At 70.7% G+C, this 57,083-nt stretch carries 49 protein-coding genes and 1 pseudogene (2 of these 50 only partly in view); 28 read left to right on the top strand and 22 right to left on the bottom strand.

What is annotated here, in order from left to right:
- Positions 1 to 831, bottom strand: the 5' portion of a protein-coding gene (locus JYK02_RS16470) for an asparaginase (RefSeq protein ID WP_207052183.1). It extends 165 nt beyond the left edge of the window; the window shows 831 of its 996 coding nt (coding positions 1–831); it begins with the start codon at positions 829 to 831; its stop codon lies beyond the left edge, outside the window.
- 121 nt (positions 832 to 952) lie between these two features.
- On the opposite strand from JYK02_RS16470, the gene JYK02_RS16475 reads away from it, so the two are divergent.
- From JYK02_RS16475 to JYK02_RS16510, 7 genes are all read left to right on the top strand, one after another.
- Positions 953 to 1,687, top strand: a complete 735-nt coding sequence (locus JYK02_RS16475) for a 16S rRNA (uracil(1498)-N(3))-methyltransferase (RefSeq protein ID WP_207055149.1) — start codon at positions 953 to 955, stop codon at positions 1,685 to 1,687.
- 109 nt (positions 1,688 to 1,796) lie between these two features.
- A complete protein-coding gene (locus tag JYK02_RS16480; RefSeq protein WP_120622877.1) occupies positions 1,797 to 2,063 on the top strand; it encodes a GlsB/YeaQ/YmgE family stress response membrane protein in 267 nt (88 codons plus the stop codon).
- A 1,391-nt stretch (positions 2,064 to 3,454) separates the two neighbouring features.
- Positions 3,455 to 4,483 (top strand): RDD family protein, encoded by a 1,029-nt coding sequence (locus tag JYK02_RS16485; protein ID WP_347402507.1) that lies wholly within the window; start codon positions 3,455 to 3,457, stop codon positions 4,481 to 4,483.
- A gap of 50 nt (positions 4,484 to 4,533) precedes the next feature.
- Positions 4,534 to 7,956, top strand: coding sequence for a FrgA protein (locus tag JYK02_RS39655; protein ID WP_242588771.1), 3,423 nt, complete (start codon positions 4,534 to 4,536; stop codon positions 7,954 to 7,956).
- 16 nt (positions 7,957 to 7,972) lie between these two features.
- The gene (locus JYK02_RS16500; protein ID WP_207052185.1) at positions 7,973 to 9,505 is read left to right on the top strand and encodes an ATP-binding protein; all 1,533 of its coding nucleotides are present in this window, start codon (positions 7,973 to 7,975) and stop codon (positions 9,503 to 9,505) included.
- Entirely contained in the window at positions 9,502 to 10,887 is a 1,386-nt protein-coding gene (locus JYK02_RS16505) for a sigma 54-interacting transcriptional regulator (RefSeq protein WP_207052187.1), read from the top strand. Before JYK02_RS16500 ends, JYK02_RS16505 begins: the two co-directional genes overlap by 4 nt.
- 181 nt (positions 10,888 to 11,068) lie before the next feature.
- Positions 11,069 to 12,406: an FAD-binding oxidoreductase gene (locus JYK02_RS16510; RefSeq protein WP_207052189.1), complete on the top strand. Its 1,338-nt coding sequence runs from the start codon at positions 11,069 to 11,071 to the stop codon at positions 12,404 to 12,406.
- 4 nt (positions 12,407 to 12,410) lie between these two features.
- On the opposite strand, the gene JYK02_RS16515 is transcribed toward JYK02_RS16510, so the two are convergent.
- From JYK02_RS16515 to JYK02_RS16525, 3 genes are all read right to left on the bottom strand, one after another.
- A complete protein-coding gene (locus JYK02_RS16515; protein WP_207052191.1) occupies positions 12,411 to 13,865 on the bottom strand; it encodes a WS/DGAT/MGAT family O-acyltransferase in 1,455 nt (484 codons plus the stop codon).
- Positions 13,866 to 13,909: 44 nt separating this feature from the next.
- Positions 13,910 to 14,713, bottom strand: a complete 804-nt coding sequence (locus JYK02_RS16520) for a hypothetical protein (protein WP_207052193.1) — start codon at positions 14,711 to 14,713, stop codon at positions 13,910 to 13,912.
- 91 nt (positions 14,714 to 14,804) lie between these two features.
- A complete protein-coding gene (locus JYK02_RS16525; RefSeq protein ID WP_207052195.1) occupies positions 14,805 to 15,800 on the bottom strand; it encodes a class I SAM-dependent methyltransferase in 996 nt (331 codons plus the stop codon).
- A 370-nt stretch (positions 15,801 to 16,170) separates the two neighbouring features.
- On the opposite strand from JYK02_RS16525, the gene JYK02_RS16530 reads away from it, so the two are divergent.
- The 3 genes from JYK02_RS16530 to JYK02_RS16540 all read left to right on the top strand — a co-directional run bounded on the left by JYK02_RS16530 (position 16,171) and on the right by JYK02_RS16540 (position 19,351).
- A complete protein-coding gene (locus JYK02_RS16530; RefSeq protein ID WP_242588772.1) occupies positions 16,171 to 16,557 on the top strand; it encodes a hypothetical protein in 387 nt (128 codons plus the stop codon).
- Between the two features lie 81 nt (positions 16,558 to 16,638).
- Entirely contained in the window at positions 16,639 to 18,018 is a 1,380-nt protein-coding gene (locus tag JYK02_RS39660; protein ID WP_242588773.1) for a hypothetical protein, read from the top strand.
- Between the two features lie 7 nt (positions 18,019 to 18,025).
- A complete protein-coding gene (locus JYK02_RS16540) occupies positions 18,026 to 19,351 on the top strand; it encodes a hypothetical protein (RefSeq protein WP_207052197.1) in 1,326 nt (441 codons plus the stop codon).
- A gap of 142 nt (positions 19,352 to 19,493) precedes the next feature.
- On the opposite strand, the gene JYK02_RS16545 is transcribed toward JYK02_RS16540, so the two are convergent.
- From JYK02_RS16545 to JYK02_RS40410, 5 genes are all read right to left on the bottom strand, one after another.
- Positions 19,494 to 19,961 (bottom strand): hypothetical protein, encoded by a 468-nt coding sequence (locus tag JYK02_RS16545; RefSeq protein ID WP_207052199.1) that lies wholly within the window; start codon positions 19,959 to 19,961, stop codon positions 19,494 to 19,496.
- Positions 19,962 to 20,024: 63 nt separating this feature from the next.
- Positions 20,025 to 20,249: an excinuclease ABC subunit A gene (locus JYK02_RS16550; RefSeq protein WP_207055363.1), complete on the bottom strand. Its 225-nt coding sequence runs from the start codon at positions 20,247 to 20,249 to the stop codon at positions 20,025 to 20,027.
- A gap of 80 nt (positions 20,250 to 20,329) precedes the next feature.
- Entirely contained in the window at positions 20,330 to 21,808 is a 1,479-nt protein-coding gene (locus tag JYK02_RS16555; RefSeq protein ID WP_207052201.1) for an FAD-dependent monooxygenase, read from the bottom strand.
- 7 nt (positions 21,809 to 21,815) lie between these two features.
- Positions 21,816 to 22,847 carry a hypothetical protein gene (locus tag JYK02_RS16560; protein WP_207052203.1) on the bottom strand — a complete coding sequence of 344 codons (1,032 nt, stop codon included), beginning with the start codon at positions 22,845 to 22,847 and terminating at the stop codon, positions 21,816 to 21,818.
- A 26-nt stretch (positions 22,848 to 22,873) separates the two neighbouring features.
- Complete coding sequence (locus JYK02_RS40410) at positions 22,874 to 24,025, bottom strand: site-2 protease family protein (protein ID WP_207052205.1); 1,152 nt, start codon at positions 24,023 to 24,025, stop codon at positions 22,874 to 22,876.
- Positions 24,026 to 24,189: 164 nt separating this feature from the next.
- Here JYK02_RS40410 and JYK02_RS16570 point away from each other — a divergent pair, with 164 nt between their 5' ends.
- From JYK02_RS16570 to JYK02_RS16590, 5 genes and pseudogenes are all read left to right on the top strand, one after another.
- The gene (locus tag JYK02_RS16570; RefSeq protein WP_207052207.1) at positions 24,190 to 25,752 is read left to right on the top strand and encodes an acyl-CoA carboxylase subunit beta; all 1,563 of its coding nucleotides are present in this window, start codon (positions 24,190 to 24,192) and stop codon (positions 25,750 to 25,752) included.
- 121 nt (positions 25,753 to 25,873) lie between these two features.
- Positions 25,874 to 26,488 (top strand): hypothetical protein, encoded by a 615-nt coding sequence (locus JYK02_RS16575; RefSeq protein WP_207052209.1) that lies wholly within the window; start codon positions 25,874 to 25,876, stop codon positions 26,486 to 26,488.
- Between the two features lie 40 nt (positions 26,489 to 26,528).
- Positions 26,529 to 28,046: an acetyl-CoA carboxylase biotin carboxylase subunit gene (accC, locus tag JYK02_RS16580; protein WP_207052211.1), complete on the top strand. Its 1,518-nt coding sequence runs from the start codon at positions 26,529 to 26,531 to the stop codon at positions 28,044 to 28,046.
- A gap of 27 nt (positions 28,047 to 28,073) precedes the next feature.
- Positions 28,074 to 28,582: pseudogene (locus tag JYK02_RS40415) on the top strand (biotin/lipoyl-containing protein).
- A 9-nt stretch (positions 28,583 to 28,591) separates the two neighbouring features.
- The gene (locus tag JYK02_RS16590; protein WP_207052213.1) at positions 28,592 to 29,113 is read left to right on the top strand and encodes a YfbM family protein; all 522 of its coding nucleotides are present in this window, start codon (positions 28,592 to 28,594) and stop codon (positions 29,111 to 29,113) included.
- A 24-nt stretch (positions 29,114 to 29,137) separates the two neighbouring features.
- Here the strand turns inward: JYK02_RS16590 and JYK02_RS16595 are convergent, their stop codons facing one another.
- Entirely contained in the window at positions 29,138 to 29,923 is a 786-nt protein-coding gene (locus tag JYK02_RS16595; RefSeq protein WP_207052215.1) for a TSUP family transporter, read from the bottom strand.
- A 108-nt stretch (positions 29,924 to 30,031) separates the two neighbouring features.
- Here JYK02_RS16595 and JYK02_RS16600 point away from each other — a divergent pair, with 108 nt between their 5' ends.
- The 6 genes from JYK02_RS16600 (at position 30,032) to JYK02_RS16625 (ending at position 36,120) form a co-directional block, all read left to right on the top strand.
- A complete protein-coding gene (locus tag JYK02_RS16600) occupies positions 30,032 to 30,844 on the top strand; it encodes a hypothetical protein (RefSeq protein WP_207052217.1) in 813 nt (270 codons plus the stop codon).
- 107 nt (positions 30,845 to 30,951) lie between these two features.
- On the top strand, positions 30,952 to 33,447 hold the full coding sequence (locus JYK02_RS16605; protein ID WP_207052219.1) for a DnaJ domain-containing protein: 2,496 nt from the start codon (positions 30,952 to 30,954) through the stop codon (positions 33,445 to 33,447).
- Positions 33,448 to 33,477: 30 nt separating this feature from the next.
- Positions 33,478 to 33,834, top strand: a complete 357-nt coding sequence (gene yhbY / locus JYK02_RS16610; RefSeq protein WP_207052221.1) for a ribosome assembly RNA-binding protein YhbY — start codon at positions 33,478 to 33,480, stop codon at positions 33,832 to 33,834.
- 133 nt (positions 33,835 to 33,967) lie between these two features.
- A complete protein-coding gene (locus tag JYK02_RS16615; RefSeq protein WP_347402509.1) occupies positions 33,968 to 34,240 on the top strand; it encodes a hypothetical protein in 273 nt (90 codons plus the stop codon).
- Complete coding sequence (locus JYK02_RS16620; protein ID WP_207052223.1) at positions 34,237 to 35,127, top strand: hypothetical protein; 891 nt, start codon at positions 34,237 to 34,239, stop codon at positions 35,125 to 35,127. The genes JYK02_RS16615 and JYK02_RS16620 overlap by 4 nt, the downstream gene beginning before the upstream one ends.
- Before the next feature lie 135 nt (positions 35,128 to 35,262).
- On the top strand, positions 35,263 to 36,120 hold the full coding sequence (locus JYK02_RS16625; RefSeq protein WP_207052225.1) for a hypothetical protein: 858 nt from the start codon (positions 35,263 to 35,265) through the stop codon (positions 36,118 to 36,120).
- A gap of 92 nt (positions 36,121 to 36,212) precedes the next feature.
- Here the strand turns inward: JYK02_RS16625 and JYK02_RS40760 are convergent, their stop codons facing one another.
- Positions 36,213 to 38,600 (bottom strand): YfhO family protein, encoded by a 2,388-nt coding sequence (locus tag JYK02_RS40760; RefSeq protein WP_207052226.1) that lies wholly within the window; start codon positions 38,598 to 38,600, stop codon positions 36,213 to 36,215.
- A 138-nt stretch (positions 38,601 to 38,738) separates the two neighbouring features.
- Here JYK02_RS40760 and JYK02_RS16635 point away from each other — a divergent pair, with 138 nt between their 5' ends.
- Positions 38,739 to 39,857 (top strand): alpha/beta fold hydrolase, encoded by a 1,119-nt coding sequence (locus JYK02_RS16635; protein ID WP_207052228.1) that lies wholly within the window; start codon positions 38,739 to 38,741, stop codon positions 39,855 to 39,857.
- Here the strand turns inward: JYK02_RS16635 and JYK02_RS16640 are convergent.
- The 3 genes from JYK02_RS16640 to JYK02_RS16650 form a co-directional block, all read right to left on the bottom strand.
- The gene (locus tag JYK02_RS16640; protein ID WP_207052230.1) at positions 39,835 to 41,013 is read right to left on the bottom strand and encodes a metallophosphoesterase; all 1,179 of its coding nucleotides are present in this window, start codon (positions 41,011 to 41,013) and stop codon (positions 39,835 to 39,837) included. The genes JYK02_RS16635 and JYK02_RS16640 overlap by 23 nt on opposite strands.
- 94 nt (positions 41,014 to 41,107) lie before the next feature.
- A complete protein-coding gene (locus JYK02_RS16645) occupies positions 41,108 to 41,665 on the bottom strand; it encodes a Uma2 family endonuclease (RefSeq protein ID WP_207052231.1) in 558 nt (185 codons plus the stop codon).
- Positions 41,666 to 41,707: 42 nt separating this feature from the next.
- A complete protein-coding gene (locus tag JYK02_RS16650) occupies positions 41,708 to 42,268 on the bottom strand; it encodes a Uma2 family endonuclease (RefSeq protein ID WP_207055152.1) in 561 nt (186 codons plus the stop codon).
- 185 nt (positions 42,269 to 42,453) lie between these two features.
- Between JYK02_RS16650 and JYK02_RS16655 the strand changes: the two genes are divergently transcribed.
- Complete coding sequence (locus JYK02_RS16655; RefSeq protein WP_207052232.1) at positions 42,454 to 43,473, top strand: NADP-dependent oxidoreductase; 1,020 nt, start codon at positions 42,454 to 42,456, stop codon at positions 43,471 to 43,473.
- Between the two features lie 141 nt (positions 43,474 to 43,614).
- Positions 43,615 to 45,729 (top strand): catalase, encoded by a 2,115-nt coding sequence (locus tag JYK02_RS16660; RefSeq protein WP_347402510.1) that lies wholly within the window; start codon positions 43,615 to 43,617, stop codon positions 45,727 to 45,729.
- Between the two features lie 19 nt (positions 45,730 to 45,748).
- On the opposite strand, the gene JYK02_RS16665 is transcribed toward JYK02_RS16660, so the two are convergent.
- On the bottom strand, positions 45,749 to 46,462 hold the full coding sequence (locus JYK02_RS16665; RefSeq protein ID WP_207052233.1) for a S8 family serine peptidase: 714 nt from the start codon (positions 46,460 to 46,462) through the stop codon (positions 45,749 to 45,751).
- Between the two features lie 25 nt (positions 46,463 to 46,487).
- On the bottom strand, positions 46,488 to 46,682 hold the full coding sequence (locus tag JYK02_RS16670) for a hypothetical protein (RefSeq protein WP_207052234.1): 195 nt from the start codon (positions 46,680 to 46,682) through the stop codon (positions 46,488 to 46,490).
- A gap of 163 nt (positions 46,683 to 46,845) precedes the next feature.
- Between JYK02_RS16670 and JYK02_RS16675 the strand changes: the two genes are divergently transcribed.
- On the top strand, positions 46,846 to 48,129 hold the full coding sequence (locus JYK02_RS16675) for a dicarboxylate/amino acid:cation symporter (protein ID WP_207052235.1): 1,284 nt from the start codon (positions 46,846 to 46,848) through the stop codon (positions 48,127 to 48,129).
- Positions 48,130 to 48,132: 3 nt separating this feature from the next.
- Here JYK02_RS16675 and JYK02_RS16680 read toward each other — a convergent pair whose 3' ends face one another.
- Both JYK02_RS16680 and JYK02_RS16685 read right to left on the bottom strand, forming a co-directional pair.
- A complete protein-coding gene (locus JYK02_RS16680; RefSeq protein ID WP_347402511.1) occupies positions 48,133 to 49,347 on the bottom strand; it encodes an SO2930 family diheme c-type cytochrome in 1,215 nt (404 codons plus the stop codon).
- A 39-nt stretch (positions 49,348 to 49,386) separates the two neighbouring features.
- A complete protein-coding gene (locus JYK02_RS16685) occupies positions 49,387 to 50,940 on the bottom strand; it encodes a parallel beta-helix domain-containing protein (RefSeq protein ID WP_207052238.1) in 1,554 nt (517 codons plus the stop codon).
- A 353-nt stretch (positions 50,941 to 51,293) separates the two neighbouring features.
- On the opposite strand from JYK02_RS16685, the gene JYK02_RS16690 reads away from it, so the two are divergent.
- The gene (locus tag JYK02_RS16690) at positions 51,294 to 51,725 is read left to right on the top strand and encodes a hypothetical protein (RefSeq protein ID WP_207052240.1); all 432 of its coding nucleotides are present in this window, start codon (positions 51,294 to 51,296) and stop codon (positions 51,723 to 51,725) included.
- 15 nt (positions 51,726 to 51,740) lie between these two features.
- On the opposite strand, the gene ypfJ is transcribed toward JYK02_RS16690, so the two are convergent.
- Positions 51,741 to 52,598 (bottom strand): KPN_02809 family neutral zinc metallopeptidase, encoded by an 858-nt coding sequence (ypfJ, locus tag JYK02_RS16695; RefSeq protein ID WP_207052243.1) that lies wholly within the window; start codon positions 52,596 to 52,598, stop codon positions 51,741 to 51,743.
- 144 nt (positions 52,599 to 52,742) lie between these two features.
- On the bottom strand, positions 52,743 to 54,059 hold the full coding sequence (locus JYK02_RS16700; protein ID WP_207052245.1) for a neutral/alkaline non-lysosomal ceramidase N-terminal domain-containing protein: 1,317 nt from the start codon (positions 54,057 to 54,059) through the stop codon (positions 52,743 to 52,745).
- Positions 54,060 to 54,226: 167 nt separating this feature from the next.
- Here JYK02_RS16700 and purF point away from each other — a divergent pair, with 167 nt between their 5' ends.
- Positions 54,227 to 55,612 (top strand): amidophosphoribosyltransferase, encoded by a 1,386-nt coding sequence (purF, locus tag JYK02_RS16705; protein ID WP_242588774.1) that lies wholly within the window; start codon positions 54,227 to 54,229, stop codon positions 55,610 to 55,612.
- A gap of 48 nt (positions 55,613 to 55,660) precedes the next feature.
- Positions 55,661 to 56,410: an alpha/beta fold hydrolase gene (locus JYK02_RS16710; RefSeq protein WP_242588775.1), complete on the top strand. Its 750-nt coding sequence runs from the start codon at positions 55,661 to 55,663 to the stop codon at positions 56,408 to 56,410.
- Between the two features lie 2 nt (positions 56,411 to 56,412).
- Here the strand turns inward: JYK02_RS16710 and JYK02_RS16715 are convergent, their stop codons facing one another.
- Complete coding sequence (locus JYK02_RS16715) at positions 56,413 to 56,943, bottom strand: dihydrofolate reductase family protein (RefSeq protein WP_207052251.1); 531 nt, start codon at positions 56,941 to 56,943, stop codon at positions 56,413 to 56,415.
- A gap of 22 nt (positions 56,944 to 56,965) precedes the next feature.
- Positions 56,966 to 57,083: the 3' portion of an RluA family pseudouridine synthase gene (locus tag JYK02_RS16720; RefSeq protein WP_207052253.1), read on the bottom strand. The gene runs 857 nt beyond the window's last position; 118 of the gene's 975 nt are visible here — the last part of the coding sequence; its start codon lies off the right edge, out of view — the gene reads right to left on this strand; it ends in the stop codon at positions 56,966 to 56,968.

Consider the following 57,083-nt stretch of genomic DNA (forward strand, 5'->3'; position numbering starts at 1 on the left):
GCGGGCGTCGCCGTCCTCCACCTTGATGGCCACGCCCAGGCGGGCCCGGGGCAGCGCGGCGCAGTACACGCCCTCCGCGCCAATCTTCACCACGGCCTCGCCCCCGAACGCGGTCATCAGGTCCGTGCACGCGCGGCCCTTGCCGCCCACCAGCTCCGGGTGCGCGAGCATGGCTTCGCGCAGGCGGCGCGCGGCGGGCGCCTCCGAGACGCCGAAGCGGGCCCACGCGGTGGCCATGCCGCTGAGCGGCAGGCCGAAGCAGACGGCGAGGCAGCCATCCACGGCCTTCACCAGCGCGTCGCGCGGCAGGCCCGTCCACTTGGCGATCTCATCCTGGATGCGCTCCTGCACCGGGTGGCCGTCGCTGGCGTAGCCGTGCACGTCCCAGCCGTGGTGCCGGGCCAGCGCGAGCATCCCGGCGTGCTTGCCGGAGCAGTTGTTCCAGCGGGGCGTCATCACCACGCCTGCCTTCAGCGCCTCCTCCGCGACAGCAGGCGACAGCGGCGGGTGCGGACCGCACGCGAGGTCGCGCTCCTCGCAGCCGCACGCGCTCAGCATCTGCACCGCGAGGGCGCGGTGCACGGGCTCGCTGGAGTGGGACGCGCACGCCAGCGCCAGCTCGCGCGGGCCGAAGCCATACCGGTCCGCCGCGCCGTCCTGCACCAGGGGCAGCGTCTGGAAGGGCTTCGCCGCCGAGCGCCAGAAGGTGACGCGCTCCGGGTCACCCGCGTACGCGACGCGCGTGCCCTCCGCGCTCACCACCGCGACGGACACGGTGTGGAGGGATTCGACGAAGCCGGAGCGGGTGGACTCGATGACGAGGGTGGTCATGGGCGTGGGGCGCGCCATAGCAGGAACGGGACTTCGCCGGGCGCCCGGGGCGTGCGGAAAGGGAACCTCCGGACGCATGGAGGGTTATCCTCCGGGCGCCCTCCCCTTCAAGGAAGCCGCCGTGGTCCGCCTCTTCGTTCCCCTGCCCGACCCCGCACCCGCCGACGTGACGCTCACGGGCGAGCGCCGCCACTACCTCGTCCACGTGCTGCGGCTGGAGGATGGCGACGCGCTGGAGGTGTTCGACGGCAAGGGCCGCGCCTTCGAGGCGCGCGTCACGGAGCTGGGCGCGGAGTCCGTGAAGCTGGTGCTGGGCACCGTGCGGGTGACGCCGCCCGCGCGTGAGATGAGCGTGCTCCAGGGGCTGCCCAAGGGGGACAAGCTGGAGCTGGTGCTGCAGAAGGGCACGGAGCTGGGCGCCACCGCGTTCCATCCGGTGGCCACGGCGCGCAGCGTGGTGAAGCTGGAGCCGAAGCGCGCCGAGGAGCGCACGCAGCGGTGGGCGAAGATCGTCGAGGAGGCTGCCCGGCAGTGCCGCCGTGATGACGTGCCGCAGGTGCACCCGCCCCGGCCGCTGCTGGACGCGGCGCGGTCGCTGACGCCGGGCACGCTCTTGCTGGTGCTGGATGAAGAGGAGTCCGCGGTGCCGCTGGGCGAGGCGTTCCGGAGCGTGGCGCCGGGGACTCCGGTGGCGCTGGTGATTGGTCCCGAGGGTGGGCTCGCGCGCGAGGAGGTGGACGGGCTGCGGGGGCTGGGGGCGCGGCCGGTGACGCTGGGCTCGCGCATCCTGCGCACGGAGACAGCGGCGCTCGCGGCGCTCGCGGTGATGCAGCACCTGGACGGGTCGCTCGGGTAGCAGGCGGGCGGGCGGGCCCTCCTCGCACCCCAGGTCACGGATCCGTGTGGGCATTCCTACGTTTCTGCCATTCGGGACCTCGCGGGTCCCTCACACGGGAGAGACTCTCATGGGGATCATCGCTTTCATCATCATCGGCCTCATCGCGGGCCTCATCGCTCGGGCCATCCTGCCGGGCAAGCAGAGCATGGGCCTGGTGGCCACGACCCTGCTGGGCATGGTGGGCTCCCTGGTGGGCGGCCTCATCGGTTCGCTCTTCCAGCGTGACGGACGGCTGTTCGACCTGCACGCGTCGGGCATCATCATGTCGGTCGTAGGCTCGATCGTCGTGCTCCTCCTGGTCGGAGCAGCGGGACGGCGCCGCGTCCACGCCTAGCGTGAGACGCCCCACACGCACCGTCCCCAAAGGGATGGGCGTCCTGGCGCAGGCGAGCCCCTGACGGTTCCTCGGGCGAGGGACCAGCAGGGGCTTGTCCTTTTCTTGCTACAGGCCTGAATGCGGCCTTTCATGGCGACGGTTGTCCGCGTCACCGGGAGGATCCGTTGTCCAAGTGCCTGAAGTGCGGCGCCTCGCTGCCGCCGGTCGGAGATTGCCCCGCTTGCGCCGCGAATGCCGCGCGCCCACCAGCGGTGGCCCCCGTCCCGAGCCTGCTTGACCGCGACATCCACATCGACCGCCGCAGGTCCGGGGACCGCGAGGCCCTGGGTGGCGACGCCATCACCCTGAACAATGAACCGGTGGAGCCGGAGACGCTGCGCGGCACGCCGGCCTTCGCGATGGATCCGCCGCGCGGTCCCATCACGCCGCCGGGGATGACGCCTTCGGTCCGGCCGGGAACGGCGCCCGTTCCGCCCGCCGCGCCGCGAGCCGCCGCGCCCCGGCCTGCGCAGGCTCCGGCCGCCGCGCCGCGAGCCGCCGTGCCTCCGATGGATGGGCGCGCGGATGCGACGGTGCGTGCGCAGGCTCCGGCCGCCGATGCGACCGTGCGCGCGCCTGCTCCTCATGCGGATCCGTCGGCCCGCGCCGGTGTGTCCCATGCGGATCCGTCGGTCCGTGCATCCGCGGCCCATGCGGATCCGGCGGCCCGCGCTGCCGTGCCCCCTGCGGCCCGCGCGGACATGGCGGGTCGTGCACCTTCGTCCCCTGCGGATCCGTCGGCCCGCGCCGCCGTGCCCAACGCGGCCCGCGCCGTGGATCCGTCGGCCCGTGCTCCTGCGGCCCATGCGGATCCGGCTCGCGCAGCGGCGGCCCATGTGGACCCGGCGGCTCGTGCCGCGCAGCCCCCCGCGTCCCATGCGGATGCCACGATGCGCGCGGCTGCACCTGCGTCCCACGCGGATGCGACGATTCGCGCGGCGGCCCCTACGGCGCGCCCTGCCTCACCGCAGGCCGATGCAACGATTCGCGCGGCCGCGCCGCACGCTGAAGGCCAGGTGGCCCGCGCTCCCGCGCCGCACTCTGAAGGCCAGGTGGCTCGCGCTCCCGCGCCGCACGCTGAAGGCCAGGCGGTCCGAGCTCCTGCGCAGTACGCCGAAGGTCAGGCCGCTCGGGCTCCCGCGCCGCACGCTGAAGGCCAGGCAGCTCGGGCTCCCGCGCCGCACGCTGAAGGTCAGGCGGTCCGGGCCCCCGCGCCGCAGGCTCCCCGTGCGGCGGCGACGGCTCCCGTGCCTCCTCGCGCCACGCCTCCCGCTGGGACCGCTCCTTCCGGCGCCGTGCTTCCTCCGCGCCCCGCCGCACCGCCTCCGGCCGTGACACCGATGGCCCCCGTGCCTCCGCGCGCCGCCCCCACCGCGGCCCTGTCGGAGCCGGGCTTCCAGAATCCGGGCGTCGCCGTGCCTCGTGCCGCGCAGCCGAACCCCATGGAGCCCCGCCCCGGCTCCGCGCCCACTCCGGCCTACGGTACGGAGCCGCACATTCCGCGCCCCCCGGCGCAGGCCGCCTCGGGTCCGTCGCGGGGCCTGCCTCGGATGGACGCGGCATCGCAGCCGGCCCCGGGGCTGCCCCGCATGGATGGCGCCTCGCAGGCGGCCCAGGGCTCGGGCCTTCCCCACCGGGAGTCCGCCTCCGGACCGTCGGCCGCCGAGCACTGGGATGCATCGCCGGCCCCCTCCGGCCTGCCGGTGATGGATGCTCGCCGGGACGCCGCTCCGGGCCTGCCTGTCATGGAGGAACCGGCCCACCTGCCCCCTCTGGAGACGCCGGCCTTCGCCACGTCCTCCGCGCCTGCCCCGGGAGTGTCCCGCATGGAAGCCTCGCCCTCCCCCGCCAGCCCCTCGAAGTCGAAGGTCTCCGCCCCCGCCGTGGCCCCGGTCCCGGCCCCCGGCGAGGTCCACGCGCGGCCCGCCTCGCTGTGGCGCCGGCTCCTGTCCTTCACCGTCGACACCGCGGCCATCAGCGCCGTGGCGGCGGCCTACATCACCCTGGCCTCGTCGGTCGCGGGCGTGAAAGGCCCGCAGCCGGGGCTGACCGGGCTGGACGCGTTCGTCGCCTGGCTGCGCGCGATGCACAGCGTCCTCCTGCCGGGCATGGTCCTGATGCTGGTGCTCGCCACCGTGTACTGCGCGGTCGCGGCCTTCCTGTGGAATGGCCGGACCCTGGGACGGTTGCTCCTGGGCCTGCGGCTGGTGGACACCCACGGCATGGCGCCCACCCCGGGCAGGGCCATCTTCCGGGCGGTGCTTGCCGGGCTTTCCTTTGTTCTCTTCCTGGGCGGGTTCTGGATGGCGCTGTTCGACCGCCGCGGACAGACGCTCCATGACAAGCTGACGTCCACCTTCGTCGTCCAACCGAGCTGAAACCGGCTCATTGTGCCTTGCGGCCGCGGCCGTAAGATGCCGCGGCCTTCATGCCTTCGCGTCTTGCCCAGCACCTCGTCTCGCGCGCCCTCCTGACCCAGGAGCAGGCCGGGGAGTTGTTGCGTCTGCACCAGGCCCAGGGTGGCCACGTGGACACCGTGCTCCTGGAGCGCGGCCTCACCGAAGTGGACGTCCTCGCGATGCTGGGCGAGGTCTCCGGCTTCCGGCCCGTGAACCTGGTGGACTTCGAGCCCAACCTCGAGGTCGCCAGCTTCATCCCCCCGAAAATCGCCGAGCGCCTGAGCGTCGTTCCCCTGTCCCTGGACGGGAACACGCTGCACGTGGCGTGCGCCTACCCGGTGCCCAAGAAGGAGCTGGACGAAGTCGGCTTCCTCCTGGGCAAGCCGCTGGAGCTCTGGGTCGCCATCGAGCTGCGGGTGCGCGAGTGGATCTCCATCATCTACCGCCAGCCGCTGCCGCCCCGCTTCGTGCAGCTGGCGGACGCCGTCGCCCAGCAGGCCGGGGCGCTCACGCCGCCGCCTCCTCCGCCGCCGGATGACGAGTCCTCGATGTCGGTGGACATGGTGGAGCAACTGGCGCGCTCCGTGGCCCAGGAGCCCGTGCCCGCGGAGGCCCGTCCCGCCGCCTCGCGCGAGCCGGCGCCCGCGGACATCCCTCCGCCCGCGTACGTGCGCGAACCGCTGCGCCTGAACACCTCCGCGGGTCCGGTGACGACGGCCCGCGCGGTCCAGCGACCCACTCCGCCTCCGGCGCCCACCGACATCCCGCCTCCCGCGTACACGCGCGAGCCCCTGCGGCTGAACATGCCGGGCACGCCCGCGCGCGCCACGCCTCCCACGCAGGCCCCGTCGGGTGCCGCCGCGCCGCCGACGCTCTATCCCCCGGGAGAGCGTCCCCTGCCGCAGCCGCCGGGCGTGCCGGTGCTGTTGCCCGTCGACGGCCACGCCGTACCGCAGGGCTCCGGACAGGGTGGCCGTCCGGCCGCGCCGGGTGCGTACGCCGCTCCGCCGCAGGCAGGCCGTCCCGGAACCACCGTGCAGGGCGCGTCCGCCACACCGGGGCCCGTGACTCAGGGCTTCGGAGGGCCAGGTCCCACCGCGCAGGGCACGGCGGGCCAGGGTTCCCGACCGGCTCCCAATGCGCAGGGCATTTCGCCGACGCAGGGCTTCGGTGGACCGGCCCCTACCGCGACGACGGTGCAGGGGGCCCGCCCGGGCACCACCGCGACCACGCAGACGGCACAGGGGGCCCGGCCAGGCACGGGTGCACAGGGTGCGTCCGCGCCGGGAGCCACCGCCCAGGGAGGCACCGCTTCCACGCAAGGCGCGTCCGTGCAGGGTGCCAACGCATCCGCGCAGGTCGCGGGTCGACCCGGCACTCCGCAGGGTGCATCCGCCCCGGGTTCGTTCACGTCGGGCACCTCGCAGGGTGCATCCGCCGCGGGCTCATTCACTTCGGGCACCTCGCAGGGTGCATCCGCTCCGGGCACGTTCACTTCGGGCCCTCCGCAGGGCGCATCCGCACCGGGTACCTTCCCGCAGGGCGCATCCGCCCCAGGCGCCTTCACTTCGGGCAACCCCGCGCAGGGCTCCTTCCCGCAGGGCGCATCCGCTCCGGGCGGCCAGAGCGCGCAGGGCGGATCCGCCGCTGCCAACCGCCCCGGCGCCCCCGCTCAGCCCCCGGGAGCCCGGCCCGCCGTGTGGCCTCCCGCGCCCGAGCAGCAGGCCCGCGCGGCGCAGACGGGCACGCCGACGCCGCCTCCCGTTCCCCCGTCTCCCCGGGGCGAGCCGTCGTTCATCATCTTCAGCAACCCCGCTTCCGCGCCGGGCGCGAACCGCCTCCGCGCGCCGGAGCCCGCGCCCGTGCCGGGTGCCTCCAGCGCTCCGGACGCCGCCGTGCCGGAGTGGACGCTGCCCCAGGCCCGGTCCGCGCTGCGTGAGGCGACGCGGGACCTGGACCGCCTGCTGGACGTGGCGCTGCGCTTCGGCCGCCGCACGTTCGACTACGTGGCCGCCTTCGCCGTCGTGCGCGGCGCCGCCGGTGGCTGGGACGCGCGCGGCGAAGGCCTGGACGCGAACGCCCTGTCGCTCGTCTCCATCCCCCTGGACGCGAGCAGCGTCTTCCGCACCGTCGCCGTCACGCGCGGCAGCTACGCGGGCCCGCTGCCTCCGGACGCGCTCACGCGGCACTACCTGGAGCTCTTCGGCCGCCAGGCCCCGCGCACCGTCTTCCTGTACCCGGTGGAGGTGAAGGGCCGCCTCGTGGCCATCCTCTACGGCGACTGCGGCCAGAAGCCGATGAGCCAGCGCCGGCTGAGCGACTACATCCTGTTCTGCCAGGACCTCCCGGCCGCCTTCCAGGAGCTCATCCTCTTCCGCAAGCAGCGCGTGTCCGAGCTGCGCGCGCCCGAGGAGGACATCACCATCGACGTGGTCGTGCCGGGCTTCCCGGCTCCGGTGCCGCCCGCGCCCGCGCCCGCCGTGGTCGCGGGGCTCGGCTGGAACCCCGTGTTCGGCCGCGGTGGCGTGGCCAACCTGGGCCGCGCCGCGTCCCTGCCTCCGCGCGTGCTGTCGCCGGAAGAACGCCCGCCCCCGGACTTCACGCCCCTGCTGCGCCGGCTCACCGGTCCGGATGCGTCACAGCGCTCCAGCGCCATCGCGGAGCTGGCGCGTTCGCCGGAGGCCAGCGCCCGGGTGCTCGCGCAGCACTTCCCCGGTCCGACGGCCTGGAGCCGCCTGCCGGTCGTGGAGCTGCCGGAAGCGGACGAACTGGGTCCCATCCCCGCCGCACTGTCGCGCCTGGGCCGTCCCGCGGCCGTCGCGCTGGCGCCGCTGCTGGACTCGAACGACGCGGACACGCGTTATCTGGCGCTGCTCACCGCGGGCAACCTGCCCTACGCGGAGCTGGTGGACGGCGTGCTGCGCGGTCTGTTCGACATGGAACCGGACATCTCCAGCGCCGCGCGAGTGGCCGCAGCCGCCCTCAAGCACCTGCCGCGCCTGGACGCGTCGTTGAGGGATTTGCGCCAGGAGCTGGCCAGCCGGGACGCCCTGCGCCGCTCGCTGGCGGCCCGGGCCCTGGGCACGCTGCACGACCGCGACGCCATCGAGGGCCTCATCAACCTCACCGGCAGCGACGACGCGATGTGCGCGCAGGCCGCCGCGGAAGCGCTGCGCGAAGTCACCCGCGCCACGCTGGGTCTCCAGCCGCGCCAGTGGTCGGCGTGGTGGGCGGAGAACCGCAGCCGCCGTCGCGCGGACTGGCTGGTGGCCGCGCTGCGCCACCGCGAGCTGGACGTGCGGCTCGCCGCCATCGAAGAGCTCAGCCGGGCCCTGCACGACACGTTGGGCTACTACGCGGACGCGCCCGACGCGGAGCGCGAAGCAGCGGTGCGACGCTGGGAGTCCGCGGCGGTCGACCCCGCCAACGCCCGCCGGCTGGGCATGCTCTGAGCCACGGAGGCGCGCGATGACGGGCGCCATGTGGGTCAGCCTGCTGGCGTGCGCGGGGCAGCTTGCCCTGGCCGGCATCGCGCTCTCCCGCGTGGGGAAGAGTCCCCTCGCGCTGCCGCTGTCGCTGCTGTCCATCGCGCTGTCCTCCTGGAACTTCTCCGCCTTCGGGCTGGCACGTTCGGGGGACTCCGGCTGGCGGCTGATGGGCTTCGCAGCGGCACTGATGACGCTGCCTTGCGCGATGCACTTCATCCTCGCGTTCGTGGGCCGCCGCCGCCGCTCCGCCTGGGCGATGTACGGCACCTATGCCGTGATGAGCGCGCTCGCGCTGACGATGCTCATCGCCGTGGGCGTGCCCGCGCTGGAGGCGCGCATCAACACCTTCGCCTTCGGGCTCGCCGTCGCCGTGGGCGTCATCCCCATCCTCACCACGGGCTTCGTGCTGCTCACGCTCCACCTGCGCCGCACGGGCTCGCAGGATGAACGGGCACGCGCCGGACTCGTGGTGCTGGGGCTCACGCTGCTCGTCGCGCTGCTGCTCACGGACCTGGCCGCGGACATGGCCCTGCCCGTGCCGAAGCTGGGCAACGTGGGCACGCTGCTGGGCCTGCCCGTGATGGCCACCGCCTCCCTGCGCTTCCAGCTCTTCGGCAAGGACGCTCGCGCCACGAGCGCGGCCGTGCACGCCGTCGTGCTCGCGCTGGTGGGCGTGCTCGCCTACCTCGCCCTCTTCCGCGCCTTCGCCGCCGAGTCCGGGGCGCTCGTCGTGGGCACCACCGCCATCACCTTCTCACTCCTCGCGGCGGCGCGGCGGGTCGTCACCGGCTTCGTCACCGAGCGTCAGCGCCTGGAACAACTGGCCACGCTGGGCCGCTTCTCCGCGCAGATGGCGCATGACCTGAAGAACCCCATCGCCGCGCTCAAGGGCGCAGCCCAGTACCTCAAGGAAGAGCACGCGCGCGGCCACTCCTGGGAAGCACACGGGGACTTCCTGGACCTGCTGCTGGAACAGGTGGAGCGCCTGGACCGCGTGGCGGGCACGTACCAGCGCCTCGCGCGCGTCGAACCGCTGCGCCGGCCGCTGGATTTGAACCGGCTGGTGGAGGGCGTGCTGTCGCTCCAGGCCTTCGCGAACCCGGGCGCCGTGGCGCTCCAGAAGGACCTTGCCCCCGGTCTGCCCGAGTGCGCGGGCGACGAGGACCTGCTCGCCAACGCACTGGAGAACCTGGTCCGCAACGCCTTCGAGGCCATGCCCTCGGGCGGCACCCTCACCGTGCGCACGCGGCAGGACGGCGACGCGCTGGAGGTGGAGGTGGAGGACACCGGCAGCGGCATGGACGCGCGCACGCGCGAGCGGGCCTTCGACGACTTCTACACCACCAAGGCGACCGGCAGCGGCCTGGGCCTGGCCTTCGTCCGCCGCGTGGCGGAAGCCCATGGCGGCACCGCGTCCCTGACGAGCGGCGAGGGCCGTGGCACCATCCTCCGCCTGCGCCTGCCGGCGGCGTCCGTCCCAACCGCCCCGGCATCCGAGGGAGAAGCCGCGTGAGCGACGCACTGAAGGGCCACGTCCTCGTGGTCGACGATGATCCCGCGCTGCTCAAGGTGCTGGGCGCGCTGCTCACCCAGGCGGGCCTCACCCCGCATCCGGCGTCCAACGCGAAGGACGCCCTGGCCCTGCTCGCGCGCCGGCCCATCGACGTGGTGCTGAGCGACGTGCGCATGCCCGGCATGAGCGGCATGGAGCTGCTCGCGGAGGTGGGGCGCGGCTGGCCGGACGTGCCCGTGCTGCTGATGACCGCGCACGGCACCGTGCCGCTGGCCGTGGAGGCCATGAAGGCGGGCGCGGCGGACTTCGTGCTCAAGCCCTTCGACCGCGAGGAGCTCCTCTTCACGCTGAAGAAGGCGCTGCTCCAGGCGAGCAACCCTCCCGAGCCCGCGCGCGCCGAGGGCAAGGCGCTGGACAGCCTGCTCATGGGCCAGAGCCGGGCCATGACGGAGGTGAAGGCCCTGCTGGTGAAGGCCGCCCAGGGCACCGCCACGGTGCTGCTGAGGGGCGAGTCCGGCACCGGCAAGGAGCTGGCCGCGCGAGCCCTGCACGAGAACAGCCCCCGGCGCTCGGGACCCTTCGTGAAGCTGCACTGCGCGGCGCTCCCGGACACGCTGCTGGAGAGCGAGCTGTTCGGCTACGAGAAGGGCGCCTTCACCGGCGCGGCGACGCGCAAGCCCGGCCGCGTGGAGCTGGCGCACGGCGGCACGCTGTTCCTCGACGAGATTGGCGACGTGTCCCCCGCCGTGCAGGTGAAGCTGCTGCGCGTGCTCCAGGAGCGCGAGTTCGAACGGCTGGGCGGCACCCAGACCGTGAAGGTCGACGTGCGCTTCGTCGCGGCCACGCACCAGTCGCTGGAGGACGGCGTGCGCCGCGGCACCTTCCGCGAGGACCTCTTCTACCGCCTCAACGTCGTGCCCCTCTGGCTGCCCACGCTGCGCGAGCGGCCCGAGGACATCGCGCTGCTCGCGCGCCACTTCCTGGACGTGCACGCGAAGACCAACGGCCGGCCGCCCTTCAGCTTGAGCGAGGACGGCCTGCGCGCGCTCCAGACCCAGCCGTGGCCCGGCAACGTGCGCCAGCTGCAGAACTTCCTGGAGCGCCTGGTGGTGCTCTCCGACGGGCCCGTGCTCACCGGCGCGGACGTCGCGCGGGAGCTGTCGCGCCAGCCGGGAATCGCGCCGCCGCCCGTCTCCGCGCCGCTCCTGCCGTCCCCGTCGTCCGACTCCGTCACCCTGGAGTCACGCCGCAAGGACGTGGAGAAGGAGGCGCTGGTGGATGCGCTCAAGCGCGCGGGCGACAACCGCACGCTGGCGGCGCGGCTGCTCGGGGTCAGCCGGCGCACGCTCTACAACAAGCTGGAGGAGCACGGCCTGTCGTAGGGGTGGCGGGTGGCCAGCCCACTGGAGCCCGGGCCGTGTTTTCGCGGGGCGCTTCCGTGTACGAACCTGACTTCCAGGTTTATGCTGCTTCGCGCTCGTACTCCCTCGACGTGGCACCGCACCTCACCCGAGTCCCCCTCCCGGCCCGCAAGGGCCGGCTGACACGAAGGAGCAACGCCCCATGACCCAGACCCTCGCCAGCCGCGTGAGCGGCCCCGTCTACACGCCCAGCGACGCGGGCTACGCCCCGGAGTGCGCCGGCTTCAACGTCCTGGTGCAGCACACGCCGCAGTACGTGGTGGCGGTGAAGTCCGCGCAGGACGTGGCGGAGACCGTCCGCTTCGCCCGGGAGAACAAGCTGCCCATCGCGGTGCAGGCCACGGGGCACGGGACGTACGCGTCCATCACCTCCGGCGTGCTCATCTCCACGAAGGCGCTCAACCAGGTGAGCATCGACGCGGCGGCGCGCACGGCCACCATCGGCGCGGGCGCGCGCTGGGAGCCGGTCATCGCGGAGGCCGCGAAGCACGGCCTGGCGCCCGTCGCCGGCTCGTCCACGAACGTGGGCGTGGTGGGCTACCTCCTGGGCGGCGGCCTGGGGCCGCTCGTGCGCAGCCACGGCGTCAGCTCCGACTATGTCGTGGGCTACACGGTCGTCACCGCCGAGGGAGAGACGGTCCACGCGAGCGCCGAGCAGCATCCGGACCTGTTCTGGGCGCTGCGCGGCGGCAAGGGCGGCCTGGGCATCGTGACGGACGTGAAGCTCAAGCTCGTGGAGATGCGCTCGCTCTACGCGGGCAGCCTCTTCTTCGAGGAGCAGCACATCGAGGCCGTGCTGCGCGGCTGGGTGAAGTGGACGTCGGAGGCGGACGCGCGCGTGTCCACGAGCATCGCCGTGATGCGCTTCCCGCCGTTCGACTTCATCCCGCCCCCGCTGCGTGGCCGCACGGTCATCAACCTGCGCTTCGCGTACCCGGGCTCCATCGAGGACGGCGCGAAGTTCGCGGCGCCCCTGCGCGCGCTGGCCCCCGTGTACCTGGACATGCTGGGCGAGCTGCCCGCGTCCCAGATGGCGCGCATCCACAATGATCCGGATCAGCCCAGCCCCGTGTGGACCAACGGCATGATGCTGACCCACGTGGACCAGGACTTCGCCACCACGGTGCTGCGCCACGTGGGCACGGGCGTGCAGACGCCGTACTTCATGATGGAGATCCGCCACCTGGGCGGCGCCAGTTGGAAGGACGTGGCGGGCGGCTCGGCGGTGGGCGGCCGCGGCGGCAACTTCATCATCGGCCTGGTGGGCATGCACCCGCCGCTGTTCGACACGGTGCTCCCCGGCGCGACGCAGGGCCTGCGCGCGGAGCTGAAGCCGTGGCTGTCGCCGGAGATGACCATCAACTTCATGGGCAAGATCCAGTCTCCGGAGCACTTCGACAGCGCGTGGCCGGACGCCATCCGCGCGAAGCTCAAGGAAGTCCGCGGCAAGTACGACCCGAGCAAGCTCTTCGTGAAGTAACGGCTCAGGGGGCCAGCGTCTCCAGCGCGGCCAGCTCGTCCTGGAACGCGGAGACGAGGGCCGCCGGGTCCGGGACGCGGGACGCATCCGCCGCCACGCCCACGGTCACCTGCCCCGCGTAGCTGAAGAGGCTGACCCCCAGGCCCACGTGGCCGGCCTGGGGGACCCAGAACGTGAGTCCCGCCAGCCGGCTGCCCGCGAGCGACACCGGCTGGCGCGGCCCGGGCACGTTGGTCGCGATGAGCGTGGCCTTGGCGCCAATCACGTCCACGGCGACGCGCTCCAGCGCCGCGGGCGTGTGGCCCAGCAGCTCCAGCATGCCGGACAGCAGCACGGCCTCCGGCGAGCGCTTGAGGTGCGTCATCCGCTTCGCCACCTCCCGCAGCCGGCGGCGGGGCTCCTCCAGGTGCACGGGGAGCCGCAGGAACACCACGCCGAAGCGGTTGCCCAGCTCACGGGGCACCGGCACGTCCAGGGGCCGCAGGTTCACCGGCACCAGCGCGTGCACGTCCTCCAGCGGGCCGCCCCGCTGGGCCAGGTAGCGCCGCAGCGCGCCCGTCACCGCCGTGAGCAGCACGTCGTTCACCGTGCAGCCCAGGGTGCGGCCCAGGGCCTTCACCCGCTCCAGCGCGATGGGCTCCGACCACGCGGCGCGCTTCTGGCGTCCCAGCGGTCCACGCAGCGGAGAGCGCGGATCCGGAGGCAGCGCGAGCAGCTTGCCCAGCGTCGCCGCGCCCTTCGCGCCCTCGCGCACGAGGTCGCCCGCGAGGATGGGCTCGCGCACCAGCTCCGCGCCCTTGCGCAGCGCCGAGCGTGCGCCCCGCGCAAGCCGCATCCAGCCAGGAGCGCTCGGCCGCCGCTCCGTCTCGAAGGGCGCCACCGCGTCGAAGGCTTCACTCCGGCCCCCCGCGTCCCGCCCCAGCGCGGAGGCTCGCGACGCATGAGCATCCGTCTCCGGCACCACGTCAGCGCCTGCGCCCGCCGCGCCGTCCACCGGCTCCGTGAGCGACAGCAGCACGCGCGCCAGCGCGATGCCGTCCGCGATGCAGTGGTGCAGCCGCGCGAGCAGCACGTCCCCACCGGGCGCGCCGCGCACCAGGTGGAAGTGCCACAGCGGACGCGAGCGCTCCAGCGGCACGCCCAGCCAGTCGCCCACCAGGGCCTCCAGCCCCGCGCGCCCCGCGGACTCCGGCACGCGCAGCGTGGACAGGTGCTCGTCCAGATTGAAGTCGCGCACGTCCTCCCAGTGCGGCGCGCCCAGCGGCCCGGGCCCGGCCACCACCCGCTGCCGGAAGCGCGGGTAGCGCTCCACCAGCCGCTCCCGCAGCACCGCGCGCAGCCGCTCCAGGTCCACGGCGCCGTCGAACCACAGCACCGCGGTGATCATCATCAGGTTCGCGGGCTCCTCCATCTGGAGCCATGCCGCGTCAATGCTCGCCATCCGCTCGCGGCTTGCCATGACGTCCTTCTCACCCGTGCGCCCGCGTGGGGGCAAGGTCCTCCTCAAGGCTTGGGTTGCGGCTCCGGCGCTTCCTGCTTCTCCCGTTCGAACTGGAACGTCTGCCGCGTGGCGCCCGGCACCGTGAGCACCAGCGAGTCCTTCTCCTCGATGACGTAGGTGAAGTCCCCGCCCTTGAACCTGCCCTTGGCCAGCGGCACCACGCGCTCCTTGCCGCACACCGGGCCCACGGCCTGCCCGTCCTGCGTGCGCAGCGCCAGGTGCTTCTTGTCCTTCACCTCCACCCGGCCCCATGCGCGCACGTCCAGCGTGCTGCCGCGCCCGAGCGTCGCGTCATCCAGCTTCGTCCTCAGCACGAAGCACCCGTTGGGCGTCAGCTGCAGCGCGCGCGCGTAGTCGGAGCGGGGCTGCACGTCCAGGCGCTCCTCCTTCCCCTGCTCCACGTCCGGGATGCTCGCCGCGGACAGCACCCACGTGCCCACCAGCTCCTCGGGGACGGCGGTGCCCTTGGGGGCCTTGTCGCCCTCGCAGGGGTTCTCCGCCAGCTTCTCCGGGCTCTTGGGCGCGGGCTCGAAGGACTTCTGGCAGGTGAGCCCGCACGACTTCGCCGCGCACGCCGTGTCGTCCGGCGCGCAGGCCGCCTTGCTCGTGCAGGTCTTCAGCCGCTTGAGCGCGTCCTCACAGCCTTCGCGCAGACACTGGTCGACGCACTCCGCGTCGATGCACTCCGACACGCAGACCCAGTTGGTGCGGCCACACACGCCCGCCACGGTGCGCGGAGCCTGGGCCGCCGCGGGCAGCGCGGCACCGGAGACGAGGAGCAGGACAAGGAGCCGGAGCAGTCGCATGTGGAGTGCAAGCTAGGCAGTGCGCCCACCTGCGGCGACACCCGGCGGCAAGGCTGTCCACCGGGCATCACTCCGGGCTCCGGCACTGCCGTCAGGTGAACTGCCACCGCCAGGTGCGCGGGTCGGACGGATTGGGCAGCTCCAGCTCGAAGTCCAGCGTGTCGTAGCGGCTGAACTCGCGGGGCTCCACGCGCAGCAGCGTCATCGCCGTGGTGTTGCGCTCGCGCATGGGGGACACGTCGAAGGCCAGCTCCGCGTCGAAGGCGACCTTGTAGAACAGGCAGAAGCCGTCCACCCGCCCGTCCTCCTCCACCGGCCGCCGGATGTGCACGCGCGAGGGCAGCCCGTCCGCGCGCATCGTCTCCAGGTCGAATGCGAACGCGGGCTCCGGCTCGCACAGCAGGTGGTCCACCTCGTAGGAGCGCACCAGCCGCGTGAAGTACGACGGGCTCATCGCCTCGCGCAGTGACTGGAGGCAGCGGAAGTCCACGTGGGGCAGCTGCTGCGTCCAGATGAACGGCACGCACGCCTCCTCGCGAAGCTGCACGGGCTCCACGAAGACCTCGAAGCGGTTGGGGAGGATGCGGCCGCCGGGCTTGAGCAGCCGCGCGCGCAAATCCAGCATCCGCGGCACGAGCCCCGCGTCGAGCACCGCATCCCCCAGCAGCTCGTGCAGCAGCACGTCCGCCTTCTCCGGCGGCTGGAAGTGCCAGGTGGGCTCGCGCACGAAGTCGATGCGGTCCAGGCCGTTGCGGCGGGCCACCCACTGCGTCGTGTCCAGGAGGCGCGAGTCATCCACCGCGTACAGCTTGCGCGGCTGCTGGTGCGCGGCCAGGAAGGTGCGCAGGCCGGTGCCGGCCTTCACGTCCACCACCACCTGGTTGGGGCGCACGTAGCGCTCCACCGCGCGGCGCCACACATCCACGCGCTGCGGATCCGCCAGCACCGAGTCCTGCGGCGCGGGACTGGACAGGGACAGGCTGTTGGGCGCGTGCCTCCGGTGAAGGTGGGACACGAGCGGCAGGTGGCTGAGACGCGAGCGCAGGTCCATCAACGCCTGACGCGGCAGGTCGAGCAGATTCGGCATGGCTTCCCCCCGGAAGGCCGTGACGGTCCCGACAAGGACGCGGCCGACCACCCCGCCCCCCGGAACCAGGACTCCGAACGATGCAGGAAATCCAGGCTCTTCCCCAATCCGTCCCGGGGGTTACGCACTGTCCCCAGGAAAACATCCGCCCCCGCCCCCTGTCCCGAGCCAACCGGGCCGCCTCCCGACAATTCACTCAAAGCCGACCTGACGGAGGTGTCCGCCCATGACAGTTCAAACATCCCTCCGGGCCTTCAAGAAACCGGGACCAAGGCGTTTTTCCAGCAAAGCCTTCAACCCGCGCGTGGGGCGGGGTCCTGACGCAGGTCGTGCTCGTGGACGGACGCGAGGCTTGGAAGAGGGGGCACTGATGATGCGCGCAATGGAGTCGCGGACACAGGGCGGGCCCGAATGGGTGAACACCGAGGGAGCGCGCTGGGAGGCCCAGCCGTGGCGGCGCCAGTTGCAGGACACGCGCTCGCGCGAGCACCGGGTGGCGAGGTCCGCGCTGGTGGCGGCGCTGCTGGCGGAGGGCTGCGCGGTGGAGGCGGACGTGGCGCGGTTCGCGGGGACGCTGGAGGACCGGGCGTCGCTCAGCATCGGGCAGGTGCTGCGCTTCGTGGACAGCGTGCGGGTGCGCATGGCGCTGGCCTGCACGGACGACGAGGTGCTGCAACTGACCTACCTGCGCCGCAACGCGGAGGAGCTGGCGGAGCGGATGATTGACTGGGCCAACACGGGCCGGCTGCCGGCGTAGGGCGGCCTGACGGACGTTGGTGGTGGGCGTCCCGGGTGGGAGTGCCTTGACAGGGGCGGTGGAGCGCTTTCAGGTGGGGGCATGCTCGCCCTTGCTCTTGCCGCCACGCTGGCGGCCGCACCCGCGCCTCGCGTCGCCGCCTCGACGGTGACGGTCCTCCACATCCCCCAGCTCGACCAGGTGCAGGGGCTGAACGCGTTCCTGACGCGGGCGGGGGCGTACTCGCAGATGCTGAGTCCGGCGTCGTGGAGCGGGGAGCTGCACCCGCTGCTGCCGCTGGACCTGTCGAAGCCGGAGGCCATGGAGGCGCTGGGCGTCGACGCGGCGGGGCCGCTGACCGTGTCCATGCGGCAGGACGGTCGCATCGCGTGCACGCGGGTGAAGGACGCGAAGGTGTTCCAGGAAGCGACCGCGAACGTGCTCGCGCGCAACGGCGACGTGAAGGCGGGCACGGTGAAGGGCGTGACGACGCTGCGCGCGCCTGGCGCCGTGGGAGGCTTCGGGGGCTACGTCCTCAAGGGCCAGGAGGCCTGCGCCTTCCTGAGCACGGACTCCGACGACGCGCTCCGCAAGGAGGCCGCGAAGCTGGTGGCGCAGAAGGCCCCGGCGGCGGACGCGCGGATGGCCACGCTGCCGGGCGTACTGTTCGTGTCCACGAAGGACGGCGTGGTGGCGCTGGACGGCACGGCCACGGGGCTGAAGGTGGAGGGCACGGCGACGAAGCTGCCCCTGCCGCCCTTCCAGGCAAAGGGAATCAGCCCCTACGGGGCGATGGCGCCCTCGGGCCTGCTCTTCGCGCGCGCGCAGGTGGCGCCGACGGGCGTGGCGCAGGCGGTGGAGTCCGTGGCCAGCGCGGTGCGGTCGGTGTGTCCCGCGTGCCCTGCGGCGGACGTGAAGGCGGTGACGGACGCGCTGGCGAAGCAGATGACGGGGCAGGTGTTGTTCGGGGTGGACTCGGTGGCGGTGAAGGGTTCGCTGCGCAAGCCGGAGGTGCGCTTCTTCGCGGCGAAGCAGGCGCTGGCGGCGGAGGTGACGGACGCGGCGGCGGTGAAGGCGGCGCTGGCTCCGCTGGCGAAGTTCCCCGGCGCGAAGGCGCTGGACGACGGCTACGCGATGGAGGCGAAGGGCGGCAGCGTCTACGTGCGGCTCAAGGGCAAGCAACTCGTCTTCGGCAACGACTCCACGGTGACGCAGGCGATGCTCGCGTCCCTGCCGGAGAAGGGCGGGCCGCTGAAGCGCGCGGTGGAGTTCACGTTGGATCCCAAGAAGGTGGCGCGGGGCCTGTCCCAGGTGTCGCTGATGGACGTGATGGGAGACCAGCAACTGGCCGCGTTCTTCGGAGCGAGCACGGAGCTGGGCCCCCTGCTCGCGAAGAGCGACAGCATCACCGGCTGGCTGGACAGCGCCCCCAACGGCGCGCACCGCTTCCAGATGAACTGGTCCCTGCCGGAGAAGAACTGAGCCACCAATGCCACAATTTCAAAACATATCCATACAGATATCAAAATTCACAGATCAACTGCTTATAGATAAAATCAAAGAAGCCCTAACCGCATCCGAACTTCAGACCCAAGACATCTCAGTCCAACCTGAGTTCAGCGGAAACTCAACTCGATTCTCCACTGAGAAACCGCCACCACCAGAAATAGCCGAAGTACTCTCGCTAAACACATTCGCCATCATCCGTCTCGACATAGAAACAGCCACAACGCTATCCATCTCCTTCAGAAGACAACCCAACCAACCATCAGACAACGTCTCTATCAACTTCTCGGAATCCTATCGCGAATCCCCTCCCAACCCGAGCCACGCGCAGGTAATCAAACTGACCGGCCACCTGCGCGAGCACCTGCGGGCGGTGGACTTCCTCTCAACAGAGGGATTGCGTTCGGTGCTATCTCCGGAACTTCACAAGCACTATGAATTCCGTGAAGCAGCCGTTGCCAAACTGGAAGCCACGATTGCTCAAATAGCATCACAAATCACAGAGGACGCACGCAAGGTTCGAGCACAGCTCGACATCGAATACCAAGCCAGAACGGAAATGCTCAACGCCTCCCATGCCAAGGAGGTAGAAAAATTTCACTCGGAAATCGCGCTCCAGCAAGAGCGACTTGAGAAGCAACGGCTAGAACTCGAAACAAAGCTAAGAGAAATAGACCACAGCAAGAGTACACACGCTCGCCGAAAGCTCCGACAAGACCTCAAGCAGGAACTAGCGAAGAGAAGCGTCAAGTTCCAGCTTACCGAAGGAACTCGCGACCTACGCCTCCCTATCTTTCTCTTCACCATTTTCCTACTGGTCGTTTCGTTCACCGGGCTCGCCACATACTCTGTCTTAAGCGCTACCTTGTTCGCGCAGGGAACGGACCTTGCTGATCGCGAATTGATAGCAACAACCATCAAACAAATCGCATTCGCAATTGCATTCGCAAGCACCTCGCTATTCTTCCTTCGATGGAACAATCGTTGGTTCCAGGCACATGCCGACGAGGAGTTCCGTCAAAAGCAATTCGACCTTGATCTCGACCGTGCAAGCTGGGTCGTAGAGATGGCGCTTGAATGGAAAGAGGAGAAGGGGAGCGAAATTCCTTCAGAACTACTATCTCGCCTCACCAATGGATTGTTTGTGGCAGACAGCGATCATGCTGAAGAAGCGCTTCACCCTGCTGATCAGCTTGCATCGGCCATACTCGGGGCATCATCTGGAGCGTCGATTGAAGTCCCAGGCGGCACGAAGGTCCAATTCGACAGAAAAGGGATTAAGCGTCTACAGAAGAGCACTCAAAAGTGACTATCTTCATCATCGCTAGTGCAAAGCGCATCAATCATACTTGGTACCGCCAAAGCCGTGCACGAGCTAGCTCTACCTTGAACGCCGAATGGCCCTTCCGGACGCCCAAGGCAGGCCGTTGCCAGCAATGTTCCGGCTGCGGCTACTTGCGCACCAGTTCCACCTGCATGCCCAGGAGCTTGCGGCTCTCTCCCGTGGTGCCGCACATCGCGCCGTCGGTGAGCGGACCCATGGGGCGCTCCATGCCTTCCACCAGGCACCAGTAGCGCACGGTGTACAGGTGCGCGCCTTCGCCGCGCAGCCGGATGCCGAAGGCCTCCAGGCGGCGGGCTTCTCCCTGTGTCCCGCACGGCGTGCCCTCCGGCAGCCAGCCTGAGTCACCGAGGTCCTGGAGGTGGCACTGGTACTCCAGCTGCACGGCCTTCATGGGGCGCTTGAGGTGGAACTCGAACTGCTCGATGCGCTTGGGCTGCGTGGGGAGCCACGTGGCCCGGCTGGAGGTCTGGTTGCCGATGTCCTCGCTGTGCACCGTTCCCACCAGCGCCACGGTCTTGGAGGGAGCGGCATTCAGCGTCGAGGCCAACATCATTCCAACCAGCAGGCTCTTCATCGGAGTTCCTTGTGGGAGACCTCCGTGCTGACGCGCCAGTGAAGGACCTATTCACCCGGAGCGCTACCGGGACTTGCGGCTCGCGCGCTTCCGGGCCGGGCTCTTGCGCGCGGTCTTCTTCGTCGCGGTCTTCTTCGCCGCGGTCTTCTTGCGTGCCGTCTTGCCCCAGCCGCGCTCCATGTTCTTGTAGGACTTGCTGGACACCTTGGAGCGGCTCTTCGGCCTCGACGTCCCCGCCTTCTTGCGCCGGTTGATGTTCGCCACGAGGCTGTTCTTCTTCTGGGCCATGTGCTGCCTCCGATGCCTGGAGTGCAAGGTCTTCACTCTCCGGCCTCCCGGCAATGTCCCCGTCCCGCCCAGGCTTCGTGTCAGCCGCGGCGCCTGAACCACCTCGCCGCGGCGCGGGTGACGTCTTCAGGCTGGGGCGTCGCATCGCTCGCCCATGCGACGACCCCATCCGGCCGCACAAGCACCGCGCTCAGGCCCAGGCGCTCCCGGACGTCGCCCGCGACATACCGGACCTGCTCGCCCCAGAGGCCATCCAACGCCTGGAGCGGCGCCTCACGGCCGAAGTCCAGCAGCAGGCCGCGTCCATCCCGGAGCAGTGCGCCCAGCCGCGTTCCGTCCTCCATCTCGAAGTCCGGGCAACTGCGGCCCACCAGCGGGTGTTCCCCGCCAAGGTCGTAGCGGACGGACACGCCCCAGACACGCTCCGCGAAGTAGGTCGCGCCGTCGCGCGTATCGATGAGGTCTCGGAGGATGGCTTCGAGCGCGCGGGAAGCGGGCTGGGGCCGCATCAGCGCGACCTGGGCCCGGGACGCATCGAGGATGCGCGCCCCCACCGGGTGCCGCTCCGGGGTGTAGCTGTCGAGCAGGCCCTCGGGGGCATCCCCCCGGAGGGTCGCGGCGAGCTTCCACCCCAGGTTCATCGCGTCGCCCAGGCCCAGGTTCAGGCCCTGCCCGCCCAGCGGCGAGTGGATGTGAGCGGCGTCGCCCGCCAGCAGCACCCGTCCCTTGCGGTAGGTCGTTGCCTGATACGCGCGGTCGGTCCAGGTCGAGGCGACATGCAGCGCCTTGACGGTCACGTCCGTGCAGGACACGCGCCGCAGGACCGCTTGCACGTGCTCGAGCGTGACGGGCTGGGTGCGATGGAACGCGCCGCCGTCGAAGTCGGCCACCGCGATCACGCCGGGCTGCCCCTGGTTGTACATGCCGGTCGGCGTGTAGTGACGCCCCGGGCGGAGCTTCTCCGGATCCGCGAGCTCGACGTGGACCGAGTACCCCGTGAACTCGGGCTCGGTCCCGACGAACTCGAAGCCCCCCTGCTTGCGGATGATGCTGCGGCCGCCATCGCACCCCACGAGCCAGCGCGCGCGAAGGCTCTTCCCGCCGGCACGGACGGTGACTTCATCGTCCGAAGCCTCGAAGCCTTCGACCTCCTGGTTGCGCTGGATCTCCACCCCAAGCGAGAGCGCGTGAGCGGTGAGGACGCGCTCGAGCTGCTCCATGTCGCTCGAGAACTGGGTGTCCGCCGGCCCCGGGAGCCGGTACTTCCACCGCGACGAATCGATGTGGCCGTAGTCGAACGCGATGCCCGCGAAGTGGCCGGCCGGCCCGCGGAGGTTGGCTCCGCCTCGTGGCGCGAGCTGTTCCAGCAGTCCACGCCGGTGGAACGCTTCGATGCTCGGGCCCCAGAGCCCCCGCCTTCCAAACGGGAGCCGCTTCAGCGGCGAGTGCGGATCCTCCAGCCGCTCCAGCACCCGCACGGAGCGCTTCGCGAGCCGCAATTCGCAGGCCAGGAACAGTCCGACCGGACCGGCCCCCGCGATGATCACGTCATGGACCAAGGTGTCCTCACTCTTCCCGGAGCGTGATGGCGTGGGAGAGCTGCCCCTTCGTGCACGTCCACACCACCTTGTTCGCCTTCTCCAGGGTGCCCGGCTCGTACGCCTGCACGCGCAGATCCACCAGCCGGTAGTTGAGGATCTCCGCCAGCGCGTCCGCGTTGCGCTCCAGCGACTCCGCGAACTCCGGCTCCGTCGAGGCGATGCCCTCCGCCAGCATCAGGAACTCCTGGCGGAAGGACTCCTGGAACTCGGAGGAGCTCACGCTCTCGTCCGAGACCTCCCCCTCCTTCAGGGCATACACGCTCGTGATGCACATGCTCCAGAGCGGCATCGGCTCCGTCGAGTCCAGGTTGCTCCAGAACGCGTAGCCGCGCGGGTACCGGTCACGCGCCCGGGCCTCCGCCTGGGAGAGGCTGAACTTGCGCAGCTGGCTTCGCTCCAGGCGGGCCTTGAGGTGCCCGGAGTCCCCGATGCTGACCGGGGTGAAGTTCGCCTTGAGCGTGAAGTCCGGAAGCTTCTTGCGCAGCAGCCGGGCCAGCTGACCGGCCATGCTGTCCCCGACGTCGCTGTCCCCGGTGATGCGCTCGGCGTAGCCCGTCTTGGGCCTCGCGGCGAAGCAGACGCACAGGGAGAGGGTCCACTGGATCCACTGCCCCTGGAGCGCGGAGGTGATGCGGCCGACGTGGTCGGCGATGTGCTCGTTCGTCACGCCGAGCATCGTGCCGCTCGCGCCGCCCTGGACGATGCCGCGGTTCTCGTTGAACTGACCGTGTCCCGCGATGAGGATCTTCACCTGACTGGTGCGGATGCTCGAAAGCCGGCCCTTGATGAACTGGATGGCGTCGTGAAGCGCCTTGATGGGCTGCCGCATGTCGCAGACGAAGCCGACAGGCTCCGTGGCCCGGTACGCGTTGAAGTACTTGGTGCCATGGGCGGCCCGCGCCTTCGCCGTCACGTACCCCTTCAGGTGAGAGGTCATGACGTTGGACATCTGCTGCTCCAACGCCGAGTAATCCAGAACGATGTACGCGTCCTTCATGGGCGCCGAGGATACCTCCCGGGGCCCTACGCCGTCCGCTCGCGAGGCCACCCCGTCCGCGAACGCTCACGCTCCGCCTCCTCCGCCCGCGAAAGCCCCCGCTGGAGGTCGTTCCAGTCCAGCGTCCCCGCGAGCAGCCCTTCCTCGTCCACCACCGCCACCAGCGGCACGCGCGCCTCCGCCATCCGCCGCAGCGCCGTCCATCCGTCCTCGGAGAGCTCCGCCACCGCGCCGTCCTCCATCGCGTCGCGCACCATGTAGCCCCCGCGCTGCGACTCCGGCACCGCCTGCACCGCCGCCCACGTCACGTACCCGATGGGCCTCCCCGAGCTCGTCACCGGCAGCATTCCCACGTGCTCGCGCCGCAGGGCCCAGTGCGCGTCCTGCATGGACAGGTCCAGGTCCACGCCCACCATCCGGGGCGTCATCAGCGCCTCCACCCTCACCTGCTCCAGCAGGGCCTTCATCCGCACCTGCCGCGCCTCCCCTTCCGCGCCCATCAGCACGAAGAAGGCCACCACCAGCGTGAACGGGTTCAGCGACACCACGCCCCACACGCCGAACGCCACCGCGAACACCCGCCCCAGCGCCGCCGCCACCTTCGTCGCGCGCACCATGCCCAGCCGGGGCGTCAGCGCCGCGCGCACGATGCGCCCCCCGTCCATGGGGAAAGCCGGCAGCAGGTTGAACACGCCCAGCACCGCGTTGAGCATCGCCAGCGTGAAGAGCGCGAACTGCACCTGGAACAGCCCCAGGCCGTGCACCAACCACGTCACCACGCCCAGCACCGCCGCCAGCCCCAGGCTCGTCAGCGGGCCCACCAGCGCCATCATCGCCTCGTCCCGGGGACGCTTGGGCACCTCCGCCAGCTCCGACACGCCTCCGACGATCATCAGCGTGATGCCGTGCACCTCCCCGCCATGACGGAGCGCGTAGAAAGTGTGCGCCATCTCGTGCAGCAGCACCGACACGAACAGCCCCACCGCCACCGCCAGCCCCCAGGCCCAGGAGTGGCCACCCAGCGCTCCGGGCGGCACGTCCGCCGTCTCCGCGGCCTGCTGGAGCGCCGCGCTGAACGACAGCGCCAGCAGCGGCAGCGCCACCAGCAGTGAGAAATGGACCCGGATGGGCACCCCCCGGAACGACCCCACCTGCAGTGTCCCCGGCCTCGCACGCATCGCCAGCCTCCCTGCTCCCCCGCGCCGCGGGAAGCGCGGTTGTCGGAAATCCTGAACTTCCGTCCCGTCTCCACCCCCTGCACACCGGGCCCGGCCGTCCGTCCCCCCCTCCAGAGGCAAGGGAAGCGCTGCCACCGCCTTCCAATCGTGTTAAGCGGCCCCCCATGGCCACGACCCCCGAGAACGATCCCTTGCGCGCACGCCTGCAGCAGATGGAGCAGCAGGCCGAGCAGGGCGGCGGCGCCGACCGCATCGCCAAGCAGCACGAGGCGGGCAAGCTCACGGCGCGCGAGCGCATCGACCTGCTCCTCGACCCCGGCTCCTTCAGCGAGCTGGACAAGTTCGTCACCCACCGCAGCCACGACTTCGGCATGGGCGACAAGAAGATTTTGGGTGACGGCGTCGTCACCGGCTACGGCACGGTGGAGGGCCGCCAGGTCTTCGTGTTCGCCCAGGACTTCACCGTCTTCGGCGGCTCGCTGTCCGGCGCCTACGCCCAGAAGATCTGCAAGATCATGGACCTGGCCACCCGCGTGGGCGCGCCGGTCATCGGGCTCAACGACTCCGGCGGCGCGCGCATCCAGGAAGGCGTGGAGAGCCTCGCGGGCTACGCGGACATCTTCCTGCGCAACACGCTGGCGTCCGGCGTCGTCCCCCAGATTTCGCTCATCCTGGGGCCGTGCGCGGGCGGCGCGGTGTACTCGCCCGCCATCACGGACTTCATCATGATGGTGAAGGACACGTCGTACATGTTCATCACCGGCCCGGACGTCATCAAGACGGTGACGCACGAAGAGGTCTCCAAGGAGGCCCTGGGCGGCGCGCTCACGCACAACCAGAAGTCCGGCGTGGCCCACTTCGCCGCGGAGAACGAGCAGGCCGCCATCGCGATGACGCGCGAGCTGCTCTCGTTCCTGCCCTCCAACAACCAGGAGGACCCGCCGTCCCAGCCGTGCGAGGACGACCCGTTCCGCGCCGAGGAGTCGCTGAAGACCATCGTCCCGGCGAACCCGAACAAGCCCTACGACATCAAGGAGATCATCCGCGCCATCGTGGACTCCAAGCACTTCTTCGAGGTGCAGGAGCACTTCGCGAAGAACATCGTCGTCGGCTTCGCGCGCATGAACGGCAAGAGCGTGGGCATCGTCGCCAACCAGCCCGCGGTGCTCGCCGGCTGCCTGGACATCGACGCCAGCGTGAAGGCCGCGCGCTTCGTGCGCTTCTGCGACTGCTTCAACATCCCGCTGCTCACGCTGGTGGACGTGCCCGGCTTCCTCCCCGGCACCGACCAGGAGTGGGGCGGCATCATCACCCACGGCGCCAAGCTGCTCTACGCGTACGCGGAAGCCACCGTCCCCAAGATCACGCTCATCACCCGCAAGGCCTACGGCGGCGCGTACGACGTCATGGCGTCCAAGCACATCCGCGCGGACATCAACTACGCCTACCCCACCGCCGAAATCGCCGTGATGGGCCCCGAGGGCGCGGTGAACATCATCTTCCGCAACGAGCTGCTCAAGGCCCAGGACGCCAACGCCGAGCGCAAGAAGCTCACGGACGACTACCGCGACAAGTTCGCCAACCCGTTCAAGGCGGCGGAGCTGGGCTACATCGACGAGGTCATCCGGCCCGAGGAGACCCGCGCCAAGGTCATCCGCGCGCTGGAGATGCTCAAGGACAAGCGGCAGGAGAACCCGCCCCGCAAGCACGGCAACATCCCGCTCTAGAAGTAGTCCCGGACCGCGCCCGCAGGCCTCCCGCCGTCTGGAGAGCAGGCGGGCGTCGCTTCTTCCGGAAATTCTGAGGTAACGCCGGGGCTTTCACGGGGCCACTCAAGGAGCCCCCCACGTGTCCCAGCAGCGCCGACTCGTCCTGTTCCTCTCCGACGTCGAAGGTAACCTCACCGCCCTGCGTCAGACGCTCAAGGGCGTGTGCGAGGGGCTCGACCTGCCCACGCCGGAGGTCAAGTGGGTGGAAGCCCGTCCGGAAGCCCTGGCTGACAGCGGCTGGCACGTCGCGGAGATCCCCCTCGTCTCCGGCAAGACGTCCGGCAAGGTGTCCTCCCCCGAGGAGCACCTGGACGCCATGACGCAAGCCCTCTCCAAGGACTTCCGCGACCGCTCCATGGGCATGTACGTGGACCGGGAGCACAGCTACGCGCGCGTCTGCATGGCCGCCCCCAGCCGTCCGCCCCGCGCCATGGAAGGCGAGTACCTGGACGTCCTGCGCCAGGCCGCGCGCTGGCTGGACGTGGAGACGACGGGCCTGGCCCGGCTCTTCAGCGGGAATGCGGCGCGCAACCTGCTGGCCGCGGCGGTGGACTTCGGGCCGGACGGCAAGGCCGTGGAGGCCCCCGCGCACCCGCCCCAGCCCCCCGAGCCGGACGAGGATGACCGCTTCGTGGAAGCGAAGCTCGCCCAGGCGAAGCAGCTGATGGACCAGTACCTGAACCTGCGCAAGTAGAGGCAGGCAATCCCGGGCGCCCCATGCTAGACGGGCGCCCATGCCCAAGATCCGCAAAGTGCTCGTCGCCAACCGCGGCGAGATCGCCATCCGGGTGATGCGCACCTGCAAGGACCTCGGCATCGCCACGGTGGCGGTGTACTCCGAAGCAGACCGCTCCGCCCTGCACGTGCGCACGGCCGACCAGGCCTACTTCGTCGGCCCTCCGCCCTCGCGCGAGAGCTACCTCGTGCAGGAGCGCATCCTGGAGGTCGCGAAGCAGTCCGGCGCGGACGCCATCCACCCCGGCTATGGCTTCCTGTCGGAGAACGCGTCCTTCGTGCGCGCCTGCGAGAAGGCCGGCATCACCTTCATCGGTCCGCCGGCCGCCGCCATGGACGCCATGGGTGAGAAGACCCGCGCCCGCGCGAACATGATCAAGGCGGGCGTGCCCGTCGTCCCCGGCACCACCGAGCCCATCGCCACCATCGAGGAAGCGCGCGAGTACGCGCAGAAGATCGGCTTCCCCATCATGCTCAAGGCCGCCGGCGGCGGCGGCGGCAAGGGCATGCGCCGCGTGGAGGGCATGGCCGACTTCGACTCCGCGTGGCGCTCCGCCAAGAGCGAGGCGATGAGCTCGTTCGGCAACGACGCGGTCTACATCGAGAAGTACCTGGAGAAGCCACACCACGTGGAGATCCAGGTCTTCGCCGACCAGTACGGCAACACCATCCACCTGAACGAGCGCGAGTGCTCCGCGCAGCGCCGTCACCAGAAGGTGGTGGAGGAGACGCCCAGCCCCATCCTCACGCCGGAGCTGCGCGCGAAGATGGGCGAGGTCGCGGTGAAGGCGGCCAAGGCCGTCAACTACGTGGGCGCCGGGACGGTGGAGTTCCTGGTGGACGTGCACCGCAACTTCTACTTCCTGGAGATGAACACCCGCCTCCAGGTGGAGCACCCGGTGACGGAGTGGGTCACGGGCCTGGACCTCGTGGCCATGCAGATCCGCGCCGCCGAAGGGGAGAAGCTCCCCCTCTTCGAGGCGCCCGCGCCGCGCGGCCACGCCATTGAAGTCCGCGTGTACGCGGAGGACCCCGCGCGCAACTTCATGCCCAGCCCCGGGAAGATCCACGCGCTGCGCGTGCCGAGCGGCCCGAACGTGCGCGACGACTCGGGCGTGTACGCGGGCTTCACGGTGCCCAACTTCTACGACCCCATGATTTCGAAGCTGTCCGTGTGGGGCGCCACGCGCGAGGAGGCCATCGCGCGGGCCAAGCGCGCGCTGTCCGAGTACGTGGTGAAGGGCATCACCACCAACATCCGCTACCTGCACGGCATCCTGTCCCACCCGGAGTTCGTGGGCGGGGACTACGACACCAGCTTCCTCACCCGCCAGCACACGGAGCTGCTGGGCGCGGAGGATCCGAAGCTCAGCGAGGTGGCGCTGCTCGCGAGCACGCTGCACGCCTTCCAGCGCGACCAGAAGCGCGCGAAGACGCTGCCGTCGAAGAGCGGTGGCGGTGACACCTCTGGCCGCATCAGCCCGTGGCGTCTGGCGCTCAAGAACCGCCGTCGCTGACCCTCCTCCCGCAAGGACCTTTCCTCCATGCGTTACTTCACGAAGCAGCAGGGACAGAAGGAAGCGGTGCCGGTGGACCTGGAGTCGCTGGGTCAGGACCGCTACCGGCTCACGGTGAACGGCAAGACGTTCCAGGTGGACGCGCTCTCCGTGGACCAGGGCACGCTGTCGCTCCTGGTGGACGGCCAGTCGTACAACGTCGAGTTCGAGGAGAACGGCGACGAGATTGGCACGCTGGTGCGCGGGCAGGTGAACCGCACCGACGTGGCGGACGAGCGCAAGCTGCGCATGCGCGCGGCCGCGGGCAGCTTCTCCGTGGAGGGCCGCCAGCTCATCCTCGCGCCCATGCCCGGCAAGGTGGTGAAGGTGCTGGTCAAGGTGGCGACGAGGTGAAGGAGGGCCAGGGGCTCGTGGTCGTGGAGGCCATGAAGATGGAGAACGAGCTCAAGAGCCCCAAGGCCGGCAAGGTCACGGAGGTCTTCGCCAAGGAAGGCACCGCCGTGGAGAACAACGCCAAGCTCATCGTCGTGGAGTAGGCGGACCCCATGGAGATGCTCTGCACGCTGCGCAGCACCACGGACACGCAGCGCCAGGCCCTGCTGAAGGCCCCCCAGGCGCTGGAGCCCTTCCTGGAGGACGAGGAGGACTTCGGCGACGCGAAGGGCGCGGCGTTCCTGGAGCTGGACATCGGCGAGGCGTGGCACGGCCTCCAGTACCTGCTCACCGGCACGGCGTGGGAGGGCAAGCCGCCCCTGGACTTCCTCGTGCGCGGCGGCGAGGACGTGGGCGACATCCCGTCGGATGAGGGCACCGCGCGCGTGTTCGACGCGGCCGCCGTGAAGGCGCTGGCGGAGGCGCTGAAGAAGGCCTCCGTGGAGGATCTGCGCAAGCGCTTCGACCCGGCGCGGCTCCAGGCCGAGGACATCTACCCCGGCACCTGGGACGAGGAGGAGCCGGCGGAGGACGTGGATCCGCTGGAGGAGCTGCTCTCCTACTTCGTGGAGCTCCAGAAGTTCACCGCCGCCGTGGCGAAGCGGGGCCTCTGCCTGCTCGTGCACATCGGTTGAAGAAGCCGGACGGGCGCGCCTGCTTCAGGCCGCCCAACCCAGCCACACGTCGCGCCCCAGCTTCAGCACCAGCGCGGCCACGACGCCCAGCACCACCCCGCGCACCAGCTTGTCGCCGCCCTTCACCGCCACGTGCGCGCCCAGCCACGCGCCGGTGAACTGCGCCGCGGCCATGGGCAGCGCCACCTTCCACAGCACCACGCCGCGCAGCGCGAACAGCGTCACCGACGCCAGGTTGGAGGCGAAGTTCACCACCTTCGCGTCCGCGGACGCGCGCGCCAGCCCGTGGCCCAGGAGCGACGAGAACGCCACGATGAGGAACGTGCCCGTGCCCGGGCCGAAGAAGCCGTCATAGGTGCCGATGGCCAGCGCGATGAGCGCGCCGATGGCCTGCGCGCGCGGCCGGGGCGAGGGCTCCACGCCGTCGCGCTTCGGCGGCGTGCGGCGGAAGGCGAGGAACACCGCCACCGCGATGAGCAGCACCAGCACCAGCGGCTTGAGCACCTCCGGCTTGAGCAGCAGCACCAGCGCCGCGCCGCCGAACGCGCCCATCAGGCCGAAGGGGAACGTCACCTTGGCCAGCTTGCCGTCCACGAGGCCCGCGCGCGCGAAGCGCACCAGCGCCGCGCCCGAGCCGAACACGGACTGCCCCTTGTTGGTGCCCAGCGCCACGTGCGCGGGCAGGCCCGCCGTCAGGAGCGCCGGCAGGGTGATGAGCCCGCCGCCCCCCGCGATGGCGTCCACGAAGCCCGCGCTCAGCGCGGCGACACACAGCAGCACCAGCTTCAACGCGCTGACGTCCAGGTCCACGGTGGGGCCCGCCTCCTCGCCGCGGGTGGCGCCCGCTTATCACCCGGACGGCGCGCCGTCCTGGCCGGTTGCTTGCGTCGCGCTGAAGCTTGGGGGTCAATGCGGTCCATGCTCGCGACCCTGATGACCGTGCTGGCGCTGACGCTCGCCGCGCCGCCCTCGCCGCCCGACGCGACCACCGCCACGTGCCGCTCCATCGATGGGCACGTGTCCTGTGGCTACGGGTGCAAGTCGGATGGACAGCGCGTGCGGTGCGCCCAGACGCTCCAGGGCAAGTGCACGGTCATCGACGGGCAGGCCGTCTGCTTCGACCCGCCCGCCTACGTGGTGAAGGCGTATGGCGCCGGGCTGCCGGAGCCGGAGTGCAAGACCATCGATGGGGTGGTGGGCTGCGGCTACAACTGCGTCACCGACTTCGGCAAGGTGAAGTGCGCGAAGACGCCCGCGGGCGTGTGCCGCAGCCAGAGCGGCAACGTGACGTGCTTCGACCCGCCCGCCGCGGTGTTCGCGGTGTTCGGCCGGCAGGTGCCTCGCGCGCAATGCGTCAGCAATGGCATCCAGCTGGCGTGCGGCTTCAACTGCGTGAACGCCTCTGAAGGCGTGCGGTGCGCGAAGACGCCCATGGGCGTGTGCAAGGCGCAGAACGGCAACCTCAGCTGCTTCGACCCGTCGCCCGCGGCGCTCTGCGCGTGGGGCAAGGGCCTACCGGCGCCCCAGTGCAAGTCGAGCGAGATGGGCCCGGTGTGCGGCTACAACTGCACCACGGCCTACGGCAAGGTGGCGTGCGCGGGGACTCCGGCGGGCCTCTGCAAGGTCTTCGACAGCGAGGTGTACTGCTTCGACCCGCCCGCCGAGCAGCAGGCCGACGCGGCCTGTCTCGCCGGCGTGGGCCTGGCGGCCATCGAGGGCGCCACGCCCTGAAACAGCCTGCCCGCCCGCTCGCGGGAGGTCATCCGCTTGGACGCGGGCCCGGGCGGCGATAAAATTTCGGCTTCCCGGCACTAGAGGGAATGGGAGCAGGACGGCACATGGCGGAGGGCGAGGTCCGGCAGTACTGGGTGCGGAACGATCGGGGCACCACGTGGGGGCCGCTGACGGGTCCGACCATCGAGCTGCTCATCGACAGCGGCTCCATCCAGGGCAAGCTCCAGGTCTCCACCGATGGTCTGCAGTTCGCCTTCCCGTGGCGCTTCCCGGAGGTGCGGGACGCGTTCCCCCGTGAGCTGTGGGGAGACGGCGCGCCCGCCTCGCTGGTGCAGTCCGCGCCCGCCGCCATCGTTCCTCCGCCGCCCGGCCCTGGCGCCGCGCCCGGTCCGGGAGCCGCGCCCATGGCCGGTCCGGGAGCCGTGCCCATGGCGGGCCCTGGCGTGATGCGGGGCCCCGGGCCCGGAGCCGCGCGGCCCGCCGTCGACGCGGCGGGGCGTCCGGTCGCCGCCGCCCGGCCTCCGGGACCTCCCGTCGTGGCGGCCCGTCCAGCGGGGGCTCCCGCCGGAGCGCCCGCGGCCACGGCGGCGCGTCCGGCCGCGCCCCAGACTCCCCAAGCTCCACAGGCTCCAGCGGATGACGGGACCAACACGGTGCCGCCGCAGGGGCAGCTCCAGCAGTACCCGCCCATGCAGCTGTACGGGCGCATCGCGGCGGGCGAGCAGACGGGCCTGCTGACGCTGGGGCTTCCGGACCGCACGCTGTCCATCCACTTCCGCAAGGGCAGTCCGGAGTTCGTGGACTCGTCGCACGCGGAGGACGCGCTGGGCGTGTCGCTGATGGGGGCGAAGCTCCTGACGGCGGAGCAGCTCCAGCAGGCGGAAGGCGCGAAGGAGCGCTTCGGGGGCGATCTGCTCGCGGCGCTGTTCGGCCTGGGGCTGCTCCAGCCGGCGACGGCGTTCACGCAGCTGTCGCAGCGGGCGCTGGGCATCCTGGGCAAGGCGCTGCGCGCGGAGTCCGGGACGTTCTCCTTCGAGGCGCGCGACCTGCCGGCGCAGAAGGCGATGCCGCTGGGCAACCGCTGGGCGCTGCTCAGCGACCAGGTGCGCCGCATGCCGACGGCGGACCTCAAGCGGCGGCTGACCTACGTGCTGCCCATGCCCATCATGAAGTCGGGTGGCCGGGTGCCCTCCAGCGACCTGCGCCTGACGCCGCACGAGGTGCGCGCGCTCTCCTTCATCGACGGGGTGCGGTCGCTGGGGCAGCTGCTCCAGGACGTGCCGCAGGACGCGGAGCACCTGCTGCGCGTGGCGTTCCTGTTGAAGGAGCTGAACGGAGTCTCGTTCGCGGCCTCGCGAACGCAGGCAGCGGCACCGCCCCCTCCGGGCCCCACGGCCACCGCCGCGCCCCGTCCCCCGGGTGCCGCGCCCGGTGCGCCCGCCGCGGGTCCCGGAGCCAGGCCCATGGCGGGTCCTGGAGCGCCCACTGCGGGCCCCGGTGCCGCAGGTACGCCCGTCGCCGGTCCTGGAGCCAGGCCCATGGCCGGTCCTGGAGCGCCTTCCGCAGGCCCGGGTGCCACGCCGATGGCCGGCCCAGGTGCACCTGTCGCAGGCCCGGGCGCCACGCCGATGGCCGGACCCGGTGCGCCCGTCGCGGGCCCGGGTGCGCGCGGAGCCAGCCCCGGTGCGCCCGTCGCGGGACCCGGTGCCGCCCCCCGGCCCGCCGGGGCTCCTCCCACGGGTGCCGCTCCCGTCGCGGGCCCCGGCGCCGCACGTCCCGCCGCTCCGGCAGCGGGCCCCGGTGCGGCTCCGCGCCCTCCGGGTACCGCCCCCGCCGGAGCCGCTCCCACGGCGGGCCCCGGTGCACGGCCCGCTCCGCCCGTCGTCGCCGCTCCAGCGGCCTCATCCTCCGCCCCCGGTTCGGACGAACTGCCCGCGCTGCGCCAGCTCGCCGCGACCATGAAGGGCCAGAACCACTTCCAGCGGCTCGGCCTCACCGAACAGACCGACGGCAGCGCGGTGAAGATCGCCTACTTCCGCCTGGCCAAGCTCTACCACCCGGACACCCTGCCCCCCGGCGCCCCGGTGGAGCTGGAGAAGCTCAAGGCGGAGGTCTTCGCGTACATCGGAGACGCCTACCGCGCCCTCTCCGACGACAAGAACCGCGCGGCCTACCTGGAGGACCTCAAGAACGGCGGCGCCGACGGCGGCGTGGACGTCCAGTCCATCCTCCAGGCCGAGGAGCTCTTCCAGAAGTCCTGCATCCTGGTGAAGGCCCGCAAGTACCCGGACGCCGTGAAGATGCTCAACGAGGCCATCGCCCTCAACGGCGAGGAGCCGGAGTTCTACGCCTGGCGGGGCTACGCGCGCTTCCTCGCCGCCCCCGACAAGAAGGCCGCCCAGCCGGAGGCCTTCCGCGAAATCCAGGCCGCCATCAAGCGCAACGAGCGCTGCGCCCCCGCCCACTACTTCCTGGGCGTCATCGCCAAGCTGTGCGGAGACGCCGCCGGGGCCCTCAAGCACTTCAAGCGGACGGTCGAGCTGCAGCCGGACCACATTGATGCGATGCGAGAGGTCCGCATGGCGTCGCAAAAGAAGTAGGGTGCGCGCCTTTTCAAGGAGACACCCCCCATGCCCCTCACCGGGAAAGAACGCCGCCACCTGCGGGCCCTCGGCCACCACCTGGAGCCGGTGGTCATCGTCGGCTCGTCCGGCGTCACCGAGGGCGTCATCGCCGCCGTCGAGCAGGCGCTGAACGACCACGAGCTCATCAAGGTGAAGATCAACGAAGGCCCGGAAGGCCGCCACGAAGGCGCCGACCGCATCGCCGAGGCCACCGGCTCCGAGCTCGCGCAGCTCCTGGGCCGCACCGCCCTCTTCTTCAAGCGCCGCAAGGAGAAGTCCCGCTTCGAGGACGTCCTCAAGGGTCCGCACGACCCCCGGCCGGCCCCCAAGACGGACGAAGACAAGAAGCCGCGCCGCCGCTAAGCCGCACCGTTTTCCAGAGGTCGCGGGGAAATCAGGTCAGCCCAAGCATTTTGTGCGGGGGTGAGAGCAGCCGAGCCCTCGTGCCGGGTTGAAAATGTCCCTACGCTGGGGGTCTTCCCCCCGCGGAGGTGACGTGCAGACACCCTCGTCCTCCCCTTCATCCGCTCCAGGCTGGCACGACGTGCTGATGCAGCACCTGGAGCCCTTGCTGGGTGACTTCACCGCCAAGATGGCCATCCACACCGCCGCGCTGCGGGCCCTCAAGCGCCCACCCGAACAGGTAGGCGTGCAGGACGTGCCGCAGGTGCTGGAGGGCCTCAAGCCCATGCTCAACGTCTTCATCGGCGCGCTGCGCACGACGAGCACCCTCACGGAGATTTCGAAGGCCATGGAGAAGCTGCGATGAACGCCCCCCGTCCCTCTTCGGGTCGCGCGACCAGGAAGGTGGCGCCCTGGCTGGGCGCCGTCGCGGTGCTGCAACTGGTGCACCTGGGCGCGGTGGCCACGTCCTTCCAGGACTCGCACCGGCTGGCGCTCGTGGGTGACGTGGCGGGCTGGACGGTGGGCCTGCTCGCGGTGCTGGGCACGGCGGCGGCGGCGCTGTCGTTCGGCGCGGGTGACTACCTGCGCCGCGTGTGGGGGCTGCTGACGGCGGGCGCGGTCCTGTCGCTCGTGAGCACGGCCCTGCGCAGCTACTGGATGCACGCGGTGCCGGACGTGCCGTTCACGGACTCGCCGCTGTTACCCGTGCGCATGGGCGTGGTGGTGTTGGCGAACGTGTGCACGACGTTCGCGCTGGTGCTGCTGTCGCGCACCTACCGGCAGTCGGGCCTCCAGCCTCCGCCCAGCTCCCGCGCGACGCTCCTGTGGGCGGTGGCGGCGGTGGCGGCGCTGGCGGTGGGTGGGCCGGCGCTCTTCAAGGCGGTGGGCCAGCTGGGCCAGGGCTTCGCGGCCACGTGCACGGCGGTCATCGCGCTGGCGTCCACGCTGGCGGACATGACGACCATCCTGCTCGTCGCGCCCATCCTCCGCGTCGCGTACATGCTGCGAGGCGGGCGGCTCGCCTGGGTGTGGTGGGCCATGGGCATCTCCGGCGCGGTGTGGCTCTTCTACGACGCGCGCGAGTGGCTGGCGCCGCTGCTGCCCGGCAATCCCGCCGAGGCGGTGGAGCTGCTGCGCACGCTGCGCACCTCGGGGCTCGCGATGCTGGGGCTCGCCGGGTGGTTGCAGCGCTCGGCGCTCATGGCATCCCAGCGCGCGGCGAGCACCGAAGTCGCCCTCCCCACCGCCTGATCCGTTCCACCGCGTCCAGCTGACGCGCGAAGCCACGGCCCGCTCCCCATCCGGAGCGGGCCGTTATGTTTTCCAGGGCTGGCAGGGTTGGGAGAGACTGGGGCTTCCCGTTTCCTTCAAGGAGCCTCCAAGCCCATGCGACCTTCCCCGCGGTCCCTGCTGTTGGTTACCTGTCTGCTGGCCGGATGCCGGACGGCGCGAGAAGCACCCGCGGCGCAGGCAAAGGCGGACTGCGGTCCGGTGATTGCCGGCATGGAGGCGGTGCTCAAGCCCGCGGCCTTCGTCGTGCTGGGGGAGATCCACGGCACGCGGGAGGCGCCGGCCTTCGCGGCGAGGCTGGCCTGTCACGCGGCGGTTTCCGGCCAACCGGTGCGGCTCGCGCTGGAGTTGCCCGTGGAGGACCAGGCGCACCTCGACGCGTTCACTGCGGGCGAGACCCAGGGGCCTCCCGACAGTCCCTTCTGGCACCGCGAGGCGCAGGACGGCCGCGGCAGCGAGGCGATGCGGGGACTGCTCGAGCGCGTGCGGGAGTTGCGGCGCGCGGGGCTTCCGGTGCGGGTGGTGGCCTTCGACCCGGGAGGCAAGGACCGCGACAACACGATGGCGGAACAGCTCCGTCAGGCGCGAAGCCAGGCGCGAGAGGACACCTTCATCGTGCTCGTGGGCAACTACCACGCGCGCCGCGACGTGGGCGCACCCTGGGACGAAAAGCTCCAGTTCATGACGCACCGGCTGCTCGAAGCGGAGCCCGGCCTGGTGTCGCTCGACGTGGTGAACGCTGGAGGCTCCGCGTGGGTCTGCCGCGGAATGACGGCGGATACCTGTGGCCAACAGCCCCTGCGAAGCAGGGGTGAGGCGCAGGCCGAGGGAATCCTCCTCCAGAAGAAGGCGGATGATCCGGACAGCTACGACGGCACCTACTCCGTGGGAGTCATGACCGCTTCGCCCCCGGCGTTCGGCGCCCCGAGCACCGCGACGCCCGCGCCCCGCTGAGCCCCCTCCCGCCGCCCATCTCCAAACCTGTCCGACAGTCGGACAGGTTCGAGCGGTGCGCCGTCGGCGAAGCGGCCCGGAAGCTCCGGCGCTCAGCTCCGGAGCCGACGCCGCGACACGACCACCGCGCAGCCCAGCGCGCCCAGCGTGAGCGCCCCCAGCCACAGCCCGGGAACGAGCCCCGGCGTGCGGTAGCGCATCACCACCGTATGGCTCCCCGCCGGCACCGCCACCGCGCGCACCGCCACGTTGGCGGCGAGGATGGGCGCGGGCTCGCCATCCAGCGTCGCGGTCCAGCCGGGCAGGTACGCGTCGTTGATCACCAGCACCGAGGGCGCGGCGGCCTCCAGGTCCACCGTGAAGTGCTCCGGCGATTCGCGTGTCACACGCACGCCCCCGGTGCCGGACGCGGCCTCCAGCGGCAACGGCGCAGGGCACTCCACGAGGACGGTGCCGGACGCTGGCGGCTGGGGCGCTGTCATCCGCTTCAACGCCTCATCGAACGTCGCCACGCACTCCGGCCGGGCCAGGTGGATCCGCGCGGGTGCCTGCGGATGCCCGAGCAGCGTCATCCCGAACAGCGACTCCTCCACCAGCACGCGTGAGCCAGGAGGCGGCCCCTCGGTCAGCTCCCGGGTGCGCGCCACCGTGAAGGGCGTGGACAGGCGCGGGGCCAGGTCGAACGACCAGCGCCGTGTATCGGCCATCAACCGCAGCAGGCGCGTGCTCCGCCCCGGCAGGTAGCTGCCCGCGCTCTCGATGTCCCAGAACACCGACGTGTCCGGCGCAAGCACCGCCACCTGTCCCAGGCTCAGCCGGTCCTTGAACTCGTAGCCGGCCAGGGGCGGCGCGCCGTAGCCCCGCACCACCGTGTTCACCCGCACCGGCTCCTCCGGTGGCGCGGACGCGCGGATCCGCTCCGCGAACGGAGGCGGCGTCTCCAGTATCTCCGCCGGGGACACCTGGTAGAGCGGCCCGTTCTCCAGGAAGAGCGCCGCGCCCTGGAGCACCACCAGCCCCACGCCCAGCCGGGGACGCCACGCCAGGACCGCGCACAGCAACGCGAGCCCCGCCGCCGTTCCGGCCATGCGGACCACGTTGTTCGACAGGCCCTCGATGGCCGCGGCGGGAGCGTCCGGCCAGTGCGGCAACACCCAGCCGCGCGTCCACAACCCGCCCACCGCTTCGCCCAGCACGACCGCCGCACAGAAGGCCGCCACGCCAATGCCCGCGACGATGACCGCGCGGGGAGCGCCCCCGGGCGCCAGACACCGCCGCCAGCCCAGCCCCGCCCCCACCGCGAGCCCCAGCACCAGGAACGACTCCAGCTTCTCCGGGTAGCGGAAGGGCCGCCACAGCGGCAGCAGCCGGTACACCCAGCCATACACAGGCAGCGACGACCCGAGCACCAGCGCCAGCAGCAACAGCCACGCGCCGACGAACACCCAGGTGCGCCGCTGCCGCCACGAAGCAACCGCGCCCGCCAGCGCCAGCACGCACGCGGGCGTCCCCACGTAGAGCGAGTCCACCCACGCGCGTGTGAAGCCCCCCACGCGGACGAGCTTCTGCACGACGACCTCTGGGATGCCGCGCACGCCGACCGGATCCGTCAGGAACGGCCCCAGCAGCAGCTCCCCCACCCGCAGCGGGTGCAGGGAGAAGTACTGCGCCTCCACGAGCGACCGGGCCCCGGGCTCGCCCGTCGCCACCAGCGCCGCGGCGGGCAGCAACTGAGGCGCGGCCAGCAGCCCGCCCGTCGCCACCAGCAGCAGGCACGCCCCCACGCGCCGCGCCCACGTCCCCGTCACGGGCTCCGTCAGCGCGATCAGCACACCCAGCGCCTGCGTGACGGCGAACGCCTGCGCATCCCCACCGAACGCGACCAGCGCCAGCAGCACCCCACCCACCGTCAGCCGGGCCGCCGAGGGTCGCCGCACGAAGCACAGCACGCCCCACAGCGCGGCGGGGACGGTGCTCGCGGGCAGCAGGTACGTGGGGTTGTTCGTGATGCAGACCAGGTAGCCGCTGAAGGTGAACGTCAGCGCCCCGAACAGCGCGCCCGCGCGGGGGACGCCCCACTCGCGCAGGAGCGCCACCGTGCCCAGCAGCGCGACCGGGAAGCACAGCAGCACGGTGAGCTTCACCGCCGCGCCCAGGGGCAGCACCAGGTGCAGCAGCGTCGTGGGGTGGAACACGCCGGAGATGAAGATGGCGGGGAACGACTGCCCGAAGCCGTCGTAGGGGAACCAGTCGGGGAACTCGCCCCGCGACACGCGCGCGGCCCAGTAGGCCCGCATCGGGTAGAAGGCGCGCAGCGTGTCGCCCGCCAGGAAGATGTCGCGCGTGAACGTCGCCCGGAAGAAGAAGAGCGCAGGCAGCACCAGCGCCAGCCCCCCGAGCATCCAGCGCCAGCCGGGGCGGGCTTCGTCCACCCGCCGGGGGTCCGCATCGGGAATCGGTGCGCCAGGGTTCGCGTCCACGTGTGCCCGGCATCGTCGGCGACGCACCCACCCAAGCCAAGTGTCGTCTGCCCACGCCGGGCCGTTCGCGGAGTGGCCGGCCTCCCTCCGGGCGCGCTACATGCCCGGCTCCACACTTGGCGGCACGAGGAACCTGGAATGCTCGCACGCACCTGGCGCGGGGTGACGAAGGCAGAGGACGCCGACGCCTACCTCACCTATCTCCACCAGACGGGCCTCACGCACTACCGGCGCACGCCAGGCAACCTGGCCGCGTACTGCCTGCGCAAGGTGGCGGACGGGCGCGCGGAGTTCCTCCTCGTCACCCTCTGGGAGTCGATGGACGCGGTGAAGCGCTTCGCGGGCGACACGCCGGAGCGCGCCATCTTCTTCCCGGAGGACGACCGCTACCTCATCGACCGGGACCTGCACGTCACCCACTACGAGGTCCCCTTCGCGCAAGGCCAGGCCTTCGAACCCGAGCGCGTCCGCTTCGACGACTTCCGCGTGGCGGGGCCCGCGGGGGACCTGCGGCTGGTGGACACCGGCGGCGGAGGCAAGACGCTGCCCGTCGTCTTCGTGCACGGACTCGCGGGCACTGCGGGCCACTGGCAGGCGCAACTGGAGCACCTGGCCCGCTCGGGCCGCCGGGGCATCGCGCTGGAGCTGCGCGGCCACGGCGGCTCCACGTACCCGGAGCCGGAGGACTTCACGCTGGAGTCGCTGACAGGCGACATCGCCGCGGTCGTGCGGGCGCTGGGGCTGCGGCGCTTCGTGCTGGTGGGGCACAGCATCAGCGGGGGCGTGGCGCTGGCGTATGCGGGGGAGAATCCCCGGCAGGTGGCGGGGCTGTTCCTGGTGGATCCGATGACGGACTCGCGCGGGTATCCCGAGGAGCAGGTGGCCGCGTACATCGCCTCGCTGGACGCGCCGGACGTGGCGCAGGCGGTGCGGCAGGACTGGGCGCAGATGGCGGGGGAGCGCGCGGACGTGCGCGAGCGGCTGCTGGCGGACCTGGACGCCACGCCCCTGTCGGCCGTGACGGCGGTGCAGCGCTCCAGCCTGCGCTTTGATTTGACGGCCGCGCTCGCGCGCTACCCGGGGCCGAAGTTCTCGCTCGTCGCGCCGGACAACGACACGCCGCGGAGCATCCACCGGCTGGGAGAAGGCGTGGCGCACCAGGTGGTGGAGGGCGCGGGCCACTGGATCCAGTTGGACCATCCGGACGCGGTCAACGCCGCGCTGGACGCGTTCCTCACGAAGTCAGCACCAGCTTGACCAGCTCCGGGGGACTGCCCAGCCGCATGGGGGGTCCCCAGAAGCCGCAGCCCCGGCTGACGTAGATGTGCGAGTCGCCGTGCCGGTAGTGGCCGGCGGAGTGCTCCCAGCTCAGCCCGATGAGCGCCGTCATGGGGAAGAGCTGGCCGCCGTGGGTGTGGCCGGAAATCTGGAGGTCCACGCCCTGCTCCGCGGCCACCTTGAAGTTGGCGGGCTGGTGCGCGAGCAGCACCGTGGCGCGCTCGGGGTCACGGCCCGCGAGCGCCTGCTCCAGGTCATAGCCCTTCTGTCCCAGGCGCCGGCCGCCGTGCCAGTCATCCACGCCCACCAGGTCGAACGCGCCGCCCGCGTCTCCGATGCGCACGTGCCGGTTGCGCAGCGAGGGAATGCCCAGCGAGTCCAGGTGGGCCACCCACGCCTCCGCGCCGGACGAGTAGTCATGGTTGCCGGTGACGAAGAAGCGCCCGTAGCGAGCCTGAAGGTTGCCGAGCGCCGCGACGAAGCCGCCCAGCCGGGGCACGGTGCCATCCACCAGGTCGCCGGTGATGGCGACGAGGTCCGGCTTGAGCGCATTGGCCCGCCGCACCAACTCGTCCATGAAGCGCCGCTGGATGAAGGGGCCCACGTGCAGGTCGGTGAGCTGCACGATGCTGAAGCCCTCCAGTGAACGGGGCAGCTTCGGAATGCGGACCACCAGCTCCGTGACCTCCGGAGCGGTGAACGCGCGCCAGCTCCCATACCCCGCCAAGCCCCCACCCAGCGCGAGCGCCCCACCCGCGGTCGCCTGCGACAGGAACCGCCGCCGCTCGGCATCCACGGAAGGGGCGGAGGACGCGGCGGGAGCAGGCCGGAGCCGGCGTCCCAGCGCGAACACAGCCCGGCCCAGGTCGAGCCCCGCGAGCGCGAGCACCAGGCACAGCGCCACGCCCATCCACGAATAGGACACCAGCTCCACCACGTCGCCAGGGCCTTCCGGAAGCGTGCGTTGCAGGTACCGCCGGGCCACGAGCACCCCCGTCATGAAGCCCAGCACCAGCGCGGCGAAGAGCCGGACCCCACGGCGGGGCGTGAGGTTCCAGACAAGCCGCCGGAACAGGTACAGGTGCCCGAGCACGGCACCCAGCGCGATGAGGAGCGAAAACGGAGACAACGGCATGAGCCCAGCCTCCCGCGCCTCAAGCCCGCACGCACCTGAATCCGTGCTCGCCCGCCCGCCCGCACCATGTGTTGCCCGGAAGCGGACGTGTTGTTCAGCCCACTCGCGTCCAGAGATAGGAGCAATCCAGGGCCAAGGCTTCGAAGGGCTCGACCCGCACGGGTTCAGAGTCCAGGGGGATGGCCCTTTGTACATAGCGTCCCGCATCGAGTTGGAACAACTCCAGCATCCGGGACTTCCTCTTGAGGAACCAGACGTGCGGAATTCCCGCGCGCGCGTACAGAGGCATCTTCAGTTCGCGATCAAGTCCCTCCGTTTCAGGCGTCAGCACCTCACCCACCCAATCAGGCGTTGGAATGAAGGGATCAGGCTCTGAGAGCCTTGGCGCACGCTCCCGTCGCCATCCAAGAAGGTCGGGAACCAGGATGTCGCCGCCAATGTTCACTTCGCCCTTTCGCACGATGAGCCAACCACCAGTCCCTCGCATTCCCTTGTCGAAGAACTGAATGAGTTCCACCAACACGTAGAACGCAAAGAAGGAGTCCCGTGGCGTGAGCAGGGGGCTCACGTACAGCTCTCCGTTGATGATCTCGCCCACCTTGGTTTCAGGCAGGGCATCCAGATCCGCAGTGGTCGCGGGCTTCTTCTCCATGCCCCCCTCCGTCATCGCGCGTAACCCCGGCCGGGGGTTGCGTCAGCTCTCCGTGCGTCCCCAGATGAGCGCGAGATCCAGCTCCACCGCGTCGAAGGGCTCCGCCCGCACGGGAGCAGACCCAACATGCGTAAGCAGTGCCTCGTACCTTCCGTCCCGCAGGCTGAACACCTCCAGCGTGCGCGTCCGCGGATCCATCAACCATACGTGCCGCACGCCCTCGCGCGCGTACACCGGCATTTTCACCTCGCGATCCAGCTTCCAGGTGGACGGGGACAACACCTCGCAGACCCAGTCCGGCGCGAGCGATACCGCCACAGTGTCAGGAACGTCGGGCATCCGCTCCAACCTCCATCCGGCGACATCTGGAACCAGGACATCCTGATGGAGGTGCAGCTCCTGCTCGCCCAGGAACAGCCATCCACCGGGTCCGCCACTTCCCCACTCGAAAGCCCCTACAAGCTTGCTGCTGAGCCGAATGGCAGCGGATGCATGCCGCGCTGCCGGCCGTGGGCTTGCATACAGCTCGCCCGCGACGAGCTCCCCCACGACATGGTCGGGAAGCGCCTCCAGGTCCGCATAGGTCGCGGGCTTCTTTCCCATCACGTCTCCCCATTCCTCGCCGCCCTCCACTCTATCCATGACGGCAAGGGGTAGCACGCCCGTCCGACATGACAGGGCACACGTCCGGCGGCCTACCTTACACATCTTCCAGCGATTCCCCTGCCCCGCCACCACCCCACGGTTAAGAGGCCCGCATCTTCCCCTCCTTCCCCGAAAGGTCCCCCATGGCCACGCCGCTCCAGGGTCGCGAAATCCACCTGAAGTCCCGCCCGCACGGTGAACCCACGCCGGACAACTTCGAGTTCGTCACCGTCACCGTCCCGGAGCCCGCCGAGGGACAGGTCCTCGTGCGCAACCACTTCATGTCCGTGGATCCGTACATGCGCGGCCGCATGAACGACGCGAAGTCCTACGTCCCGCCCTTCAAGCTGGGCGAGGTCATGGACGGCGGCGCCGTGGGCCAGGTCCTCCGCTCGCGCTCACCCGACTTCAAGGAAGGGGACTTCGTCGTCGGCACCGGCGGCTGGCGCGAGTACACCGTCGCCCCCGCGAAGCACTACCAGAAGGCCGACCCGTCCGTGGGCCCGCTCTCCGCGTACCTCGGCGTGCTCGGCATGCCGGGGATGACCGCGTACGTGGGCCTGCTCGACCTTGGCAGGCCGAAGGCCGGCGACACCGTCTTCGTGTCCGCCGCGGCCGGAGCCGTGGGCGGCGTCGTGGGACAGATTGCCCGCATCAAGGGCTGCCGCGTGGTGGGCAGCGTCGGCTCGGACGCGAAGGTGAAGCACCTGCGTGACGACCTGAAGTTCGACGCTGGCCTCAACTACAAGTCCGCCCCCATCGCCGAGTCCCTGGCGAAGGCCTGCCCGGACGGCATCGACGTGTACTTCGACAACGTGGGCGGCGACCACCTGGAGGCCGCCATCGGCCTGATGAACAACCACGGCCGCATCGTCCTGTGCGGCTCCATCTCCGGGTACAACGCCACCACCCCCGCGCCCGGCCCGCGCAACCTGTTCCTCGCCGTGGGCAAGCGCCTCACCCTCCAGGGCTTCATCGTCATGGACCACGGGGACCGCCGCGCGGACTTCCTGCGCGACGTGGGCCAGTGGCTGCGCGAGGGCAAGGTGTCGGACGTGGCCACCGTGGTGGACGGCCTGGACCAGGCCCCCGGCGCGTTCATCGGCCTGCTGCGCGGGGACAACACCGGCAAGATGCTGGTGCGGCTGGCGAAGGACGCCTGACGCTCGGTGGCCAACGTCCGGAACGAGCGCCACCGGACACAGCCCCGCCTTTGAGTCCCAAACCTCCCAAAGGCAGCCACGAAGACGTGCGGCCTCCACCGCGTCCGGCACCCTGCACGCCCCCTTGAAGGAGGCAGTGCGGTGACCTCACAGAAGCATCCGGACGCGGTGCACGTCGACGAGAAGAGCAAGGATGAGCAGCTCGCGAGGGACCGCTCGGAGCCCACGGGCAACTTCCTCACCACGGACCAGGGCATCCGCGTCGAGCACACCGACGACTCGCTCAAGATTGGCGCTCGCGGCCCCACGCTGCTGGAGGACTTCCACTTCCGCGAGAAGATGACCCGCTTCGACCACGAGCGGATCCCCGAGCGCGTCGTCCACGCGCGCGGCTCCGCGGCCCATGGCTACTTCCAGCCCTACGAGTCGCAGGCGAAGTACACCCGCGCGAAGTTCCTCCAGGACCCCAAGAAGAAGACGCCCGTGTTCGTGCGCTTCTCCACCGTCGCGGGCTCGCGCGGCTCCGCGGACACCGTGCGCGACGTGCGCGGCTTCGCGGTGAAGTTCTACACGGAGGAGGGCAACTTCGACCTGGTGGGCAACAACATCCCCGTCTTCTTCATCCAGGACGGCATCAAGTTCCCGGACGTCGTGCACGCGGCCAAGCCGGAGCCCCACCACGAGATGCCCCAGGCACAGACGGCGCATGACTCGTTCTGGGACTTCGTGTCGCTCGTCCCGGAGACGATGCACATGGTCATGTGGATCATGTCCGACCGCGCCATCCCGCGCTCGTACCGGATGATGCAGGGCTTTGGCGTCCACACCTTCCGCTTCATCGACGAGAAGAACACCTCGCGCTTCGTGAAGTTCCACTGGAAGCCGCTGCTGGGCACGCACTCGCTCGTCTGGGACGAGGCGCAGAAGCTGGCGGGCAAGGACCCGGACTTCCACCGCCGCGACCTCTTCGAGGCCATCGAGCAGGGGGACTTCCCCGAGTACGAGCTGGGCGTTCAAATCCTGGAGGAGTCGGACGCGACGAAGCTGGGCGCGGACCTGCTGGACGCGACGAAGATCGTCCCGGAGGAGATCGCCCCGGTGATTCCGGTGGGCAAGCTCACGCTGGACCGCAACCCGACGAACTTCTTCGCGGAGACGGAGCAGGTCGCCTTCTGCGTGTCCAACATCGTGCCGGGCATCGACTTCACGGATGATCCGCTGATGCAGGCGCGGCTCTTCTCGTACCTGGACACGCAACTGACGCGCCTGGGCGGACCGAACTTCGCGGAGATCCCCATCAACCGCCCGGTGGCGCCGGTGCACAACCACCAGCAGGACGGCTTCAGCCGGCACACGAGCAACGTGGGCCGCGCCAACTACTTCCCCAACTCGCTGGGCGGAGGCTGCCCGTTCCTCGCGTCCCAGAAGCAGGGCGGCTTCGTGCACCACCCGGAAGCCGTGAGCGGCCAGAAGATCCGCGAGCGCGCCGCCTCCTTCAACGACCACTACAGCCAGGCCGCGCTGTTCTTCCGCAGCCTGTCCGCGCCGGAGCAGGAGCACCTCATCGACGCCTGCCGCTTCGAGCTGGGCAAGGTGGAGACGCGCGCCATCCAGGAGCGCGTGCTGGAGCACTTCGCGAAGATTGACGCCCTGCTGGTGTCCGCCGTGGCCGAAGGGCTGGGCCTGCCCGCCCCCAAGGCCACGCCCGCCACGCCCAAGGGTCCGCCCGCGTCCAAGGCCCTGAGCATGGAGGCGATGAAGATGACGACGCCGCCGTCCATCAAGTCCCGGAAGATTGGCGTGCTCGTCGCGGACGGCGTGGACGCGGACGAGCTGATGGCCGTGCGCAAGGAGCTGGAGGCACAGGGCGCGAAGGTGAAGATCATCGCCAAGCGCCTGGGCACGGTGAAGGCCGCCAACGGCAAGGACGTGCCGGTGGACAAGAGCGCCATGACGACCGCCTCCGTGGAGTACGACGGCGTCTTCATCGCCGGCGGCGCCGCGAGCGTGGCCACGCTGAAGAAGGACGGGGAGTCGCGCCACTTCGTGCAGGAGGCCTACCTGCACTGCAAGACGGTGGGCGCGTCCAAGGACGCGGAGGACATGCTGAAGGCCTGCGAAATCGACCCGGCCGCGCCCGGCGTCGTCGCGGGCTCCAAGGCCGGAGCCGGCACCGCGCTGGCCACCGCGTTCTCCGCGGCGCTCGCGCAGCACCGGCACTGGGACCGCAAGGACAACACCCGCGTCCCGGCCTGAGGCCTTCAACCCGGTGACGTCACCGCGTCCGCTGTGACGCGGTGACGCGCCGCCAGCCGGGAGGACAGCCCTCGCGCAGCACCCGCGCCGCCGCGAGGGCGCACGCGTAGCTGCTCGTGATGGGTCGCTCCCCCCAGGCCCCGTCCGCGTACAGCCGCACCGTGGCCGCGTCCTCGACGTGGTCCACGATGTCGCCCTTGCGCAGCGCGTGCGCCATGGCCGCGTCCGCCACCGTCACCACCGACGGCATCCCGGACGGCAGCCCCGACACGGGACCGGCCGCGCAGAGCACCAGGCTCCCCTGCTCCACCGCCCGGTCCAGCAGCGCGGCCAGGGGCGCCTCGAAGGCGCGGCCCACGGTGCCCAGGCTCAGGTTGATGAGGTCCGGGCGCACGTCCCCGGTCAGCCACTCCAGCGCCTCCAGCAGGCTCAGCGAATCCCCGCGCATCCGCCCGTCCAGCACGCGCGCGACGTACCACTCGACGTCGTCACCGGGGCGGCCCTGGTCCAGCAGGATGCTCAGCACCGCGGTGCCGTGACCGTGCGTGTCCTCCAGGTCCTCCAGTGCGGAGCCGCCGTGACGCCAGGCGGCCAGCTCCTCACGCGAGTGGACGCGGGACTCCAGGCGCCGCGCCTCCCGGTCCACCGTGAAGCTCGCCGCTCCGGCAAGCGACAACCCCGCCCCGCGAAGGAAGCCCACCGACACACCGCTGTCCACGATGGCGACCTTCACGGGAGGCAGGGCCTTGAAGCGAGGCCTAGCAGGAGCTGGAAGAGTCCTCACCCACCGGCATCTTCAGCTGCGTGGGGTAGTAGGTCCCCACCCACTGGGTGCCGTTCCACGTCCACTGGAAGCCGTTCATGTACGACGTGGCGCAGGCGTACCCGATGAGGTCCTCGGACCCGCTCACTTCGTCCAGCAGCTTCGACACGTCCTTGCTCGTGAATTTCAAGGGAGCACTCCTGACATCGGATTGGGGGGGAAAAGCGGTCAGGAGACTAGGGGGCTGGGGGACGGGTCGCAATGATGTGGGGCATCCCCCCGCCAGGAACGCGGCGGCGGACCCGCGAGGGAGTTAGGGTCTGCCGGTCCACCGGTGTGAGAGGTGTCGCGCGATGAAGCTCTGGGCCCGCTGGTTCCGCATTCCCTTCTGGCAGCGCGTGCTGGGCGCCTTCGTGCTGGGCGCGCTCGCCGGGTGGGCGCTGGGCGACCGGGCCGGCACGTGGCTCCAGCCGCTGGGCACGCTCTACGTCCAGCTCATCCGGATGATCGCCACGCCGCTGGTGTTCTTCGCCGTCATCCACGCGGTGTCCGCGCTGCGCGGCCAGAAGAGCGTGGCGGCGCTGGGCGGCCGCACCTTCCTCTGGTTCGCCGTCACCGCCGCGCTGGCCGTGGGCGTGGGGCTGGGCACCGCCGCCCTCACGAAGCCGGGCCTGGGCGTGGGCACGCTCCAGGCGGCCAGCGACTACAAGCCCCGCCAGGTGCCCGGCCCGGTGCAGGTGCTGCTGGACGTGGTGCCCACCAACCCCTTCGCCGCGCTCGCCGAAGGCAAGATGCTCCAGGTCATCTTCTTCGCGGGCCTGCTGGGCTTCGCGCTGGTGAAGCTGGGCGAGCGCACGGAGCGCCTGCGCGCGCTGGTGGGCGAGGCCAGCGACGCGATGATTCAAGTCACCCGCTTCGTGCTGGAGCTCACGCCGCTGGGCACCTTCGGCCTCATCGCCGCGCTGGTGGGCACCTACGGCTTCGAGCGCCTGCTGCCCCTGGGCACCTTCGTCCTCACGCTGTACCTCGCGTGCGCGGTGCACGTCGTCTTCGTGTACGGAGGGCTGCTGGCGGCGCACGGGCTCAACCCGCTGCGCTTCTTCCGGGGCGCCGCGCCGGGCATGCAGGTGGCGTTCGTCAGCTCCTCCAGCTTCGCGTCCATGCCGGTGGCCCTGCGCAGCGTCACCCACAACCTGGGCGTCAACCGCGACTACGCGGCGTTCGCGGTGCCGCTGGGCGCCACCATCAAGATGGACGGCTGCGGCGCCATCTACCCGGCGATGACGTCGCTCTTCATTGCCCAATACTTCGGCCTGACGCTGTCCGCGCCGCAGCTCTTCATCATCCTGCTGGCGTCCGTGCTGGGCAGCTTCGGCACCGCGGGCGTGCCCGGCACGGCGGTGGTGATGACCACCGTCGTCCTCAGCGCCGCGGGGCTGCCCCTGGAGGGGCTGGGCTACCTGCTGGCCATCGACCGGGTGCTGGACATGATGCGCACCCTCACCAACGTCACCGGGCAGATGCTGGTGCCCGTGCTGGTGGCGCGCGAGGAGGGCCTGCTGGACCTGGCCGTCTACAACCGCGCGTCCAGCAACGTGGGGCTGGAGGAGCCCCAACCCCCGTCGCCGGTCAGCTGAGCGCTACTTGCAGGTCTTCGCCGGCAGGGAATCAATCCAGTCCGCGATGAGCTGCGAGCCCTCCGCGTGGCGAACCGTGCGGCCAATCTGCGGCATCATCTTGCCGGACTCCTCCGTGTGCATCCGGTACCAGAGGATGGACTCCGCGTGGTTGCCGGGGAGGATGTCGAACTCGCCGCCCACGCCGCTGCCCGCGGAGCCCGGGCGCTTGCACTCGCCCAGGCTGAACATGCTCGTGGTCCCGATGTCGAGGAACAACTGGCTGGTGATGCCCGCCGTCCCCTTCGGGTTGTGGCAATGCGCGCAGTTGATGTCCAGGTACGTGCGCGCCCGCGTGGTCAGGTCCGCCGCCTGCGGATCGAACGCGTCCGGCGCCTTCGGCAACTCCGCCGCGGCAGGCAGGCCGTCCAGCTTGCCCAGCGACGCCAGGTACTCCAACTGGTCGTGCTCCACGCCGCCGTACGTGTTGGTGCGGTGCAGGTAGCGCGCCTTCACGCCAATGGGGTGCATCACCTGCGCCCCCTTGTCGTCCACCAGGTGGTGGCACTGCTGGCACTGGTTCTTGGAGGGCACCGCGTACTTGAACGAACGGGTCTCCCCTTCCGAGTCGATGAACGTCACGTCACGCGAGCGGCCGCCGGTGGCCAGCGTGGCCTCCGTCTGCTCCGCGTTCCAGACGTACGGCCACGCCTCCCAGCCTGAGGGCTGGTGCACCAGGACGCGCGTCTCGATGACCCGCACGTCCTGGTCCGGCTTCCGCAGGTCCGCCGGGAAGGCGAACGTCTTCGTGATCAGCGTCCCCACCGGCAGGTCCAGCGCGGCCATGGGCTGGTAGCGCGCCGTCTTGCCGGGGGGGATGTAGAGGGTGCGTGACTTGACCGCGTAGTCGGAGAACAGCGCGGTGGACAGGGTGTAGGGCACGTTGCCCTCCACCGGGACGAGTCCCCCGTCCGCCGGGCTTCCGGTGAACAGCCCGTAGCCCGACAGCGTGTTGGGGATGGCCAGCGGAGGGCCCGCGTCCGGCTCGCCCGCGTCAGGCGTTCCGGAGTCCACGGGCCCCGCGTCTGGCACACCGGCGTCGGGAACCCCCGCATCCTCCGTTCCGGCATCCGGCACGGAGGTCCCCGCGTCGGGTGTGGGCGCGGGGTTCTCCGGGTCGGAGGAACCGCAGGCCGCCAGCGACAGCGCCAGCAGCACCACGGGGAGACGGGGCTTCACGAACGACGTCCACATGGGTGTCACGCTCCCTGACTGCGATTACTGGATGGCGTCGCCAATCGTCAGCGCGGGGCTGAAGCCGGCGCAGTTGAACTCGGCCTTGTTGGCCGCGTAGTGCCGCGTCTTGCCCCACGCGCCCGCCAGGTTGCCCTGGCCCGCCAGCGTGGCGGCCGCCTGGAGGTCCAGGTCCACGATGGCCGTGGTGGTGCTCGCGGGCAGCGTGTTGTTCACGAAGCAGATGTTGATGGGGTTGATCTGCGCGCGGTCATGGCCCACCGGATCCAGGCCGTCCCACACCAGGTGCTCCACGCCGAGCGTGCCCTGCGTCTCGCCGTAGGCGTAGAGCGCCGCCAGGGCCGCGCCCAGGGGCCGCCGCGTCTGGCTCAGGTTGCCGTTGTCCACGTTGTCGCCGCTGCCACCCTGGAAGGTGTTGTCGTGGATGTAGACGTCGGCGCTGGCCCAGTTGCCGCCGGCCGCGGACCAGTTCGCCGGGTTCGAGTCGATGGTGAGGCCGCTCAGCACCGCCACGTCCACCGTGTTGTTGTTGCCCCAGGTGTTGCCCGTCAGCTCCACGCGGCGCGACGCCAGCATGAACGTGCCCGTGCCCGCCGGCACCTGCGACACCGTGCTGCTGCTGGCCTGGACGGACGCGAAGTTGTTCCGGTTGTTGCCGGTGATGACGTTGTTCTTCACCCGGATGTCGGTCCCCTTGATGGGGTTGCCCGGCAGGTCGAACACCACCAGGCCCGTGGTGTTGTCCTGGGCCGTGTTGCCCAGCACGTAGGCGAACTTCGTGTTCTCGATCTCGATGCCCGCCACGTTCTGCTTCGCGATGCTGTTGCGCACGACGGCGTACTCCGTCTGGCCCACGTAGATGCCCGCGTCCGCGGCGTTGTACGCCTCGCAGTCCTCGATGAGGACGTACTTGGACTTCACCGGGTACAGGCCGTACTTGCCGTTGCTCTCCTGGTCGGCCTTCTCCCACTCGGTGCGCACGCCGCGCATCACCACGTCCGTGGAGGACTCCACGCGGATGGCGTCCTTCTTGGCGTTCCACACGGCCAGGTTGCTCACCGTGAAGCGGTCACCCACCACGTCCAGGCCGTTGGAGTTCGCCGCGGCGTTGGTGAACACCAGCACCGTGCTGCTCGCCCCGCCCGTGCCCTCGCCCTTCGCGCCCTTGCCCGCGCCCACCAGCGTGATGCCGTTCTTGCGGATGGTGATGGCGTTGTCGAAGGTGTACGTGCCCGGCGCCAGCGTGATGGTGGTGCACTCGGCCAGCGTGTTCACCTGGTCCTGGAACGCCTCTTCCTGGCCCGGCGCGAAGTTCAGCGTCGTCTGCGTCTTGCCCTCGCAGGAGAAGGTGCCCGCGCTGCCGCCGTCCCAGGCGATGCCCGTGTCCACGCTGCCCGCGTCACTGCCCGCGTCCGTGGTGCCCGCGTCACTGCCCGCGTCCGTGGTCGTGCCCGCGTCCACCTTCACGCCCGAGTCCGGCGTGGTGTCGTCGTCATCCGAGCAGGCGGTCAGCGAGAGGGCCCCCACCAGGGCCAGAAGGGTCGCGCTCGATGCGCGGGTCCACTGCAAACGGGGCATGTCATTCCTCCGCGAGGCCGCTCCACAGGGGCCACGGGGGGAGCCCCCACGGCCCGCGAAGCAGCGGGAAGGCGGCATGCTCGGAGCAAAGACACACTGACGACAAGTACAAGTTGCACGTTTGTGTTTTGACGCAGCCCCCCTTTAGCCACGCTCAAAAAAGCACGCACACGCGGTAAGCCTATCGTTCGGAATGTGTTCGGAATGCAATTGACGCAAGGCTCCACGGCCGGCACCCGGGCAGGCGGGGCAGCCCGGTCCGCGTGCTCCCCGCAGCCCACCCGGGCGGTCATCTTGAGAAGCAGGTCGCGGCGCGGTTCTCCCTCTCCCGCGACGGAAGAAGGAGGACTCCCATGCGCGCAGGCACCCTGGTGACCCTGGTGGTGGCGCTCGCGTCCGGCCCGGCCATGACGGTGTTGGCGCAGCAGGACGAAGCGGCGGCTGCCCCGGAGGGCAATGACTCGCAGAACCTGGATGAGCGGCAATCACTGACAGACCGCTCCGGTGACAGCACCTTCTGGGACAATTACTGGTATCAGCCGCCCGCGAACAGCGGCGCGTTCGAGCAGCCGCCCGCTGGCAGCTACGCGCTCCAGCAGCCCCTTGTCGGCTCGTACCAGCTGGAGCAGCCGCTCATCGGCACGTACCAGCTCCAGCAGCCGCTCAACGGGACCTATCAGCTCCAACAGCCGCTGAATGGGACGTATCAACTCCAGCAGCCGCTCAACGGCACGTATCAGCTCCAACAGCCGCTCAACGGGACGCAGCAGCAGCGTCGCCGTTGAACGGGCCGGGCGTCCCTAGCGCCGGGCGTTGAAGGTGTCGCACGCCTCCAGCGTCCCCTGCTCCAGGCCGCGCTTGAACCAGGTCATGCGCTGCGCGGCGGAGCCGTGGGTGAAGGACTCGGGGACGACGTAACCCCGGGCGCGCTTCTGGAGGGTGTCGTCGCCCACGGCGCTGGCGGCGCCCAGGCCCTCCTCCACGTCCCCCTGCTCCAGGATGTTGCGGTCCTTCTGGGCGTGGTTGGCCCAGATGCCGGCGAAGCAGTCCGCCTGGAGCTCTGTCAGCACGGAGAGCTGGTTGGCCTGCTCCTCGCTCGTGCGGTTGCGCATGGACTGCACCTTGCGGGAGATGCCCAACAGGTTCTGCACGTGGTGGCCCACCTCGTGCGCGATGACGTACGCGCGGCCGAAGTCACCGGGCGCGCCGAAGCGGCTCTCCAGCTCGTTGAAGAAGCTCAGGTCCAGGTACACCTTCTGGTCGCCCGGGCAGTAGAACGGCCCCACCGCGCTCTCCTGCGCGCCGCACGCGGACTGCACCGCGTCCGTGAAGAGCACCAGGTGCGGCTGCACGTAGCGCACACCCTGCGGCTCCAGCAGCTGGGGCCAGGTGTCCTCCGTGTCCGCGAGGACGACGGAGGCGAAGTCCTTCATCTTCTCCTGCTGGGGGTCCACGTTCCCGGAGCCGCCCGTGGCCGGATCCGAATACGGAGAGCCGCGCGTGCCGATCTGCACGTCGGACGGGTCCCCGCCCAGCAGCATCACCAGCAGCGCCACCACCAGCGACGCGGCGCCACCGCCCACCGCGAGCGGGCGCCCGAAACCACCGCCCCGCCGGTCCTCGATGTTCGAGCTGCGACGTCCGCCTTCCCACCTCATCCCGTGCCCCCTGAACGCAAAGATGATCTGGGGACCAAGGTAGGCAGCGGGCCCTCCGTCAGCGACGGTGCGGCCCGGGGCGTCCGGACGTCAGGAGGTCCCCAGGACAGGCAGGCGGGCGGGCCGTCGTCCTGACCGCCCGGCCTACTTCCCGCCGGAGAAGCCCACCGCCCCGGAAGCCACGCGCGCGGCGGTACCCAGGCGCTCCAGCAGCGTGGGACCGAAATACTGGCGCCGGGACTCGCCCTGCCCCGCGCGCACCTGCTCCGGCGTGTCCAGGTAGCCCACGTAGCCGTTCGCGAGCCCCAGCACGTGCGTGGCCCCGGAGAGGTCCGCCAGCGCCCGGCCCGCGCCCACGGTGGGCTCGCCCGGGATGGACAGCAGCTCCAGCGGCCCCAGCGCCAGCGCGTCCACCTCCGCGTCGCGCGGAGAGGAGGCACACAGGAAGTTGTCCCCCGCCGCCCGGGTGAAGGCCGGCACCAGCCGCGACGAGTCCGGCCGGGGCAGCGCGGTCCGCACCCGCGCGAACGCCAGCCGCACCGGGCCCGGCTCGGGCGTCCCGGCCGCCGTGTCCGCCAGCGTGGACAGCTTGCGCGCGAAGCCCAGGGCGCGCTCGGGGCCCTGGCCCTCGGAGAAGGCCACGGACGCGTTGCCCTCGCTGCCCTGCACGAACAGGGAGACGCCCTGGCCCGCCTCCTCGCGCAGCGTGCTCAGCCGGCCCGGGTAGTCCGGATCCACCAGCGCCCGCTGCCGGGGGATGAGCGTGGCGTGCGCGGCGAACACCAGCACCTCCGCCACCGGCCCTGCGGCCCCGCGCAATCCCACCCGCGTGAGCTGGCCGTCCGGGGCGTCGCCTCCAGAGCGGGAATAGACGAGCCCCGCGTCCGCCGCGCCGCCCACCTCCAGCGTCACGTCCGTCATGGCGGCCGCGGCCTTCTCCAGCGCCTCGCTCGCGCCGGCCACCACCGCGTTCACGGAGGCCTCCTGGTAGTGCCCCGTCCCGGACAGCTCGGCCACCTGGCGTGCGTCGTACCCTCCAAAGGAGGAGTGCGTGTGCGTGGCCACCACCAGCACCTCCTTCACCCCCGCCTTCGCGGCGCGCTCGCGCACCCGCTCCGTGATTTCCGGGGTCACGAAGAGCAGCTCCAGCGACACCACGCCCACGCGCGCCCCTCCGGCCTCCAGCACCAGGGCCCTCGCGTGGACGGGCTGCTCGGCCTGGCTCGCCTCGGGCCGGGGTGGGGCGTAGCCGGCCACCACCACCGGGAAGGGCGGGGAGAGGGCCACCTTGGCCGCGCCTGCCCGCAGGGGGCCTTCGCCACGCACCTGTGACAGCACCTCGGGCGTGCGCTCCTCCCACCTCCCACACCAGTTCCATGAGGCGAGCGCGTAGGCGGCCCCGGCCGTTAGCAAGGCGAAGGGCAGCAGGGTGCGGAGGAAGGAGCGCCGGGAAGAGGACATGCCGGAGGGCAGCGTAGCCCCTCGGCGCTTCCCGGCGGCTCCTACCTTTCAGGCGGCGGCACCTTGCCTGGCCTACAAGGGCCGACGTCGACGTCGAGTGGAATACCCACCTTCAAGGCGTGCGTTCCTGTTCCGCTTCGCGGTCGAAAGGGGTAAGGCAGCGCGCCATGTGCGGCATCTTCGGAATCGTGGGTCATGGAGAGGCGTCCAACCTGACGTACCTGGGGTTGCATGCCCTGCAGCACCGCGGACAGGAGTCCGCCGGCATCGTCGCGTCCGACGGGCACGTCCTGCGCGCGCACCGGCAGATGGGCCTGGTCGCGGACATCTTCACCGCGCCGGTGATTGAGAACCTCCCCGGCAAGGCCGCCATCGGCCACGTGCGCTACAGCACGGCGGGCGGCAGCGGCATCAAGAACGCCCAGCCCCTGTTCGTGAACTACGCGGGCGGCCAGTTCTCCATCGCGCACAACGGCAACCTCGTGAACGCGACGGAGCTCAAGGCGGAGCTGGAGGCGGAGGGCGCGCTGTTCCAGTCGGACGCGGACACGGAGGTGGTGATGCACCTCCTCGCCCGCTCCAAGCAGCCCACCTTCGAGGCGCGCCTCGTGGAGGCGCTGCGCCGGGTGGAGGGCGCCTACAGCATCCTGCTGCTCACCGAGGACAAGCTCATCGCGGTGCGCGACCCCAACGGCTTCCGGCCGCTGGTGCTGGGCAAGATGAAGGAAGGCGCGTACGTGCTCGCCAGCGAGACGACGGCGCTGGACCTCATCGAGGCGGAGATCGTCCGCGAGCTGGAGCCCGGCGAGATGGTCGTCATCGAGAACGGCGTGCTGCGCACCAGCATGCCCTTCAAGCCCGCCGCGCGGCTGGGCCGCTGCATCTTCGAGCACGTCTACTTCGCCAAGCCGGACTCCGTCCTCTTCGGCACCAGCGTCTACGAGGTGCGCAAGCGCCTGGGCATGCAGCTGGCGCGCGAGCAGCCCGCGGAAGCGGACCTGGTCATCGCGGTGCCGGACTCGGGCGTGCCCGCAGCCATCGGCTTCTCGCAGGCGAGCGGCATCCCCTACGACGTGGGCCTCATCCGCAGCCACTACGTGGGCCGCACCTTCATCGAGCCGCAGCAGTCCATCCGCCACTTCGGCGTGAAGCTGAAGCTGTCCGCCGTGCGCCAGGTGCTCAAGGGCAAGCGCGTGGTGGTGGTGGATGACTCCATCGTGCGCGGCACCACCAGCCGGAAGATCGTGAAGATGCTCAAGGCCGCGGGCGCCGTGGAGGTGCACCTGCGCATCTCGTCGCCGCCCACGCAGTGGCCCTGCTACTACGGCATCGACACGCCCAGCCGCACGGAGCTCATCGCCGCCAGCCACACCACGGAGGAGATCGCCAAGTACGTGACGGCGGACTCCCTGGGCTACCTGTCGCTGGAGGGCCTGGGCACCGCGGTGGAGGACCCGAAGCGGAGCACCTACTGCACCGCGTGCTTCTCCGGGCAGTACCTCACCGACAAGCTGATCCAGAGCGCGGGTGGCGCCACCAAGCTCAGCGCCTGAGCCGTGACGGTTTGGATGAGTGGAGTCCGTGAAACGAACGGACTCCACATGCACTACCTCCGGACCGGAGGCGCCAGGCCTCCGGTCGTCCTGCTCCATGGATTGATCGGAAGCGGCGCCTGCTGGACGCCCGTGGCGCGCGTGCTCGAAGGTGGATTCGACGTCGTCATGCCCGACGCAAGAGGGCATGGCGGTTCGAGCACGCCGCTCCACGGCTACCGGTACGAAGACCACGCAAGCGACGTCGTGGGCCTCATCCAAGGCCTGGGACTCTCCCGCCCGGTGCTGATGGGCCACTCGATGGGCGGCATGACCGCCGCGGTGGTGGCGAGTCGAAGGACGGACCTCCGCGGCCTCGTCCTGGTGGACCCGACGTTCCTGAGTCCCGAGCGCCAGCGCGAGGTGCACGCCAGCGACGTCGCCGGGCAACACCGCCGGACCCTCGCATCCAGCAAGGCCGAGCTCGTCGCCCAGGCCCAGGCCCGGCAGCCGCATCGCTCGCCCGAACTCCTCGGGCATCTTGCCGAGGCGAGACTGAAGACGAGCACGGAAGCCTTCGACGTCCTCACACCGCCCAACCCCGACTATCGCGACGTGGTGAGCGCGATTGAAGTCCCCACCCTCCTCGTCATCGGGGACAGCAGCCCCGTCGTCACGTTCGAGATGGCGACGGAGCTGCGGGGCCTCAACCCACGCATCCGGATCGAACAGATCCAGGACGCCGGCCACGGCCTCCCCTACGACCAACCCGGGCGCCTGGCGGAGGTGGTCGCGTCGTTCATGCGCGAGCTGGCCTGAGGCTACCTGCGCGGCTCGTACCGCAGGGCCATCGCCCCCGAAGCGAGCTCCTGTCGGCCCACGAGCTTCAAGTCGACGTACTTCGACAGCCCCGCGAACAACGTCGGTCCGTGGCCCGCGATCCGGGGATGCACCAGGAACTCGTACTCGTCGATCAACCCGAGCTCCGCCAACGCCAGCGGGAGCTTCACGCCGCCCACGTACAGGCCCTTCCCCGGCTGGTTCTTGAGTTGTTGAACCGCCGTCCCCAGGTCCCCGCGCACGAGCTCCGCGTTCCAATCGACCCGGTCCAGGGTGCTCGACACGACGTACTTCTTCGCCGCGTCGATCATCCGGGCGAAGGGGCCGTCCATCTCAGATGGCTGCCGGAACGCGGCCTCCATCATCTCGTAGGTCACCCGGCCAAACAGGAGGGCATCGGCACGCCCGAGGAGTTCGGCCGTGTAACGATGCAGCCCTTCGTCCGCGAAACCCGCACGATGATCACAGCACCCGTCCAACGTGATGTTGATGGAATACCGAAGAGGTCGCATTCCGTGAAAGTACCGCAGGTGCTCACCCGGCGATGAAGTCCTTCAGGTCATCCGGAAGCGGTGACGCGAAGGTGACGGTTGCCCCGGTGCCCGGATGCGGGAACGTGATGCGCTCCGCGTGGAGCGCGTGCCGAGGCAAT

Origin of the sequence: Corallococcus macrosporus (assembly GCF_017302985.1) — a bacterium.
GTDB classification, from domain to species: domain Bacteria; phylum Myxococcota; class Myxococcia; order Myxococcales; family Myxococcaceae; genus Corallococcus; species Corallococcus macrosporus_A.

Excerpts from the sequence above, each read along its gene's own strand:
- JYK02_RS16480 (WP_120622877.1), top strand. The coding sequence starts at position 1,797 with ATGGGGATCATCGCTTTCATCATCATCGGCCTCATCGCGGGCCTCATC.
- JYK02_RS39655 (WP_242588771.1), top strand. The coding sequence starts at position 4,534 with ATGCCTTCGCGTCTTGCCCAGCACCTCGTCTCGCGCGCCCTCCTGACC.
- JYK02_RS16500 (WP_207052185.1), top strand. The coding sequence starts at position 7,973 with ATGACGGGCGCCATGTGGGTCAGCCTGCTGGCGTGCGCGGGGCAGCTT.
- JYK02_RS16510 (WP_207052189.1), top strand. The coding sequence starts at position 11,069 with ATGACCCAGACCCTCGCCAGCCGCGTGAGCGGCCCCGTCTACACGCCC.
- JYK02_RS16515 (WP_207052191.1), bottom strand. The coding sequence starts at position 13,865 with ATGGCAAGCCGCGAGCGGATGGCGAGCATTGACGCGGCATGGCTCCAG.
- JYK02_RS16520 (WP_207052193.1), bottom strand. The coding sequence starts at position 14,713 with ATGCGACTGCTCCGGCTCCTTGTCCTGCTCCTCGTCTCCGGTGCCGCG.
- JYK02_RS16525 (WP_207052195.1), bottom strand. The coding sequence starts at position 15,800 with ATGCCGAATCTGCTCGACCTGCCGCGTCAGGCGTTGATGGACCTGCGC.
- JYK02_RS16530 (WP_242588772.1), top strand. The coding sequence starts at position 16,171 with ATGATGCGCGCAATGGAGTCGCGGACACAGGGCGGGCCCGAATGGGTG.
- JYK02_RS39660 (WP_242588773.1), top strand. The coding sequence starts at position 16,639 with ATGCTCGCCCTTGCTCTTGCCGCCACGCTGGCGGCCGCACCCGCGCCT.
- JYK02_RS16540 (WP_207052197.1), top strand. The coding sequence starts at position 18,026 with ATGCCACAATTTCAAAACATATCCATACAGATATCAAAATTCACAGAT.
- JYK02_RS16545 (WP_207052199.1), bottom strand. The coding sequence starts at position 19,961 with ATGAAGAGCCTGCTGGTTGGAATGATGTTGGCCTCGACGCTGAATGCC.
- JYK02_RS16550 (WP_207055363.1), bottom strand. The coding sequence starts at position 20,249 with ATGGCCCAGAAGAAGAACAGCCTCGTGGCGAACATCAACCGGCGCAAG.
- JYK02_RS16560 (WP_207052203.1), bottom strand. The coding sequence starts at position 22,847 with ATGAAGGACGCGTACATCGTTCTGGATTACTCGGCGTTGGAGCAGCAG.
- JYK02_RS40410 (WP_207052205.1), bottom strand. The coding sequence starts at position 24,025 with ATGCGTGCGAGGCCGGGGACACTGCAGGTGGGGTCGTTCCGGGGGGTG.
- JYK02_RS16570 (WP_207052207.1), top strand. The coding sequence starts at position 24,190 with ATGGCCACGACCCCCGAGAACGATCCCTTGCGCGCACGCCTGCAGCAG.
- accC (WP_207052211.1), top strand. The coding sequence starts at position 26,529 with ATGCCCAAGATCCGCAAAGTGCTCGTCGCCAACCGCGGCGAGATCGCC.
- JYK02_RS16590 (WP_207052213.1), top strand. The coding sequence starts at position 28,592 with ATGGAGATGCTCTGCACGCTGCGCAGCACCACGGACACGCAGCGCCAG.
- JYK02_RS16600 (WP_207052217.1), top strand. The coding sequence starts at position 30,032 with ATGCTCGCGACCCTGATGACCGTGCTGGCGCTGACGCTCGCCGCGCCG.
- JYK02_RS16605 (WP_207052219.1), top strand. The coding sequence starts at position 30,952 with ATGGCGGAGGGCGAGGTCCGGCAGTACTGGGTGCGGAACGATCGGGGC.
- yhbY (WP_207052221.1), top strand. The coding sequence starts at position 33,478 with ATGCCCCTCACCGGGAAAGAACGCCGCCACCTGCGGGCCCTCGGCCAC.
- JYK02_RS16620 (WP_207052223.1), top strand. The coding sequence starts at position 34,237 with ATGAACGCCCCCCGTCCCTCTTCGGGTCGCGCGACCAGGAAGGTGGCG.
- JYK02_RS16625 (WP_207052225.1), top strand. The coding sequence starts at position 35,263 with ATGCGACCTTCCCCGCGGTCCCTGCTGTTGGTTACCTGTCTGCTGGCC.
- JYK02_RS16635 (WP_207052228.1), top strand. The coding sequence starts at position 38,739 with ATGCTCGCACGCACCTGGCGCGGGGTGACGAAGGCAGAGGACGCCGAC.
- JYK02_RS16640 (WP_207052230.1), bottom strand. The coding sequence starts at position 41,013 with ATGCCGTTGTCTCCGTTTTCGCTCCTCATCGCGCTGGGTGCCGTGCTC.
- JYK02_RS16645 (WP_207052231.1), bottom strand. The coding sequence starts at position 41,665 with ATGGAGAAGAAGCCCGCGACCACTGCGGATCTGGATGCCCTGCCTGAA.
- JYK02_RS16650 (WP_207055152.1), bottom strand. The coding sequence starts at position 42,268 with ATGGGAAAGAAGCCCGCGACCTATGCGGACCTGGAGGCGCTTCCCGAC.
- JYK02_RS16655 (WP_207052232.1), top strand. The coding sequence starts at position 42,454 with ATGGCCACGCCGCTCCAGGGTCGCGAAATCCACCTGAAGTCCCGCCCG.
- JYK02_RS16675 (WP_207052235.1), top strand. The coding sequence starts at position 46,846 with ATGAAGCTCTGGGCCCGCTGGTTCCGCATTCCCTTCTGGCAGCGCGTG.
- JYK02_RS16685 (WP_207052238.1), bottom strand. The coding sequence starts at position 50,940 with ATGCCCCGTTTGCAGTGGACCCGCGCATCGAGCGCGACCCTTCTGGCC.
- JYK02_RS16690 (WP_207052240.1), top strand. The coding sequence starts at position 51,294 with ATGCGCGCAGGCACCCTGGTGACCCTGGTGGTGGCGCTCGCGTCCGGC.
- ypfJ (WP_207052243.1), bottom strand. The coding sequence starts at position 52,598 with ATGAGGTGGGAAGGCGGACGTCGCAGCTCGAACATCGAGGACCGGCGG.
- JYK02_RS16700 (WP_207052245.1), bottom strand. The coding sequence starts at position 54,059 with ATGTCCTCTTCCCGGCGCTCCTTCCTCCGCACCCTGCTGCCCTTCGCC.
- purF (WP_242588774.1), top strand. The coding sequence starts at position 54,227 with ATGTGCGGCATCTTCGGAATCGTGGGTCATGGAGAGGCGTCCAACCTG.
- JYK02_RS16710 (WP_242588775.1), top strand. The coding sequence starts at position 55,661 with ATGCACTACCTCCGGACCGGAGGCGCCAGGCCTCCGGTCGTCCTGCTC.
- JYK02_RS16715 (WP_207052251.1), bottom strand. The coding sequence starts at position 56,943 with ATGCGACCTCTTCGGTATTCCATCAACATCACGTTGGACGGGTGCTGT.